At 67.4% G+C, this 55,658-nt stretch carries 59 protein-coding genes and 1 tRNA gene (2 of these 60 only partly in view); 28 read left to right on the top strand and 32 right to left on the bottom strand.

All coding sequences use genetic code 11. The features are described from left to right. The 3 genes in view from AB0M22_RS41570 to dmpG are tightly spaced (at most 11 nt apart) and all read left to right on the top strand, a layout consistent with a single transcriptional unit that may run on beyond the window. On the top strand, positions 1–328 hold the end of the coding sequence (locus AB0M22_RS41570; protein WP_364738666.1) for a 2-keto-4-pentenoate hydratase. The gene continues 458 nt to the left of window position 1, outside the view; 328 of the gene's 786 nt are visible here — the last part of the coding sequence; its start codon lies off the left edge, out of view; it ends in the stop codon at positions 326–328. A 10-nt stretch (positions 329–338) separates the two neighbouring features. Further along, on the top strand, positions 339–1,250 hold the full coding sequence (locus AB0M22_RS41575) for an acetaldehyde dehydrogenase (acetylating) (RefSeq protein ID WP_364738668.1): 912 nt from the start codon (positions 339–341) through the stop codon (positions 1,248–1,250). An 11-nt stretch (positions 1,251–1,261) separates the two neighbouring features. Next, positions 1,262–2,302 (top strand): 4-hydroxy-2-oxovalerate aldolase, encoded by a 1,041-nt coding sequence (dmpG, locus tag AB0M22_RS41580; RefSeq protein WP_364738670.1) that lies wholly within the window; start codon positions 1,262–1,264, stop codon positions 2,300–2,302. A gap of 106 nt (positions 2,303–2,408) precedes the next feature. Here the strand turns inward: dmpG and hsaB are convergent, their stop codons facing one another. From hsaB to hsaA, 4 genes are read right to left on the bottom strand one after another with little or no spacing between them, the layout of a single operon-like run. Continuing rightward, positions 2,409–2,975: a 3-hydroxy-9,10-secoandrosta-1,3,5(10)-triene-9,17-dione monooxygenase reductase subunit gene (gene hsaB / locus AB0M22_RS41585; protein ID WP_364738672.1), complete on the bottom strand. Its 567-nt coding sequence runs from the start codon at positions 2,973–2,975 to the stop codon at positions 2,409–2,411. Positions 2,976–2,995: 20 nt separating this feature from the next. After that, positions 2,996–3,901: an iron-dependent extradiol dioxygenase HsaC gene (hsaC, locus tag AB0M22_RS41590; protein WP_364738674.1), complete on the bottom strand. Its 906-nt coding sequence runs from the start codon at positions 3,899–3,901 to the stop codon at positions 2,996–2,998. Then, complete coding sequence (gene hsaD / locus AB0M22_RS41595) at positions 3,901–4,779, bottom strand: 4,5:9,10-diseco-3-hydroxy-5,9,17-trioxoandrosta-1(10),2-diene-4-oate hydrolase (RefSeq protein ID WP_364738676.1); 879 nt, start codon at positions 4,777–4,779, stop codon at positions 3,901–3,903. The genes hsaC and hsaD overlap by 1 nt, the downstream gene beginning before the upstream one ends. An 8-nt stretch (positions 4,780–4,787) precedes the next feature. Then, positions 4,788–5,951 (bottom strand): 3-hydroxy-9,10-secoandrosta-1,3,5(10)-triene-9,17-dione monooxygenase oxygenase subunit, encoded by a 1,164-nt coding sequence (hsaA, locus tag AB0M22_RS41600; RefSeq protein WP_364738678.1) that lies wholly within the window; start codon positions 5,949–5,951, stop codon positions 4,788–4,790. 198 nt (positions 5,952–6,149) lie between these two features. Between hsaA and AB0M22_RS41605 the strand changes: the two genes are divergently transcribed. From AB0M22_RS41605 to AB0M22_RS41615, 3 genes are read left to right on the top strand one after another with little or no spacing between them, the layout of a single operon-like run. Continuing rightward, complete coding sequence (locus tag AB0M22_RS41605; RefSeq protein ID WP_364738680.1) at positions 6,150–7,373, top strand: Rieske 2Fe-2S domain-containing protein; 1,224 nt, start codon at positions 6,150–6,152, stop codon at positions 7,371–7,373. Then, entirely contained in the window at positions 7,373–7,705 is a 333-nt protein-coding gene (locus AB0M22_RS41610) for a hypothetical protein (protein ID WP_364738682.1), read from the top strand. The genes AB0M22_RS41605 and AB0M22_RS41610 overlap by 1 nt, the downstream gene beginning before the upstream one ends. A gap of 25 nt (positions 7,706–7,730) precedes the next feature. Beyond that, positions 7,731–8,666, top strand: coding sequence for a nitronate monooxygenase (locus AB0M22_RS41615; protein WP_364738683.1), 936 nt, complete (start codon positions 7,731–7,733; stop codon positions 8,664–8,666). A 2-nt stretch (positions 8,667–8,668) separates the two neighbouring features. Here the strand turns inward: AB0M22_RS41615 and AB0M22_RS41620 are convergent, their stop codons facing one another. Then, positions 8,669–9,079 carry a cupin domain-containing protein gene (locus AB0M22_RS41620; RefSeq protein WP_364738685.1) on the bottom strand — a complete coding sequence of 137 codons (411 nt, stop codon included), beginning with the start codon at positions 9,077–9,079 and terminating at the stop codon, positions 8,669–8,671. 102 nt (positions 9,080–9,181) lie between these two features. On the opposite strand from AB0M22_RS41620, the gene AB0M22_RS41625 reads away from it, so the two are divergent. Beyond that, a tRNA-His gene (locus tag AB0M22_RS41625) sits at positions 9,182–9,258 on the top strand. A 22-nt stretch (positions 9,259–9,280) separates the two neighbouring features. On the opposite strand, the gene AB0M22_RS41630 is transcribed toward AB0M22_RS41625, so the two are convergent. Then, positions 9,281–10,339 (bottom strand): saccharopine dehydrogenase NADP-binding domain-containing protein, encoded by a 1,059-nt coding sequence (locus AB0M22_RS41630; protein ID WP_364738687.1) that lies wholly within the window; start codon positions 10,337–10,339, stop codon positions 9,281–9,283. Between the two features lie 94 nt (positions 10,340–10,433). Between AB0M22_RS41630 and AB0M22_RS41635 the strand changes: the two genes are divergently transcribed. From AB0M22_RS41635 to AB0M22_RS41645, 3 genes are all read left to right on the top strand, one after another. Continuing rightward, complete coding sequence (locus AB0M22_RS41635; protein WP_364738689.1) at positions 10,434–11,351, top strand: AraC family transcriptional regulator; 918 nt, start codon at positions 10,434–10,436, stop codon at positions 11,349–11,351. Positions 11,352–11,406: 55 nt separating this feature from the next. Beyond that, a complete protein-coding gene (locus AB0M22_RS41640; RefSeq protein ID WP_364738691.1) occupies positions 11,407–11,658 on the top strand; it encodes a type II toxin-antitoxin system prevent-host-death family antitoxin in 252 nt (83 codons plus the stop codon). A 68-nt stretch (positions 11,659–11,726) separates the two neighbouring features. After that, positions 11,727–12,587, top strand: coding sequence for an aminoglycoside phosphotransferase family protein (locus AB0M22_RS41645; RefSeq protein ID WP_364738693.1), 861 nt, complete (start codon positions 11,727–11,729; stop codon positions 12,585–12,587). 1 nt (position 12,588) lies between these two features. On the opposite strand, the gene AB0M22_RS41650 is transcribed toward AB0M22_RS41645, so the two are convergent. The 8 genes from AB0M22_RS41650 to AB0M22_RS41685 all read right to left on the bottom strand — a co-directional run bounded on the left by AB0M22_RS41650 (position 12,589) and on the right by AB0M22_RS41685 (position 20,908). Beyond that, positions 12,589–13,341: a DUF427 domain-containing protein gene (locus AB0M22_RS41650; protein WP_364738695.1), complete on the bottom strand. Its 753-nt coding sequence runs from the start codon at positions 13,339–13,341 to the stop codon at positions 12,589–12,591. A gap of 97 nt (positions 13,342–13,438) precedes the next feature. Continuing rightward, complete coding sequence (locus tag AB0M22_RS41655; protein ID WP_364738697.1) at positions 13,439–14,686, bottom strand: MFS transporter; 1,248 nt, start codon at positions 14,684–14,686, stop codon at positions 13,439–13,441. A gap of 11 nt (positions 14,687–14,697) precedes the next feature. Continuing rightward, positions 14,698–15,141 (bottom strand): MarR family transcriptional regulator, encoded by a 444-nt coding sequence (locus AB0M22_RS41660; RefSeq protein WP_364738699.1) that lies wholly within the window; start codon positions 15,139–15,141, stop codon positions 14,698–14,700. A 118-nt stretch (positions 15,142–15,259) separates the two neighbouring features. Continuing rightward, positions 15,260–16,315, bottom strand: coding sequence for an acyl-CoA dehydrogenase family protein (locus tag AB0M22_RS41665; RefSeq protein ID WP_364738701.1), 1,056 nt, complete (start codon positions 16,313–16,315; stop codon positions 15,260–15,262). After that, positions 16,312–17,325, bottom strand: a complete 1,014-nt coding sequence (locus tag AB0M22_RS41670) for an acyl-CoA dehydrogenase family protein (protein ID WP_364738703.1) — start codon at positions 17,323–17,325, stop codon at positions 16,312–16,314. Before AB0M22_RS41670 ends, AB0M22_RS41665 begins: the two co-directional genes overlap by 4 nt. After that, positions 17,322–18,464 carry an acyl-CoA dehydrogenase family protein gene (locus AB0M22_RS41675; protein WP_364738705.1) on the bottom strand — a complete coding sequence of 381 codons (1,143 nt, stop codon included), beginning with the start codon at positions 18,462–18,464 and terminating at the stop codon, positions 17,322–17,324. Before AB0M22_RS41675 ends, AB0M22_RS41670 begins: the two co-directional genes overlap by 4 nt. Continuing rightward, the gene (locus tag AB0M22_RS41680; RefSeq protein WP_364738706.1) at positions 18,465–19,355 is read right to left on the bottom strand and encodes an enoyl-CoA hydratase; all 891 of its coding nucleotides are present in this window, start codon (positions 19,353–19,355) and stop codon (positions 18,465–18,467) included. It abuts the gene before it with no gap. Continuing rightward, the gene (locus AB0M22_RS41685) at positions 19,355–20,908 is read right to left on the bottom strand and encodes a FadD3 family acyl-CoA ligase (RefSeq protein WP_364738707.1); all 1,554 of its coding nucleotides are present in this window, start codon (positions 20,906–20,908) and stop codon (positions 19,355–19,357) included. Before AB0M22_RS41685 ends, AB0M22_RS41680 begins: the two co-directional genes overlap by 1 nt. Positions 20,909–20,986: 78 nt before the next feature. On the opposite strand from AB0M22_RS41685, the gene AB0M22_RS41690 reads away from it, so the two are divergent. The 5 genes from AB0M22_RS41690 (at position 20,987) to AB0M22_RS41710 (ending at position 26,109) form a co-directional block, all read left to right on the top strand. Beyond that, a complete protein-coding gene (locus AB0M22_RS41690; RefSeq protein ID WP_364738708.1) occupies positions 20,987–22,201 on the top strand; it encodes an acyl-CoA dehydrogenase family protein in 1,215 nt (404 codons plus the stop codon). After that, a complete protein-coding gene (locus tag AB0M22_RS41695; protein WP_364738710.1) occupies positions 22,198–22,992 on the top strand; it encodes an SDR family oxidoreductase in 795 nt (264 codons plus the stop codon). The genes AB0M22_RS41690 and AB0M22_RS41695 overlap by 4 nt, the downstream gene beginning before the upstream one ends. Before the next feature lie 492 nt (positions 22,993–23,484). Continuing rightward, the gene (locus AB0M22_RS41700) at positions 23,485–24,213 is read left to right on the top strand and encodes a hypothetical protein (RefSeq protein ID WP_364738711.1); all 729 of its coding nucleotides are present in this window, start codon (positions 23,485–23,487) and stop codon (positions 24,211–24,213) included. 72 nt (positions 24,214–24,285) lie between these two features. After that, the gene (locus AB0M22_RS41705) at positions 24,286–24,906 is read left to right on the top strand and encodes a TetR/AcrR family transcriptional regulator (protein WP_364738713.1); all 621 of its coding nucleotides are present in this window, start codon (positions 24,286–24,288) and stop codon (positions 24,904–24,906) included. Between the two features lie 48 nt (positions 24,907–24,954). Further along, positions 24,955–26,109: an acetyl-CoA C-acetyltransferase gene (locus tag AB0M22_RS41710; RefSeq protein ID WP_364738848.1), complete on the top strand. Its 1,155-nt coding sequence runs from the start codon at positions 24,955–24,957 to the stop codon at positions 26,107–26,109. A 117-nt stretch (positions 26,110–26,226) separates the two neighbouring features. On the opposite strand, the gene AB0M22_RS41715 is transcribed toward AB0M22_RS41710, so the two are convergent. From AB0M22_RS41715 to AB0M22_RS41730, 4 genes are all read right to left on the bottom strand, one after another. Then, the gene (locus AB0M22_RS41715; RefSeq protein ID WP_364738714.1) at positions 26,227–27,204 is read right to left on the bottom strand and encodes a hypothetical protein; all 978 of its coding nucleotides are present in this window, start codon (positions 27,202–27,204) and stop codon (positions 26,227–26,229) included. Then, entirely contained in the window at positions 27,201–27,755 is a 555-nt protein-coding gene (locus tag AB0M22_RS41720; protein WP_364738716.1) for a sigma-70 family RNA polymerase sigma factor, read from the bottom strand. The genes AB0M22_RS41715 and AB0M22_RS41720 overlap by 4 nt, the downstream gene beginning before the upstream one ends. After that, entirely contained in the window at positions 27,748–27,981 is a 234-nt protein-coding gene (locus AB0M22_RS41725; protein ID WP_364738718.1) for a hypothetical protein, read from the bottom strand. The genes AB0M22_RS41720 and AB0M22_RS41725 overlap by 8 nt, the downstream gene beginning before the upstream one ends. 115 nt (positions 27,982–28,096) lie before the next feature. After that, positions 28,097–28,975 (bottom strand): LysR family transcriptional regulator, encoded by an 879-nt coding sequence (locus AB0M22_RS41730; RefSeq protein WP_364738720.1) that lies wholly within the window; start codon positions 28,973–28,975, stop codon positions 28,097–28,099. A 223-nt stretch (positions 28,976–29,198) separates the two neighbouring features. Here AB0M22_RS41730 and AB0M22_RS41735 point away from each other — a divergent pair, with 223 nt between their 5' ends. The 3 genes from AB0M22_RS41735 to AB0M22_RS41745 are packed head-to-tail and all read left to right on the top strand — an operon-like array spanning position 29,199 to position 32,516. Next, a complete protein-coding gene (locus tag AB0M22_RS41735) occupies positions 29,199–30,113 on the top strand; it encodes a hypothetical protein (RefSeq protein ID WP_364738721.1) in 915 nt (304 codons plus the stop codon). Beyond that, a complete protein-coding gene (locus AB0M22_RS41740; protein ID WP_364738722.1) occupies positions 30,110–31,027 on the top strand; it encodes a 3-hydroxyacyl-CoA dehydrogenase NAD-binding domain-containing protein in 918 nt (305 codons plus the stop codon). Before AB0M22_RS41735 ends, AB0M22_RS41740 begins: the two co-directional genes overlap by 4 nt. A 10-nt stretch (positions 31,028–31,037) precedes the next feature. Then, positions 31,038–32,516 (top strand): CoA transferase, encoded by a 1,479-nt coding sequence (locus tag AB0M22_RS41745; protein WP_364738724.1) that lies wholly within the window; start codon positions 31,038–31,040, stop codon positions 32,514–32,516. Here the strand turns inward: AB0M22_RS41745 and AB0M22_RS41750 are convergent, their stop codons facing one another. The 5 genes from AB0M22_RS41750 to AB0M22_RS41770 form a co-directional block, all read right to left on the bottom strand. Beyond that, the gene (locus tag AB0M22_RS41750; protein WP_364738850.1) at positions 32,517–32,846 is read right to left on the bottom strand and encodes a heavy metal-binding domain-containing protein; all 330 of its coding nucleotides are present in this window, start codon (positions 32,844–32,846) and stop codon (positions 32,517–32,519) included. A 223-nt stretch (positions 32,847–33,069) separates the two neighbouring features. Then, positions 33,070–34,131, bottom strand: a complete 1,062-nt coding sequence (locus AB0M22_RS41755) for a nitronate monooxygenase (protein WP_364738726.1) — start codon at positions 34,129–34,131, stop codon at positions 33,070–33,072. After that, entirely contained in the window at positions 34,128–34,886 is a 759-nt protein-coding gene (locus tag AB0M22_RS41760) for a CoA-transferase (RefSeq protein ID WP_364738728.1), read from the bottom strand. The genes AB0M22_RS41755 and AB0M22_RS41760 overlap by 4 nt, the downstream gene beginning before the upstream one ends. Then, positions 34,883–35,767 (bottom strand): cholesterol ring-cleaving hydrolase subunit IpdA, encoded by an 885-nt coding sequence (gene ipdA, locus AB0M22_RS41765; protein WP_364738730.1) that lies wholly within the window; start codon positions 35,765–35,767, stop codon positions 34,883–34,885. The genes AB0M22_RS41760 and ipdA overlap by 4 nt, the downstream gene beginning before the upstream one ends. Positions 35,768–35,781: 14 nt before the next feature. Continuing rightward, positions 35,782–36,546 carry an enoyl-CoA hydratase family protein gene (locus AB0M22_RS41770; protein ID WP_364738732.1) on the bottom strand — a complete coding sequence of 255 codons (765 nt, stop codon included), beginning with the start codon at positions 36,544–36,546 and terminating at the stop codon, positions 35,782–35,784. A 98-nt stretch (positions 36,547–36,644) separates the two neighbouring features. Between AB0M22_RS41770 and AB0M22_RS41775 the strand changes: the two genes are divergently transcribed. The 5 genes from AB0M22_RS41775 to AB0M22_RS41795 all read left to right on the top strand — a co-directional run bounded on the left by AB0M22_RS41775 (position 36,645) and on the right by AB0M22_RS41795 (position 41,207). After that, positions 36,645–37,436, top strand: coding sequence for an SDR family oxidoreductase (locus AB0M22_RS41775; RefSeq protein ID WP_364738734.1), 792 nt, complete (start codon positions 36,645–36,647; stop codon positions 37,434–37,436). A gap of 31 nt (positions 37,437–37,467) precedes the next feature. Next, on the top strand, positions 37,468–38,379 hold the full coding sequence (locus tag AB0M22_RS41780) for an SDR family oxidoreductase (protein ID WP_364738736.1): 912 nt from the start codon (positions 37,468–37,470) through the stop codon (positions 38,377–38,379). 332 nt (positions 38,380–38,711) lie between these two features. Beyond that, positions 38,712–39,596: a hypothetical protein gene (locus AB0M22_RS41785; RefSeq protein ID WP_364738737.1), complete on the top strand. Its 885-nt coding sequence runs from the start codon at positions 38,712–38,714 to the stop codon at positions 39,594–39,596. An 88-nt stretch (positions 39,597–39,684) separates the two neighbouring features. Beyond that, positions 39,685–40,200 carry an ImmA/IrrE family metallo-endopeptidase gene (locus tag AB0M22_RS41790; RefSeq protein WP_357379662.1) on the top strand — a complete coding sequence of 172 codons (516 nt, stop codon included), beginning with the start codon at positions 39,685–39,687 and terminating at the stop codon, positions 40,198–40,200. After that, positions 40,197–41,207: a hypothetical protein gene (locus AB0M22_RS41795; RefSeq protein WP_364738740.1), complete on the top strand. Its 1,011-nt coding sequence runs from the start codon at positions 40,197–40,199 to the stop codon at positions 41,205–41,207. Before AB0M22_RS41790 ends, AB0M22_RS41795 begins: the two co-directional genes overlap by 4 nt. A 313-nt stretch (positions 41,208–41,520) precedes the next feature. Here AB0M22_RS41795 and AB0M22_RS41800 read toward each other — a convergent pair whose 3' ends face one another. Together AB0M22_RS41800 and AB0M22_RS41805 are read right to left on the bottom strand one after the other, a co-directional pair. Further along, positions 41,521–41,937 carry a helix-turn-helix domain-containing protein gene (locus AB0M22_RS41800; RefSeq protein WP_011207048.1) on the bottom strand — a complete coding sequence of 139 codons (417 nt, stop codon included), beginning with the start codon at positions 41,935–41,937 and terminating at the stop codon, positions 41,521–41,523. Between the two features lie 362 nt (positions 41,938–42,299). Continuing rightward, the gene (locus AB0M22_RS41805; protein WP_364738741.1) at positions 42,300–43,463 is read right to left on the bottom strand and encodes a steroid 3-ketoacyl-CoA thiolase; all 1,164 of its coding nucleotides are present in this window, start codon (positions 43,461–43,463) and stop codon (positions 42,300–42,302) included. Between the two features lie 97 nt (positions 43,464–43,560). Here AB0M22_RS41805 and AB0M22_RS41810 point away from each other — a divergent pair, with 97 nt between their 5' ends. Then, complete coding sequence (locus AB0M22_RS41810; RefSeq protein ID WP_364738743.1) at positions 43,561–44,862, top strand: cytochrome P450; 1,302 nt, start codon at positions 43,561–43,563, stop codon at positions 44,860–44,862. Between the two features lie 71 nt (positions 44,863–44,933). On the opposite strand, the gene AB0M22_RS41815 is transcribed toward AB0M22_RS41810, so the two are convergent. The 5 genes from AB0M22_RS41815 to AB0M22_RS41835 form a co-directional block, all read right to left on the bottom strand. Further along, positions 44,934–45,353 (bottom strand): nuclear transport factor 2 family protein, encoded by a 420-nt coding sequence (locus AB0M22_RS41815; protein WP_364738745.1) that lies wholly within the window; start codon positions 45,351–45,353, stop codon positions 44,934–44,936. Then, complete coding sequence (locus AB0M22_RS41820; protein ID WP_364738852.1) at positions 45,350–46,240, bottom strand: TIGR03619 family F420-dependent LLM class oxidoreductase; 891 nt, start codon at positions 46,238–46,240, stop codon at positions 45,350–45,352. The genes AB0M22_RS41815 and AB0M22_RS41820 overlap by 4 nt, the downstream gene beginning before the upstream one ends. 5 nt (positions 46,241–46,245) lie before the next feature. Continuing rightward, entirely contained in the window at positions 46,246–47,412 is a 1,167-nt protein-coding gene (locus tag AB0M22_RS41825) for a thiolase domain-containing protein (protein WP_364738747.1), read from the bottom strand. Then, positions 47,409–48,425, bottom strand: coding sequence for a thiolase domain-containing protein (locus tag AB0M22_RS41830; protein WP_364738854.1), 1,017 nt, complete (start codon positions 48,423–48,425; stop codon positions 47,409–47,411). Before AB0M22_RS41830 ends, AB0M22_RS41825 begins: the two co-directional genes overlap by 4 nt. Before the next feature lie 82 nt (positions 48,426–48,507). After that, complete coding sequence (locus tag AB0M22_RS41835; RefSeq protein ID WP_364738749.1) at positions 48,508–49,467, bottom strand: OB-fold domain-containing protein; 960 nt, start codon at positions 49,465–49,467, stop codon at positions 48,508–48,510. Between the two features lie 115 nt (positions 49,468–49,582). On the opposite strand from AB0M22_RS41835, the gene AB0M22_RS41840 reads away from it, so the two are divergent. Together AB0M22_RS41840 and AB0M22_RS41845 are read left to right on the top strand one after the other, a co-directional pair. After that, on the top strand, positions 49,583–50,620 hold the full coding sequence (locus tag AB0M22_RS41840; protein ID WP_364738751.1) for an LLM class F420-dependent oxidoreductase: 1,038 nt from the start codon (positions 49,583–49,585) through the stop codon (positions 50,618–50,620). Between the two features lie 22 nt (positions 50,621–50,642). Then, on the top strand, positions 50,643–52,199 hold the full coding sequence (locus tag AB0M22_RS41845; protein ID WP_364738753.1) for an acyl-CoA synthetase: 1,557 nt from the start codon (positions 50,643–50,645) through the stop codon (positions 52,197–52,199). Between the two features lie 48 nt (positions 52,200–52,247). On the opposite strand, the gene AB0M22_RS41850 is transcribed toward AB0M22_RS41845, so the two are convergent. Beyond that, positions 52,248–53,246, bottom strand: a complete 999-nt coding sequence (locus tag AB0M22_RS41850; RefSeq protein ID WP_364738755.1) for a sigma-70 family RNA polymerase sigma factor — start codon at positions 53,244–53,246, stop codon at positions 52,248–52,250. 191 nt (positions 53,247–53,437) lie between these two features. On the opposite strand from AB0M22_RS41850, the gene AB0M22_RS41855 reads away from it, so the two are divergent. Beyond that, positions 53,438–53,854, top strand: a complete 417-nt coding sequence (locus tag AB0M22_RS41855; RefSeq protein WP_364738757.1) for a VOC family protein — start codon at positions 53,438–53,440, stop codon at positions 53,852–53,854. Between the two features lie 79 nt (positions 53,855–53,933). Here AB0M22_RS41855 and AB0M22_RS41860 read toward each other — a convergent pair whose 3' ends face one another. Beyond that, positions 53,934–54,716 carry a crotonase/enoyl-CoA hydratase family protein gene (locus AB0M22_RS41860; RefSeq protein WP_150403802.1) on the bottom strand — a complete coding sequence of 261 codons (783 nt, stop codon included), beginning with the start codon at positions 54,714–54,716 and terminating at the stop codon, positions 53,934–53,936. A 61-nt stretch (positions 54,717–54,777) separates the two neighbouring features. Between AB0M22_RS41860 and AB0M22_RS41865 the strand changes: the two genes are divergently transcribed. After that, positions 54,778–55,658, top strand: partial view of an acyl-CoA synthetase gene (locus tag AB0M22_RS41865; protein WP_364738759.1) — the 5' portion only. It continues 772 nt past the right edge of the window; only the first 881 of its 1,653 coding nucleotides appear in the window; its start codon is at positions 54,778–54,780; the stop codon falls past the right edge of the window.

Genomic DNA, 55,658 nt, shown 5'->3' on the forward strand with positions numbered 1-55,658 from the left:
CGACACCATCTCCGACAACGCGTCCTCGGCCGGTTACGTGCTCGGCCCGGAACGGGTGGCGCCCAAGGATATCGACATCAAGAAGATCGACGCGGTGCTCACCCGCAACGGCGAGGTGGTGGCCGAGGGGCGCAGCGACGCCGTGCTCGGCGACCCGGTGATCGCGGTGGCCTGGCTGGCGCGCAAGGTCGCGAGCTTCGGGGTGCGGTTGAAGGCGGGCGACATCGTGCTGCCCGGCTCGTGCACCCGCGCCATCGACGCTCGCCCGGGCGACGCATTCCATGCCGAGTTCGCTGGACTCGGTTCTGTCCGTTTGCAATTCATCTAGGAGGCTTGTGGTGTCCGACAACGGGACCGTCACCGCCGCGATCGTCGGGTCCGGCAATATCAGTACCGATCTGCTCTACAAACTGTTGCGCTCGGCGGCGATCGAGCCACGGTGGATGATCGGGATCGATCCCGACAGTGAGGGTTTGAAGCGGGCCCGCGGGTTGGGGTTGGAGACCTCCGCCGAGGGCGTGGACTGGCTGCTCGGCCGATCCGAGTTGCCTGACCTGATTTTCGAGGCGACGTCGGCGTATGTGCATCGCGCCGCCGCGCCGCGGTACGCCGAAGCCGGGATCCGGGCGGTGGACCTCACCCCGGCCGCCGTCGGGCCCGCCGTGGTGCCGCCGGTGAACCTCGGTGCGAACCTGGACGCGCCGAACGTCAACATGATCACCTGTGGCGGCCAGGCCACCATCCCGATCGTCGCCGCCGTATCCCGCGTCGTACCAGTGGTTTACGCGGAGATCGTCGCCTCGGTGTCCTCGGTCTCGGCCGGCCCGGGCACCCGCGCCAACATCGATGAGTTCACCAAGACCACCAGTCGCGGCGTCGAAACCATCGGCGGCGCACAGCGCGGTAAGGCGATCATCATCTTGAACCCGGCCGAGCCGCCGATGATCATGCGCGACACCATCTTCTGCGCCATCCCGGAGGATGCCGACACCGACGCGATCACCGATTCCATCCATCGGATGGTCGCCGACATCCAGCAGTACGTGCCCGGCTACCGGCTGCTCAACGACCCGCAGTACGACCCGCCGTCGGTGATCTCCGGTGGCCTGGCGAAGGTTTCGGTCTTCGTCGAGGTCGAGGGCGCGGGCGACTTCCTGCCGCCGTACGCGGGCAACCTCGACATCATGACCGCCGCCGCGACGCAGGTCGGCGAGGTCATCGCCGGTCAGATCGTCTCGGCTCGGGTGTAAGGAGCGAAAACATGGCTTACTCAGCAGAACTCGACATCCGCGTCACCGACACCTCGCTGCGCGACGGATCCCACCACAAGCGCCACCAGTTCACCGCCACCGAGGTCCGCGACATCGTCGCCGCCCTCGACGGTGCGCGGGTCCCGGTCATCGAGGTCACGCACGGCGACGGCCTCGGCGGTTCCTCGTTCAACTACGGGTTCTCCAAGACCCCGGAGCAGGAACTGATCAAGATCGCCGCGGAGACGGCGACCCAGGCCAAGATCGCGGTCCTGATGCTGCCCGGGGTCGGCGTCAAGGAGGACATCAAGATCTCCCAGGACAACGGCGCATCCATCTGCCGCATCGCCACCCACTGCACCGAGGCCGACGTCTCCATCCAGCACTTCGGCCTGGCCCGCGAACTCGGCCTGGAAACCGTCGGCTTCCTGATGATGTCGCACAGCCAGCCGCCCGAGGTGCTGGCCAAGCAGGCCCGCATCATGGCCGACGCCGGCTGCCAGTGCGTCTACGTCGTCGACTCCGCCGGCGCGCTGGTGCTCGACCAGGTCACCGACCGGGTCGCCGCCCTGGTCGCCGAGCTCGGCAGCGACGCCCAGGTCGGCTTCCACGGCCACGAGAACCTCGACCTCGCCGTCGCCAACTCCATCTACGCCATCCGGGCCGGCGCCACCCAGATCGACGGCAGCGCCCGCCGTTTCGGCGCGGGCGCGGGCAACACCCCGGTGGAGGCCCTGGTCGGCGTCTGCGACAAGCTCGACATCAAGACCGGCATCGACTTCTACGCCATCGCCGACGCCGCCGAAGACGTAGTCCGCCCCGCCATGCCCCAGGAATGCCTGCTCGACCGCTCCTCCCTGATGATGGGCTACGCGGGCGTCTACTCCAGCTTCCTCAAGCACGCCGAACGCCAAGCCGAGCGCTACGGCGTCTCCGCCGCCGAAATGCTCGTCCGCGCCGGCCGCCGCAAACTCGTCGGCGGCCAGGAAGACCAGCTCATCGACATCGCCCTGGAACTCCAACGCGAAAAAGAAACCGTCCCCACCGCCTGACCCCCGCTGATGCCGCGGTATCCCACCGCGACATCAGCCGCGCGGGTGACCGAACGCGAAATGGCCGAGAAACCAAGGTTTCTCGGCCATTTTCGATCGCTGTCGCCTACAACCAGGTGTCGAGGGTGGTTGTGGTGAGGAAGTGGTCGAGGTCGGCGCGCCAGGGGGCGGGGGTGGTCTTTTCCGGTTCTATGGCGGTGTATTGGCCGCGGTAGAAGAGGAGGGGGCGGCCGGAGGTGGTGGACTCGGTGAGGGCTTGGACTCGGCCGATGACTATGTGGTGGTCGCCGCCGGGGACGACGCTTTCCACCGTGCACTCGATGGTGGCCAAGGCGTCGTCGAGGACGGGGAGGGTGCGGGGGGAGGTGTGCCAGGGGGCGCCGGCGAACTTGTCGGGTTCGCGGGAACCGAAGCGGGCGCACAGTTCTCGCTGTTCCTCGGCCAGCACGTTGACGCAGAAGCGGCCGGCGGTCTCGATGGCCGCCCAGGAGCGCGACGTGGTGGTGGGGCAGAACAGGACCAGGGGCGGGTCCAGGGAGAGGGCGGCGAAGGATTGGCAGGCGAAACCGATCGGTGCGCCGGCCTCGTCGAAGGTGGTGATGACGGTGATGCCGGTGCAGAACTGGCCGAGCACATTGCGGAAGGCCCGTGCGTCGATTTCGGGATTGCTCATCGTCTCGCTCGCCCTCTCATTCACTGCTGGCGCTGCCCGACCGTGAAGTCGTGGCCCCACAGGCTCACCGCCGTGGATTCGCGGGCAATCCAATCATTGTCGTCGACTTCGAGTCCCTCGCAGCCGAATTCGACATCGAAACCGCCCGGCGTCTTCATGTAGAACGAGAGCATCTTGTCGTTGACGTGCCGGCCGAGGGTCGCCGACATGCGCACCTTCTTGCGCAGCGCGCGGTCCAGGCACAGCCCGACGTCGTCGGCGTCCTCCACCTCGAGCATCAGGTGCACGATGCCGCTGGACGTCGGCATGGGCAGGAACGCCAGCGAGTGGTGCCGCGGGTTGCAGCCGAAGAAGCGCAGCCAGGCGGGGTCGCCGTCGGCCGGTCGCCCGACCATCTGCGGCGGCAACCGCATCGAGTCGCGCAGCCGGAAGCCGAGCACGTCGCGGTAGAACTCCAGCGCGGCCTGATCGTCCTTGGTGCTGAGCACGACGTGCCCGAGCCCCTGCTCCTCGGTGACGAATCGGTGCCCGTACGGGCTCACCACCCGCCGATGTTCCAGCGCCGCACCGTGAAACGCCTCCAGCGTGTTGCCGGAGGGATCGTCGAAACGGATCAGCTCGTGCACCCGCCGATCGGCCAATTCCGCGGCGGTGCCTTCCTTGTAGGGCACGCCCGCGGCTTCGAGCCGGGTCCGGATGTCTTGCAGCTCAGCGGCATTGGCGGTCTCCCACCCCGAGATCTGCAGTTCGTCCTTCTCACCGGGCACAATCACCAGCCGAGCCGGAAATTCATCCATCCGCAGATACAGCGCGTCCGGATTCCCGCCCTTGCCTTCGATCATGCCGAGCACCTTGAGGCCGTACTCGCGCCAGGCGGCCATGTCGGTCGCCTCGATGCGCAGGTAAGCCAGTGATCGAATCCCCATCACTTCTCCTTGGAACCGGCGAGGAAGTCGATTGTCAGCCGGTTGAATTCGTGGAACTTCTCCAACTGTGCCCAATGCCCGCATCCGCCGAACACGTGCAGCTGAACGCGCGGAATCAGTTTGGTCGCGACCAGTGCGCCGTCGAGCGGATTGACCCGGTCTTCCCGTCCCCAGATCAACAACACCGGCTGACGCAGTTTATAGGCGTCGCGCCAGAGCATGCCCTGCTCGAAATCCGCACCGGCGAACGACTTTCCCATCGCCTTGGCCGCGGCCAGCGATTCCGGCGTGCTGGCCGCGGCGAACCGCTGGTCGATCAGCTCGTCGGTGATCAGCGACTGATCGAAGACCATGATGCGCAGGAACGCCTCCAGGTTTTCCCTGGTCGGCTGGTAGCTGAACTTGCCGAGCAGCTTGACGCCCTCGGTCGGGTCGGGCGCGAACAGGTTGGTGCTCAACCCGCCCGGCCCCATCAGCACCAGTTTCCCGGCCCGGTCCGGATAGTCCAGCGCGAACCGCACGGCCGTGCCGCCGCCGAGCGAATTGCCCAGCAGGTGCACCCGCGAGTTGATCTGCAGGTGATCGAGCAGGTCCTTCAGCGCCGAGGAGCTGTGCACGAAGTACTGCGGATGCTCGGTCGGCTTGTCCGACTGTCCGTATCCGGGCTGATCCACGGCGAGCACGTGGAAATTCTGCGCCAGCACCGAGATATTGCGGGCGAAGTTCGACCAGGAGGACGCGCCCGGCCCGCCGCCGTGCAGCAGCACGATCGTCGGCCCGTTGCCGACGCCGGCCTCGTGATAGTGCAGCCGCAGATCCGGGCGCACCTGCGCGAAGCGGGAGGTCGATTCCGCGGTGAGTTCCACGGTAGAGGTCACAGCAGCTCCTAGACCATCGCGTCGACGACGGGCAGCCCGAACTCGTGCTGGCCGTACATCTGGTAAGCCCGTTCCGGATCGTTCGCCGCGTGCACCCGGCCCGCGTGCGCGTCGCGCCAGAACCGTTGCAGCGGTGTGCCGTTCGCCAGCGCGGTGGCGCCCGAGCTCTCGAACAGCTTGTCGATGGCGGCGATCGAGCGTCCGGTCGCCCGCACCTGGTCGCGCCGCGCGCGCACCCGCAGGTCGAACGGAATCTCCTTGCCGGCCAACAGCAGCGCGTATTCGTCGGCGACATTGCCGGACAGCTGACGCCAGCCCGCGTCGATATCGCTGGAGGCCTCGGCGATGCGCACCTTGGCGAACGGATCGTCCTTCGCCTTCTCGCCCGCGTAGGCCGCGCGCACCCGCTTGCCCTGATGTTCGACGTGCGCGTCGTACGCGCCGTAGGCCATGCCGACGATCGGGGTCGCGATGGTGGTGGGATGGATTGTGCCCCAGGGCATCCGGTACACCGGATCGGTGTTCTGCGCGAGGCCCGGCGCGGTCAGCTCGCTCATCTTGCGGAAGCTGAGGAAGCGGTGCGTCGGGACGAAAACATCCTTCACCACAACAGTATTGGACCCGGTGCCACGCAATCCGACCACATTCCACACATCGTCGATGCGGTAGTCGTCGCGCGGGATGAGGAAGCTGCCGAAGTCGACCGGCTTGCCGTCCTTGATCACCGGACCGCCGAGCACCGCCCAGGTGGCGTGATCGCACCCCGAGGACCAGGCCCAGGAGCCGTTGACCAGGTAGCCGCCCTCGACCACCGTGCCCGCGCCCATCGGCGCGTACGACGAGGAGATCCGCACCTCGGTGTCCTCGCCCCAGACGTCTTCCTGCGCCCGCTGGTCGAACAACGCCAGATGCCAATTGTGTACGCCGACAATGCCTGCCACCCACCCGGTGGATCCGCACGCGCTGGCCAGCTTGCGCACGGTGTCGTAGAAGACCACCGGGTCGGCCGCATGACCGCCCCACTGCTTGGGCTGCAGCAGCCGGAAGAACCCGGTCTCCTGCAACGCCTTCATGGATTCGTCGGGGATGCGGCGTAGGTCCTCGGCCTCCTGCGCGCGCTCGCGCAGGGTCGGCAACAGCGCGTCGACCCGTTCGGTCACTTCTTGCGTCATCTCGGGACCTGCTCCTGCCTGGTCAATTGGATAACCGGTACTCATTTGCTTCTGAGACTAGAACAGGTTCTTATTTCTGTCGAGAACGGGTGTCGATCGCGTGTCCTAGATGGACATGTGCAGGAAGTGGCGTGAATCGCTGGCGTGGAACGCCACATTTTTGTAACGTGTTCTAGTACAGAAGGAGGAGGATTCGCGATGGCAGTTACCCCACAGGGGAGCGGTGCGAAGGTCCGGGAGCTAGACGTCGGCACCGTACCCACCCGCTATGCGAGGGGATGGCATTGCCTCGGTCTGGCCAAGTCGTTCCGCGACGGCAAGCCGCACGCGGTGAATGTGTTCGGCACCAAGCTCGTGATCTGGGCCGACAGCAACGACGAGCTGCGGGTGCTCGACGCCTACTGCCGGCACATGGGCGGCGATCTGAGCATGGGCGAGGTCAAGGGTGACGACATCGCCTGCCCGTTCCACGACTGGCGCTGGTCCGGCACCAACGGCAAATGCACCGCGATTCCGTACGGGAAGCGCGTGCCGCCACTGGCGCGTACCCGTAAATGGACCACGCTGGAGCGCAACGGTCAGTTGTTCGTCTGGCACGACGTCGAGGGCAGCCAGCCGCCGCCCGAGGTGACCATCCCGCATATCAAGGGCCCTTACACCGATGCGGACGGCAACCCGGTCGAGCAGCTCGACAGCGGCTGGACCGACTGGACCTGGAACTCCATGCTGATCGAGGGCGCGAACTGCCGCGAGATCATCGACAACGTGGTCGACATGGCGCACTTCTTCTACATCCACTTCGCCTTCCCGACCTTTTTCAAGAACATCTTCGAGGGGCACATCGCCACTCAGTACTTGAACACCAAGGGCAGGCCGGACATCGGGATGGCGTCCAAATACGGCGGCGACACCACGCTGACCTCGGAAGCCTCGTACTTCGGGCCGTCCTACATGATCAATCCGCTGGTCAACCTGTACACCGGCTACGAGGTCAAGAGCGTCCTGATCAACTGCCACTATCCGGTGACCCAGGACTCCTTCGTGCTGCAATGGGGCATCACGCTGGAGAAGCCGCAGGGCGTCGAGGGCGAGATGGCGGACAAGCTGGCCGCCAAGATGACCGAGGGCATCAGCGTCGGCTTCCTCCAGGACGTCGAGATCTGGAAGCACAAGTCCAAGGTCGAGAACCCGCTGCTGTGCGAGGAGGACGGCCCGGTCTACCAGCTGCGTCGCTGGTACGACCAGTTCTACGTCGACCTCGCCGACGTCACCGACAAGATGACCCAGCGCTTCGAGTTCGAGGTGGACACCACCAAGGCGAACGAGGTGTGGGAGGCCGAGGTCGCGGAGAACCTGCGTCGCAAGCGCGAGGCCGACGAGGCCGCGGCCGCCGCCACCGACCAGGCGGAGGCCGGGGTCTGATGGCGGCCACCTGGGCGAAAGCACCCGACTTCGCCGACCAACCGGCGCGGCAGGCCGAAGTGCGCGCCCAGACCGTGGTCGACAAGCAGCGCTATCTGGAACAGGGCCTGACACCGCTGGCGTGTCAGGCCTGCCAGAGCCGGGTGCTGGTGCGCAAGAGCAGTTCGCACCAGACCTCGGTGCAGTGGACCGAGCCGCCGCAGACGCACTGCCCGGTCTTCGCCGAACTCAGCCGGAACGGGGGCGGCCTCGGTCGCCCCGACTCCTGCCCGCAGTTGGAGAAGACAATTAAGTGGGCGGTCGACGAAGGCGTAGTCGAGGTTCCGGACTAGTCACCTGCTGCTCTATTGTCCGGGCATGACTCAGGCTGGATTCACCGAACTTGCGGCGCGGCTGACGATTCCGTTGATCGCGGCACCGATGTTCCAAGTCTCCGGGCCGGAGCTGGTCATCGCGGCTTGCCGGGCGGGCGTGATCGGCGCGTTCCCCACGGTGAATGCCCGTACGACGGAACAACTGTCGGAGTGGTTGTCGGCGATCGATGCCGCGTTGGCATCGGATAACGGGACCCGTCCGGCCCCGGTCGCGGCGAATCTGATCGTGCACCCGGGGAATGCGCGGCTGCTGCCGGATCTCCAGGTGTTGCGCGAGCAGCCGACGGAGATCGTGATCACCTCGGTCGGGACGCCGCGCGATGTGGTCGGCCCGCTGCACGAGGTGGGCTCGCTGGTCCTCGCGGACGTGGCCTCGGTGCATCACGCGTTGCGCGCGGTCGAGTGCGGCGTCGACGGGCTGATCCTGCTCACCGCCGGTGCGGGCGGGCAGACCGGCTGGGCGAATCCGTTCGCGTTCGTCCGCGCGGTGCGCGAATTCTTCGATGGGCCGGTCGTTTTGGCGGGTGGGATCGCCGACGGCGTCGCTTTGCGCGCGGCGATCACCCTGGGTGCGGATCTCGCGTACATGGGCACCAAGTTCCTCGCCACCGCCGAGAGCATGGCCGCGCCCGCGCACAAGGACCTGATCGCCGCGTCCAGCCTCGACGACGTGGTGCTGACCTCCGCTTTCACCGGCCTGCCGACCAACATGCTGGCCGGCTCGATGCAGTCGCTCGGCATCGATGTCGCCGCCTTGCGTGCCGGAACCTTCGACACCGCAGCGCATTTCGCCGATCCCGCCGCACCGAAGAAGTGGTCGGACATCTGGAGTGCCGGCCACGCCGCGTCCGGTGTCACCGAGGTGCTCGGCGTCGCCGAACTCGTCGAACGGACGCGGCGCGAGTACGCCGGGAAGTGAGTTCAGTCCATCTGGAAGTCGGCGAAGTCGAAACCGGGCGAGACGAAGCAGCTGACCAGCACGTATTCGTCGCCCGCGGGTCGCGCCGCCTGACTGACCCCACCCGGCACCACGGCCTGCAGCACCTGGCCGTGCTCGACATCCGGCCCGAGCACGATCTCCTCGCCGCCGATGTTCAGCACCAGCGGGCCGCCGCGATGCCAGAGCCACAGCTCGTCGGAGCGGACGGTGTGCGGCGCGGACTGCTCGCCGGGCAGTAGCAGGAAGTGGATCGCGGTCGCGCTGGACCGTGCGCCGTCATAGCCCTCCGGCTTGAATTCCACGGCACTGCGCCAGGTTTCGCGGAACCAGCCACCCTCCGGGTGCGGTGACAGGTCGAGGGCGGCGGCGAGTTCGGGTCGATTGTCGGTCATCCCATGACTATGCCTGATTCGTGCGCGGCGGTGCGGGGCGTCCCCGGTGAAAAATCAGGTGACCGGAGCTGAACTACCGCGTTACCGTGGCTGAACACCATGGTGGGTGTAGCTCAGTTGGTCAGAGCGCCTGGTTGTGATCCAGGAGGTCGCGGGTTCAAGTCCGGTCACTCACCCCAAAGACGCCGGTGCCTTTCCGGATCAGAGTTCTTCGATGCGCCAGGTGATGCCGAAAGGCGTCAGCGCATCGAGGAATTCGGTCGCGTCGAAGGCTTCGGCCGGGGCCAGCGCGCCCGGCTTGGTGGTGCCTTCCGCCAGCCGGGTGGCCACCTCCACTGCCATCAGCGCCGAATCGCGGTACGAGTGCACGCCGCTCACCACACCGCGGACCGTGCGACCGTCCACCCCGAACGCGTCGACGACCAGGTCGTAACGCAGATCCGCGCTCGGTGCGTCGGGCAGCGAATCGATGATCTCCGCGGTGAAGCCGCTCAGGGTGGCGAGGATCGAAGTGGCAAGCACGCCTTCGACATAGGAAAAGTCGGAGTGGCGCGGGATCGTGAGTACCGGCGGCTGCGGGAATTTCGCCACCGCGGTCGGCGTGGTGTCGCCGGGGAAGGTCATCGAGGAGTGCCGAGCCGTTGCGCCGGTGCGCAATTCGCCGTCCGCGTAGTTCCAGCCGCCGCTGCGGAACCAATCCAGGCTCGCCAGCACCGTCTTCGCGCTGCCCTTGGAGCCGTTGCCGCCGCTCTTGCTCAGATGGCTGACCACGACCTCGGCCGGGCCGTTCACCCGGCGGGTGGTCAGGTAACCGAGCAGGTCACCGGGCAGATTGCTGTCGGTGACGCCGGAGACCAGGCTCACCCCGGCCGCCTCGGCGCGCGGGCCGAATTCGTCGAACACCTGCTTCAGGAACAGTTGCTCGCCGGACATGTCGGTGTAGTGCGCGCCGGCGTCGATCGCCGCGGACAAGACCGCCGGACCGTGCTCCACATAGGCGGGCAGGCTGCTGATCACTACGTCCGCGCCGGTGAACGCGGCGACCAGGGCGTCGTGGTCGGTGAGGTCGGCGACCCGGATCTCGGCGTTCGGGAGGTCGGCGGAGACGGCGTCGGCGCGGATGCGGGATTCGTTGCGGCCCAACAGGATTGGAGTGAGTCCGCGACGATGCAGTTCGGTGAGGACGTAACCGCCTGTGATGCCGGTGGCGCCGTAGACGGCGATGTTCTTGCTGGGTCCGGTAGGGCTCGTTGATGTCATGTAATCAATCTATGAGCGCTGTATGAGTTAACCAATGGCTGTAATACTCGCTGCTATATCTCAAACACTCATTGTGGAGCGCTATGGTGAACGAGTGGACGTTCTCAGTGAAACCATCGCCGCCATCCGCACGGGCAGCCCGACCTCCGGAATGTTCATCCGGCACGCCCCGTGGGGTCGCGACTATCCGGTCGTGCCCGGCGCCGGTTTCCACGTCGTGTTGCAGGGCTCGTGCTGGCTGGTGCCGCCGGGTGGCACGCCGATGGCGCTCGGTGTCGGCGACGTCGTGTTCATGCCGCGCGGCGCGGACCATGTCCTGATCGACAGCCTCGACAGCCCGGTCACCGAGAAGGCGCAGCCAGGGGAGCCGCGAGAGGTCGTCGGAGCCGGGGTGCGCACCGCATTGCTTTGCGGCGCATATGAACTCGGTAGACAACGCACCCACCCGCTGCTCGACGAGCTACCGGAATTCATCCATCTGCCTGCCCGCCCCGGTCGTCATCCCGCGCTGCGCGGCGCGGTCGACCTGCTCGCCGCCGAAATCGCCGAACCACGCCCCGGCAGCGACGCCGCCGTTCCGGCCATCCTCGAAACCCTGCTGCTCTTCGTGCTGCGCGCATGGTTCGATGAGCAGTCCAACGCCCGATCCACCGGCTGGGCAGGCGCTTTCGCCGATCCCGCAGTCGCCGCGGCGCTACGGGCCGTGCACGAAGAACCGGCCCGCCCCTGGACCGTCCCGGACCTCAGCGACATCGCCGGCGTCTCCCGCGCCACCCTCGCCCGCCGCTTCACCGCCACCGTCGGCGAACCACCCCTCGCCTACGTCACCCGCTGGCGCATGCTCACCGCCGCCCGCCTACTCCGCGACACCGACGCCCCCCTCGGCACGGTAGCCCGCAAGGTCGGCTACACCTCCGAATTCGCCTTCGCCAAGGCCTTCAAGCGCGAATACGGCCGCGCCCCCGGCCAATACCGCCGACCCGAAAAACAGCCCCCACTAGTCTCCGTCTGACACTAGGAATGGCCATCTAGGCCGCCGTGCACATCGTGGTGCGTACGCTCCGGATGTGAGTGAGATCAGCAGCTGCGATCTAAGTGCCAACCTGGCGGAATGCATCGATGCCGCCGAGGCTGGTGAACCTGTGATCATTCTCCGCGATGGGATCCCTGCCGCCGCGTTGGTTCCCTTGTCCGTGGTGGAAGCGGTCGATGACGCCGAAGACGGAATGTTGGCGCGGGAAGCCGCTGCCCGACTCGCCGTCGGTGCGCAGACCTCTAGCATGGCCGACGTGCTCACCGACATTTTCGAGGCGAAATAAGCGAAGTGCACCTGTCAGTTCGTGTCTCGCGATCTTTGAGCGGTCTGGTGCGGCAGTAGGTTCGGGAGGTGAACGCGGCGCAGATGATCGATGCATTCGGGGAGGTGCTTGGCCGGTTGCTTCCGGGGGATCGGCTGTCCGAGGTGACGGTGCGTGAGGGGCAGTTTCATTACGTGGTCGTCGGGTCGGAGCGGGTGGTCAGTTTTGCGCGGACCGATGCTGCTGCGCGACGGTTGCCGGCGCGTGGGGCGGTGCTGCGGGCGCTGGCCGGTCTCGATCTCGGCGTGGCCGTGCCGGAGTGTCTGTCGATCGGGCCGTCGGATGGGGGCTACTTGGTCATGACCAAGGTCGCGGGTGCGCCATTGGATGAGGGGATGCTCGAGGATCCCGGTGTCGCGGAAACTGTTGCTCGGCAATGCCATAACCTGCTGCGCAAGCTGTCGATCGCCGGTGGTGACCAACGAGTCCGCGAGATGCTTTCGGCCATCCCTGCCGATCGATGGAGTCGCTTCGCCGAGGACGTCCGCAGCGAGCTGTATCCACTGATGAATATCGCCGGACGGGACCGGGCCGAGCGGGAACTCTCCGCGCTCGCCTCGCTGCCGCATCTGACCGACGGTTTGGTGCACGGTGACCTCGGCGGTGAAAACCTGTTGTGGGACAACGTAGGTGGACTGCCCGTACTGCGCGGCGTCGTCGACTGGGACGGGGTATGCCTCGGTGACCCGGCCGAGGATTTCGCCGCGCTCGGTGCGGGCTACGGCGCGGACATCCTGGATCGACTGCTGGTTCTCACCGACTCCACGAGCGGCGACCTCGCCGGCCGAATAGCCACCATTCAAGGAACTTTCGCCCTCCAGCAGGCCCTCGACGCCCACCGCGACGGCGACGCCGAGGAACTGGCCGACGGCTTGAGCGGCTACCGGTAACTCAGCTGAACGGCGTCTTCGGACGCTCCTGCAACTCTCCGTCGATGTAGGTGTCGACCTTCTCGTTGTAGAAGCAGACCAGTCCCGCGACCTTCTGGCTTTCCGGCAGCGGCGTGCGGTAGCCCCACACATAATCCTGGTACTCGTTGTCGCCGACGCGGACCGTCCAGTAATCGGCGGTGCCCTTGTACGGGCAGCTGGTGTGGGTGTCCGAGGGGTGCAGCAGGTCCATCCGGACGTCGGTCATCGGCAGGTAATACCTTGCGGGCAGGCCGGTTTCGAAGAGAATGCGTGGCGAGTGCGAGTCGGCGACGGTGACGCCGTCGATCTCCACCCGGATATGCCGGGAGCTGCCGAGGATGTCGACCCGGGAGTACGGATCGCGCGGGTGGACGTAGACCGGCTCGTCCTCCTCGAACCACTCGTCCATCTTGTTCCAGTCGAGCCGGACCAGATCGTTCAGCTCGGTCAGCGGGGATTCGTGATAGCGCAGCGCGGCAGCGGCCGCGGTGGTGCCATCCACGACTACGTCGTACTCGGTCGCGTCGCCGCGACTGGGGGAGTGGTGGGACTGGCCGGTCGGCTCGAGTTTCGCCTGGAGATCCGCGGCCCGGATGTAGTAGGTCGGGTAGTGCGGACCTTCCCACACCAGCACCGGCTGCGCCGTATCGGCCACCACCCGGCCGCCGAGGAATACCCGAACTCGCTTCTGGCTGGTTTCGATCTTTACCCGCCCGCGCTGCGCATCGCCCATGACATCCGACGGTACTCCCGGGCAGCTATCCGAGCAGTTATCGCAGACAGAACAGCTGCCTGAACCCTGTGCGGGTCCAGGCAGCTGTGGGTGCGGTTCAGTCGCCGACGGTGATCGCTTCGGCCTCGGCCACGCTGTGCGGCTCCGGGTCGTGGTCGTCGATGTGCGCGAGGGCCGCGCGCCCGGCCAGCAGGACCAGCACCGCGCCCGCGGTACACGCGGCGCCGACCCAGAACGGCAGCGCGACGCTGTGCTCACCGAGCTTGCCCGCCAGGTACGGCGCGGCCGCGCCGCCGGCGAAGCGGACGAAGCTGTAGGCCGCCGACGCGGTCGACCGCTCGACCGGCGCGGAGATCATCACGGCCTCGGTGATCAGCGTGTTGTTCACGCCGAGAAACAGCCCGGCCAGCACGGTGCCGATGATCAGCACCGGCTTGTGCTCGGCGAACGCCGCCATCACCGTGAGGTCCGCGGCGAACAGCGCGATGGACAGGCCCATCATCGGCAGCGAACCGAACCGCCGCTGCAACCGCGGCGCCAGGAACACCGAGGAGAGCGCGAGCAGGATGCCCCAGCCGCAGAAGATGAAGCCGATCGCGTAGGTGCCCATGTCCAGCGGGAACGGGGTGTAGGCGAGCAGCGTGAAGAAGCCGAAGTTGTAGAGCAGCGCGGTGAGGCTGACGGTCAGCAGGCCGCGGTGACGTAGCGCGCGGAACGGCGCGGCGATCGAGGTGTGGTGCGTCGGCTTCGGGCCTTCGGGCAGCAGCACGACGATGCTGACCAGGGCCACGGCCATCAGTACGGAGACGCCGAAAAACGGTCCACGCCAGCTGATTCCGCCGAGCACGCCGCCGAGCAGCGGGCCGGTCGCGATGCCGATGCCGAGCGCGGCCTCGTAGAGGATGATCGCCCGCGCGACGCCGCCGCTGGCCGCGCCGACGATGGTGGCGAGTGCGGTCGCGATGAACAAGGCGTTGCCCAGACCCCAGCCCGCGCGGAACCCGACGATCTGCGTGACGGTGTCGGACAACCCGGCCAGCGCCGCGAACACGATGATGATGGCCAGACCCGCGACCAGCGTCTTCTTCGCGCCGAACCGGCTGGACACCACGCCCGTGATCAGCATGGCCACGCCCGTCACGAGCATGTAGCTGGTGAACAATAGCGACACCTGCGACGGCGAGGCGTGCAGTTGTTCGCCGATCGGTTTCAGGATCGGGTCGACGAGCCCGATACCCATGAATGCGATCACGCTCGCAAACGCCACGGCCCAAACGGCTTTCGGTTGCCGGTTGCTCGTGCTGGGTTCCGCGCCGGCGGCGCGATCAGGAGCCAGTGTGCTCATTGATCTTCCCTCTATATCGGATGATGCTGTGGCGTAGCCGTTTTCAGGGCCTCCAGCAGTTCGTTCAAATCGGTGTCCATGCGGGCGAGGCGGGCGGTGTCGAACCCGTCGAGCCGCGTGGTGAGCGCGGCGGCGAAGGCCTGCCGCGCCTGGGTGAGCCGGTTGCGTCCGGCCGGGGTGAGTTCGACGACGACGGCCCGGGAATCGGCCGAGTCCTTGCGCCGGGTCGCGAAACCATCCGCGACCAGCCTGCCGATCAGCGTCGTTGCCGCCGGCTGCGAACATCGGTCGATCCTGGCGAACTCACTGACCCGCACGGCGCCGTGTTCGTCGAGCACCGCCAGCGCCCGCAACACCGCCCGCGGCAGGTCGTCGCCGCTGATCACCCCGGCCAGCCGAGTGAGCCTGCCCGCGGTTACGAGTAGATCGACGACAATGTCATCCGCTGTGTTCACCTGAGCCTGCTGCACCTAGATATTATTACATAAGCTAACTATATATGTCCCGTGAACTCGGTCACGAATACGGCAAAGCCCCGGTACGCAGCGCATACCGAGGCTTTGACCAGGAGATTCAGGAGCTGTGTGCGACCGGGCGAGCGGGTGTGCCGAAGAGGTGGGTGTTGGCGTGGGCGCGTTTGAAGAAGAGGTGGGCGTCGTGTTCCCAGGTGATGGCTATGCCGCCATGTAGTTGGACGGTTTCGGCGACGATGGTGGTGAGGGCGTCGGAGCAGTGCAGGCGGGCGACCCAGACGTCTTCGGCGGCGGTGGGGGTGCGCTCGGCTACCGCGAGGGTGGCGGCGGCGGAGGCGGACTTGGCCGATTCGAGCAGGACGTACATGTCGGCCATGCGGTGTTTGAGGGCCTGGAAGCTGCCGATGGGGCGGCCGAATTGGACTCGGGACTTGGTGTAGTCGACCGTCATGTTCAGGCAGTGTTCGGCGGCGCCCACCTGCTCGGCGGCGATTGCGGCCCAGGCGATTTCGCGCAGGCGGGCGCTGGCCGGTTGCAGGCCGGCGGTGCCGAGGCGGCGGGCTTCGGCCGTGGCGAAGGTGATTTCGGTCAGTTTGCGGGTGGGGTCCATGGTCGGCACCACGCGCCGGGTGACCCCGGTTGCGGCGGGGTCGACCTCGAAGAACCCGGTCGGCGTGATCACGATCAGTGTGTCGGCGATACTGCCGTCGAGCACGTATCGCGCTGTGCCGGTAAGGGTTCCGTCCGCTTCGTGGACTCCGGGCTCATCCCAGCCGTTTTCGCCGGCCCAGCACACCGCGAGCGTGCGCGAACCCTCCGCGACCTCGGGAAGCAGCCGCCCGCATGCCTCTTCGTCGGCAGACAGGAGCACGGCCTGCACGCCGAGGATCGCGGAGCCGAGCATCGGGACACCGGCCAGGGTGCGGCCGAGTTCGCCGACCACGAGCAGGGATTCGACCAGGCTCGCGCCGATGCCGCCGTATTCCTCGGGAATGGCCAGCGCCGCGACGCCGATCTGTTCGCACAGTCGCTGCCACAGGGCCGGGTCATAGCCGAGTTCGGTGTCCATCGCGGCGCGCACCGCGGCCGACCCGGCGTGCTTGGTGAGCAGAGCGCGCACCGAGGCGGTGAACTCCTGATGTTCGGTGCTGGTCATGCCGTCCCTCGAAGTTGCCGATCGGCGCGCAGCGCCTGCGCGATCCGCGCCCGGTGCAGATCCGGTGTGCCCCAGGCGGACCGGAGCGCGGTGACCTTGGTCAACCACAGCGACAGGTCGTATTCGGCGGTGTAACCGATCGCGCCGTGCACCTGTAGCGCCGCCCTGGCCGCCCGGTAAGCCGCGTCGCCGCAGGCGATCACGGCGGCCGAGACATCGCGGCCACGCGTCGGCTCGCCCATGGTGAGCGCGGCGCGGTAGAGCAGCGGCTCGGCCAGATCCAGGCCGATCAGCACATCGGCGAGTTTCTGCTTGACCGCCTGGAATTCGCCGATCGGCTTGCCGAACTGCTTGCGCTGCTTGGCATATCCAGTAGTGGAGTCGAGCAGCGCGCGGCCGGCCCCCAGCAGCTGTGCTGCGCAAGCCAGTGCGCCGGTATCGAACCCGGTGGCAATCGCGTCGGCAACGCCCTCGGCGACCGACTCATCAGGTGCCACGGCGAACAAACGGCGCGCCGGATCGATCGACCGCACCAGCCCGGTCCGATGCCCGGCGTGCAGCTGACCCCCGTCCGCGATCAACACCACCTCGGCGCTGTCGGCGTCCAGCGCCACCGCGCTGTGGTCGGGCGAAGCGAAAGCGATGGTGCCCAGCTCGGTGCCCTCGGCGAAACCGGGCAACCAGCGCGCGGCCAGCTCCGGGTCCGGAAGTGCTTGCAGCAGAGCGGGTATCGCTGCCGCGGTCTCCACAAGCGGACCCGGCGCGGCAGCGCGGCCGAGTTCGACGAATGCGACCACCAGATCGATCGGCTCCGCACCGACCCCACCGTGTTCGTCATCGATGGCCAGACCGAGGACCCCCGCCCCGGCGAGCTGACGGATCAGCCCGCGTCCGGGCCGCGGATCCCCGGTCGCCCAGGCGCGCACGGCGGCGGGTGTGCGCCCCGCGTCGAGCAGCTTGCGCACGCTGGTGCCGAAGTCGAGTTGTTCGGGACTGAGCGCGAATCTCATCGGCTGCTCCCTCTCGGTAGTCCGAGCAGCCGCTCGGCGATGATGTTGCGCTGAATCTCGTTGGTGCCCGCGTAGATCGGGCCGGACAGCGAGAACAGATAGCCGTCGGTCCACGATCCGGACCGTTCGGCGTGCGCGCCGAGCACCTCCAGCGCGGTCTCGTGCATGGCGATGTCGAGTTCGGACCAGAACACCTTGGTGATCGAGGATTCCGCGCCGAGCTTGCCGCCCTCGTTCAGCCGGGTCACCGTGCTGAACGTGTGCAGCCGGTAGGCCTCGCTGCCGATCCAGGCGTCCACCACGGCATCTCGCTGCCCGGTGTTCGCCTCGTCGCCGGTCTCGAGCCACAGCTCGATCAACCGCTGCGACGTCGCGCTGAACCGCCCCGGGCTGCGCAGCGACAGGCCGCGCTCATTGCTGGACGTGCTCATCGCCACCCGCCAGCCCTCGCCGGGCGCACCGATCACATCGCGATCCGGCACGAACACCTCGTCGAGGAAGATCTCCGCGAAGCCGGGCTCGCCGTCCAACTGCGGAATCGGCCGCACCGCAACCCCATCCGCGGACAGCGGGAACATCACATAGGTCAGCCCCTTGTGCCGCTCCGCCTCCGGATCGCTGCGGAACAGCCCGAAGGCCCAGTCCGCGTAGGCCGCTCGCGAACTCCACGTCTTCTGCCCGCTCAGCAGCCAGCCGCCGTTGGTCCGGCGCGCGGTCGAGCGGATGCCGGCCAGGTCGCTGCCCGCCTCCGGCTCCGACCAGGCCTGCGCCCAGATGTCCTCGCCGCGCGCCATCCGCGGCATGATCCGGTCGAGCTGCTCGGGCGTGCCGTGCTCGAAAAGCGTTGGCGCCAGCAGGAAGATGCCGTTCTGGCTCACCCGCCCCGGCGCGCCCGCGGCGTAGTACTCCTGCTCGAACAGCACCCACTCCAGCAGCGAGGCATCGCGGCCGCCGTACTCCTGCGGCCACGCGACGACGGAGAGCCGCGCATCGGCGAGGGTGCGCTCCCAGGCGCGGTGCGCCTCGAACCCGGTCTTGGTGTCCATCGAGGGCAGCGGCTGCGCGGGCTTGTTGGCCGCCAGGAACTCCCGGACCTCGGCCTGGAATTCCTGGGTCGCCTGGTCGATCTCGAGATCCACTTACTTCGCCCCGTTCTCACCGGTCGAAGCCGTCGAAGCCGCCTGCGCCTTCATCGACTTCGCGTTCATACCGCCTAGCGAATCGGCGCCGACCTCGGCATTGTGCGCGTGCGCGAAGTGGTGCAGCCCGAACACCGAGTCCATCCCGGTGCGCATGCCCATCTGATCCTCGGCCTGGTTGACCGCCTTCTTGGTCAGCGCGAGCCCGAATTGCGGCATGGCGCCGATCTTTTCGGCCAGCGCGAGCGTCTCGGCCTCGAGTTCGGCCCGCGGCACCACCCGGTTGACCATGCCCCATTCCTTGGCCTGCGCGGCGCCGAACCGGTCCCCGGTGAACAGGAACTCCTTGGCGGCCCGCGGCCCCATCACCCACGGGTGCGCGAAGTACTCGACCCCCGGAATGCCCATCCGCACCACCGGATCGGAGAAGAACGCGTCGTCCGAGGCGATGATCAGATCGCACACCCAGGCCAGCATGAGCCCGCCCGCGATGCACGCGCCCTGCACCATCGCGATGGTCGGCTTGGGGATCTCCCGCCAGCGCCGGCACATGCCGAGGTAGACCTCGAGCTCGCGGGCGAAGCGCTGATCGCCGCCGACCCGGTCGACGTGGTCCCACCACAGCGCGGCCTTGTTCGGGTAATGGATGTGGTGATCGCGTCCCGGGGTGCCGATGTCGTGCCCGGCGCTGAAGTGTTTCCCGTTGCCCGCCAACACGATCACGCCGACCTCGGGGTCCTCGACCGCCCGCTCGAAGGCGGCGTCGAGCGCGTAGGTCATCACCGAGTTCTGCGCGTTGCGGTAGTCCGGCCGGTTCAGCGTGACGATCGCCGTGCGGCCGCGCACCTCGTAGGTGACCACGTCACCCTCGTCCGGGATCGGTTCCGACATTACGAAATCTCCTCACGTAGTTGACGCTTGAGCACTTTCCCGGCGGCGCTGTAGGGCAGCTGGTCGCGGAATTCGATGAACCGCGGCACCTTGAAGTTGGCCAGCACGGTGGTGGCATGGGCGAGCACCTGGTCGGCGGTGAGCTGCGCGCCCGCCTTGCGGACCACGAAAGCCTTGCCCACCTCGCCCATTCGGGTGTCCGGCACGCCGATCACCGCGGATTCGGCGACGCCGTCGAGCCGCGCGAGGGCCTGCTCGATCTCGGCCGGATACACGTTGAACCCGCCGGAGATGTACATGTCCTTGAGCCGGTCGGTGATCTTCAGGTAGCCGCGCTCGTCCACCGTGCCGACGTCGCCGGTGTGCAACCAGCCGTCGGCATCGATGGTCGCCGCGGTGCTTTCGGAATCGTCGAGGTAGCCGAGCATCACGTTCGGCCCGCGCAGCAGCACCTCGCCGTTGGGCGCGAGTCGCAGTTCGAAGTCGGCGATCGGGCGCCCGCAAGTGCCGGAGATGGTCTCGGCGTCGTCGTCCGGGCGGCACATGGTGCCGAAGCCCGACGCCTCGGACAGGCCGTACGCGGTGATGACCACCTCGAAGTCGAGCTCGGCGCGCATCCGCTCGACCAGCACCACCGGCACGGTCGCCGCGCCGGTCACCGCGACCCGCAGGGTGCCGAGGTCGAACTCGGTGCGGTCCGGGTAGTCGAGCAGCGTCTGATAGATGGTCGGCGGCCCGGGCAGCACGGTGATCTTCTCCTCGCTCACCAGCCGCATGGTGGCGGGCACGTCGAACACCGCCTGCGGGATGATCGCGGCCCCGGTGACCAGGCAGGCGAGAATGCCCGCCTTGTAACCGAAGTTGTGGAAGAACGGGCTGACCACCAGATACCGGTCGTCGCGGGCGAGCGTCGCGCACTCGGCCCAGGCCCGCACCACCGACAGCGCCTGCCGGTGCGCGATCACGGTGCCCTTGCTGCGCCCGGTGGTGCCGGAGGTGAACAGGATGTCGGCGGTGTCCTCGGGACTCACCGCCGCGGCTCGCGCCTCGGCCTCCGCGAGCGTGGCCTTCTCGGCGACCCCGGCCAGCTCGGACCAGTCGAACGCGGTCTCGTCGCCGGTCGTCGTGCCCGGCTCGACCGGGATGACGACGACCGTCTCGATATCGAGTTCCGGTGCGGCCTTGCGCAATTCGGCGAGCCGATCGCGGCCGAGGAAGGTGCCTGCGATGAACAGCGCTCGCGCGTCCACCCGGGCCAGCACGTCGGCGGCCTCGTCGGCGACATAGCGGGTGTTCAACGGCACCAGTGACGCACCGACATAGTGCGCGGCCAGCGCCGCGACCACCCAGTGATGGGTGTTGGGCGCCCACATGGCGACCCGGTCGCCCGATTGCACGCCGCGCGCGATCAGCGCCCGCGCCACCTCCTGGACCGCCGCCAGCAGCTGGGTCCAGTCCAGTCGCACCGGGCCGTCGGCCAGGGCGGGCGCGGTGCCGAACGTGCGCGCGGCATGTTGCAGCGCCAGCGGTGTCGTCAGTGCAGGGGGTGTCACGGCTGTCCTTACCGTCCGGGTCAGGGCACTTATGCAAGCGCCCTACAAAGCAAGTGCTTGGTAGGTTATCCTACCGGCGTGGGTGCGATCCAGACCTCAGAATCCGACACCGCCGCGCAGGGCGGGCGGTTTTCCGCGACGCAAGACGCGCAATTCGCCGCCGACGTGCGCGAGTGGCTGGCGGAAAACCTGAACGGCGAATTCCGCGAACTGCGCGGGCTCGGCGGTCCAGGCCGCGAACACGAGGCGTTCGACGAGCGCCTGGCCTGGGACCGGCACCTGGCCGCCGCGGGCTGGACCTGCCTCGGCTGGCCGAAGGAGTACGGCGGCCGCGACGCGACCGTGCGCCAGCAGGTGATCTTCCACGAGGAATACGCGAAGGCGAATGCCCCCGCCCGGGTCTCGCATGTCGGCGAGGAACTGCTCGGCCCGACCGTGCTCGCCTTCGGCACCCAGGCGCAGAAGGACCGGTTCCTGCCGGGCATCCGCACGGTGAGCGAGCTGTGGTGCCAGGGCTATTCGGAGCCGGGCGCCGGTTCGGACCTGGCCGCGATCACCACCGCGGCGCAGCTCGACGGCGACGAGTGGTCGATCAACGGCCAGAAGATCTGGACCTCGCTGGCCCATGTGGCCGACTGGTGCTTCGTGATCGCCCGCACCGAGCGCGGCTCGGTCCGCCACAAGGGCCTGTCCTACCTGCTGGTTCCGATGAATCAGCCGGGCATCGACGTGCGCCCGATCATCCAGCTGACCGGCACCTCGGAGTTCAACGAGGTGTTCTTCGACAACGCGCGCACCGCCGCGGATCTGGTGATCGGCGCGCCGGGCGAGGGCTGGCGCATCGCCATGGGCACACTGACCTTCGAGCGCGGCATCTCCACGCTCGGCCAGCAGATCAGGTTCGCCCGCGAACTCGCCGACGTCGAGGCGCTGGCCCGCCGGACCGGCGCCGCCGACGACCCGCTCATCGCCGAGCGGATCGACCGGGCCTGGGTCGGGCTGCGGGTCTTGCGCGCGCACGCCATTCGCACCATGGAGGGCGCGGGCGTCGATGACGGGGGACAGGCCTCGGTGGCAAAGCTGTTGTGGGCCAACTGGCACCGCGGCCTCGGCGAACTCGCCATGGCGGTGCTCGGCCCGGCCGGCCTGGTGGCCGACGAGCACGACCTGAACGAATGGCAGCGGCTCTACCTGTTCACCCGCGCCGACACGATCTACGGAGGTTCGAACGAAGTGCAGCGCAACATCATCGCCGAGCGGGTGCTCGGCCTGCCGCGGGAGGCACGTCCGTGACTGATCTTTCTGTTGCGCCGCAGCCGGTTCCCGGCCACGGCCTGCTGACCGGGCGCACCGCCGTCATCACCGCCGCGGCGGGCACCGGCATCGGCTCGGCCACCGCGCGCAGGTTGCTCGCCGAGGGCGCCGACGTGGTCGTCTCCGATTGGCACGAGCGACGGCTGGCCGAGACCGCGACCGAGCTCGCGGCCGAGTTCCCGGACCGCAAGGTCGCCTCGATCGCCTGCGACGTGCAGAGCACCGAGCAGGTGAACGCGCTGGTGCGTGGCGCGGCCGAGGCGCTCGGCCGGATCGACATCATGGTCAACAACGCCGGACTCGGCGGCGAGACCCCGGTGGTCGACATGACCGACGAGCAGTGGGACCGCGTCCTCGACATCACCCTCAACGGCACCTTCCGCTGCACCCGCGCCGCGCTCGGCTACTTCCGCGACGCGGGCCACGGCGGCGTGATCGTCAACAACGCCAGCGTGCTCGGCTGGCGCGCGCAGCACGGCCAAGCCCATTACGCCGCAGCCAAAGCCGGCGTGATGGCGCTGACCCGATGCAGCGCGGTCGAGGCCGCCGAACTCGGCGTGCGGATCAACGCGGTCGCGCCGAGCATCGCCCGGCACGCGTTCCTGGACAAGGTCAGCTCGACCGAACTGCTCGACCGGCTCTCCGCGGGCGAAGCCTTCGGCCGGGCCGCCGAGCCGTGGGAGGTCGCGGCCACCGTCGCCATGCTGGCCAGCGACTACACCTCGTACCTGACCGGCGAGGTCGTCTCGGTCAGCAGCCAACGCGCCTGAGCCGGTTCGGTTTCCCCGACACCGCAATTGGGGAAACCGCGGTGGACGATGCCCGGGTACGAGTCGTACGGCGCGGAGTCCCGCGGTGGGGCACGAACGTAGATCGTGTCCCGGGATTCTCCGGGTGGTGCCGGCCGCGGCCGGAGGCACGGTGGCGGGCACCGCGAACGCTCGGGTGATTCTCCGCGATCTTCGCGCACGGCCGGTGCCGCCACACGCGAAATTCGGCGATCCGGCGTAGGCCGCAACATCTTTCGCTATCGGTTGCTCGAATCGCTTTCGCGTTGCCCGTGGTTGGCTACGCGCCACGTTTGCTCCGTCGCGACAGACTGGACGGACGGCAGACCGCGCCAGAGTGCGATCGCCTTCCAGCTTCCGGCGCACATCGAGCAAATGGGCGGCTGATCAGGTAGAAAAGGCAGCGCCAGATGCCCCCGGGGTGTGCGATGCTGGTTGAGATCGGATCCCGCACTCTCCAAAGGGGCGATGGCTATGGGCCTGGATAGCCCAGCTGCCCGCGAACAACTGGAACTCGAATTGGTGCGCGAAGTGGTGCTAGCCAGGCGCAGGCTGGACAGCATGGTGCTCGCCGCGCTAACCCTTGGCGCCGAACTGATGGAGCACACCTCCGAGTGTGCGACGGCGATGCGCGCGGCCCAGATTCTCGAGCAGTACGCCGTCGACGAGCGCGAGGTGGCGCGCGACCCGCGGGGCGCGCTACGCGCCGACATGGCGCGAGATCGGGAGCGGGCCAAGCAGATCGGGCTCGGCGCCGATCCGGCGGAGGACGAGCAGGACCGGCGCAGGCATCGGCAGTCCGCGCTGCTGTGCGAGGTGCGTGCGGACCTGCTCGACGTGGTGGCCAAATGCCGCAAGTTCCGCTTCGATCGAGTGGCCTTCGACGAGGAGATCGCGCAGGGCCTGTGCGCGGCCACCGACAAGCTGGTGGTCGGCGCGGACATGGACACCTATCAGGCGTGGCAGCGCGGCATGGTGCTCAAGCTGATCGAGGAGCCGATGGCCTACGGTCCGCCGCGAGTGATGGCGACCGTGGACGCCGGCCCGGGGCGGGGCCAGCTGACCGTCGAGTGGGACAGCTGCGAACGCCGGCTGGCGCTGGTGGCCCGAATGGCCAGAGCGGGCATCGCGCCGGTGGTGATCTGCGACCGGCTGCTAGCGGACCTATCGGTGTCGTCTCCGCTGCGTTATTCGGTCCGCTGAACAGACGTACCGCCGGCCTTCGGCAAGCACAATGGCGCGTCGCCCTGTACCAAGCAAATGCTTGGTTGTATTATGGCCGATGTGACCGCACCCGAGGCTTCGAAATCCGCACGGCGCAATGAACTGCTCACGCTGGCGGCCGAACTGTTCGCCGAGCGTGGCCTGCGCGCCACCACCGTGCGCGACATCGCCGACGCGGCCGGAATTCTATCCGGGAGCCTCTACCACCATTTCGATTCCAAGGAGTCGATGGTCGACGAGATCCTGCGCGGCTTCCTCGACGATCTGTTCGGGCACTACCGGGAGATCGTCGGCGCCGGGCTCAGCCCGCGAGACACCTTGGAAGCCTTGGTGATCGCGTCCTACCAGTCCTTCGACCGCCATCACGCCGCGGTGGCGATCTACCAGGCCGAGGCCAAGCGCCTGCGCACCGCCGAGCGGTTCACCTACATCGCCGACTACAACCGCGAATTCCGCGAGCTCTGGCATCGGGTGCTGACCAACGGCGTGACCGACGGCAGCTTCCGGCCCGAGATCGACGTCGAACTGGCCTACCGATTCCTGCGCGACACCGTGTGGGTCGCGGTGCGCTGGTACCAGCCGGGCGGCCCCATCACCGTGGACAACCTCGCCAAGCAATATCTGACCATCGTGCTCGACGGCCTCACGCTTTCCGCCGAGCACACCACGTAGGAGTTCTAGATGTCTGCACCTTCCGCACCCCGCCGCCCCTACACCCCGCTGCGGGACGCCTACGTGATCGACGCGGTGCGCACCCCGGTGGGCAAGCGCGGCGGCGCGCTGGCCGCCGTGCACCCCGCCGACCTCGGCGCGGCCGCGCTGCGCGGGCTGTTGGACCGCAACACCATCGACCCGGGCAGCGTCGACGACGTGATCGTCGGCTGCGTCGACAACATCGGCCCGCAGGCCGGAAACGTCGGGCGCACCGCATGGTTGGCGGCGGGCTATCCGGAAGAGGTGCCCGGCGTCACCGTCGACCGCCAGTGCGGATCCAGCCAGCAGGCCATCAACTTCGGCGCGCAGGCGATCATGAGCGGCACCGCCGAGGTGATCGTCGCGGGTGGATTGCAGAACATGAGCGCCATCCCGATCTCGTCCGCCATGCTGGCGGGCAAGGAGTACGGCTTCGACTCGCCGTTCGTCGGTTCCGAGGGCTGGGATCACCGTTACGGCACGGCCGAGGTCACTCAGTTCCGGGCCGCGCAGCTGATCGCGGAGAAGTGGAACATCAGCCGAGAAGACATGGAGCGCTGGGCCTTGCGCAGCCATGAGCGGGCGCGCGACGCGATCAAGAACGGCCGCTTCGACAAGGAGATCGTGCCGGTCGGCGACTTCTGGATCGATCAGGGACCGCGGGAGACCAGCCTGGAGAAGATGGCGACGCTGCCGCCGCTGGCCGAGGGCAGCCCGCTGACCGCGGCCGTCGCCAGCCAGATCTCCGACGGCGCGAGCGCCACCCTGCTCGCCTCCGAATGGGCCGTCGAGGCTTACGGTTTGACGCCGCGGGCGCGCATCCATCACGTCAGCGCGCGCGGCGCGGACCCGATCTTCATGCTCACCGCGCCGATCCCGGCGACCAAGTGGGCGCTGGAGAAGACCGGCCTGACCATCGACGACATCGACGTGGTGGAGATCAACGAGGCGTTCGCCCCGGTCGTGCTGGCCTGGCTGAAGGAGACCGGCGCGGACCCGGAGCGGGTCAACGTCAACGGCGGCGCGATCGCCCTCGGCCATCCGCTCGGCGCCACCGGCGCAAAGCTTTTCGCCTCGCTGCTCAACGAGCTGGAGCGGGTCAACGGCCGCTACGGCCTGCTCACCATCTGCGAGGGCGGCGGCACCGCCAACGCCACCATCATCGAGCGCCTCGGCAGCTGAGCTAGCAGCGGGAGAAGTGTTCGTGTCGTAGTTCTCCTCCTCGGGTCGGAGGTCACCGCTGCGGTGGCCTCCGAACTCATCTCGGGCTTCTCCTACAAGCATTGAGGCCGTTGGTAGTCACACCAGCGCATTCTGCTGGGTATCGGTACCGCCTCGGATCTCAAAGACCCCGTCTCCGATCGGAAACGAATCATGCTCGATCTGCTCACGCCAGGCCTCCGGCCACAGAGTTTCGGTCGACCAGCACACCCCGGCCAGTCGTACTCCGTCGAGATCGATCGCTCGTAAGTCTTCGCCGGTGAAGTTATTGAGTACCTGCTCGATATTGAGCAGTTCACGGGCAAAGTGGTCGATGATCTTATGGACCGTCCTGGCAGCTCCGCGCGCATCGTCGAGCCAAGTGGCGGTGGGCCGCCAGGCCCTGCGCTCCACAGCACACCGGAACATCTGGCTAGCACTTCCGAGACGACGAACAGATGCTCGGAGTACGAGTCGGGTTCGCTGGAGCCACTGCATGGCAGTGCTGTCGATGCCGTCGAGCAATTGGGAGGAGTTCTCCTCGACTAGCAAGGGCGAAAGCAGTTCGGCGATCCGGGAAGTTCCTTCTTCGAGGCGCTTGATGCCGCTATACATATCGATTTCGAACTCGCTGAGTCGCCAACCGTGACTGCCAACCCCTCCTTCCTGGAAGAGGGGGTGAGTCGAGGTCGAAACGAATGTGTCAGCCATCCGGCGGGCCTGCAGCATCGCGTCTTCCATGCCGGCCGCACAGACGTGACGTAATTCCAGCCGGACCATCAGTGGCATCGCCTGGAACGACGGCCCAAGTTCCAACACAGCGGCGTCATCGAGCAACGAGTTGTCAGGCAGCGGGGGCGGTGGTGCCAACCGCGCCGCGGGCATGATGGCCGCAAGGCCGGCTTCGAGATCGAGAACTCCGCGCAGGCTCGTGACCAGCTCAACATGCCGAACTTGAATCAACGTCTCCCGCAGTCCCGCTTCCAGGTCGAGGTGCGCAGCGATATTCGACAGGAGGGCCTGGCGCTGCCAACCCAGCCAGAAATCCAGGGCTTCACCGTCAAGGAAGTCGGTCATGATCCCTCATTCATGCTGCCCAAGTGGCGCGCGATGCTCCGGCGCGCCTTCTTCAGATTCGAGCGAACGGCGTCGGCAGAGAGCAGCAGTTCCGCGCTGATTTCACCGGGGGTGAATCCCTCCAACGTCCACGCCATGATTTGTCGTTGACGAGGGGGCAGCAGCGCCAGAACGCGCAGGAGGTCGTGTTTCTGTTCCCACGCATCCATTTCGGCGTGGGTGGCGAGCAGAGCGGACTGCTCGGGCACCGCCGCGACCGAGTCTTCTTCGAGACTGGCGATGCGACGTACCAGTGCTCGGCTGGCGACTCTGCGGGTCCAAGCTTCCACGTACCGGATGGTCGACCAGGACTGCCACGCCTTGGTCATCGTGTCCTGGACGATCTCCGCCGCGTCGGCGGACCGGGCGCCTTGATAGATCAGAAAGGCGAATAGCCGAGGTGAGAAGCTCCGGTAGAAGTCGCTGAACGCGGCCAAATCGACGCCGTCTATCAGTGACATCGGCGCCCTGAAAGGACGTAGTTCGGCTTCGGTGTTCTCAGGCTCAACCATGATCGCGCTCCGCCGCCGTCGATCCCACGCTCATTCTCGTTCGTTGGCCATCGGAATCTTGCTCATCGATCCGGCTGCCCTCGGGCAGGATGCTGGCGAGCTCGATCATGTAGCGATGTCGAACGTGGTGCTGGGCGACCCTCCAGCGTAGCCGTAGCCACAGCCCGAAGAAGGTCAAGATGTGGCCCACCAAAATGGCGGTCAGGCCGGCAACGATCGGACTCATCAGACGCCTTCTCTGCCTCAAAGTTGCAAGTATCAAGGTGTAGAGGCTGTTTTGGCACTTAGCGTGAACTTCTAGCGGAAAATAGACAAAGCGAATTCCGTCTGTTGAGGCTGAGCTAGCCGGGCAGGCGGGCGGCGAGTTCGGCGGCGAGCCGGGTGAACCGCTCGTCGCCGGTGCGCCAGAGCAGGGCGGTGCGCACGTCGAGGTTGAGGTCTTCGACCGGGAGGAAACGGAATTCGGCCCGGTCGACGGCGTGCAGCCCTTCGGAGTCGAAGGGTGCGACGATGAAGCCGCGGGTCTGGCGCAGCATCATGAGCATGCCGTCGAGGGTCTTGAACCGGCCGCGGCCCTCGCTGATGCCCGCGCCGGACAGCGCGGTCTTGGCCCGGTCGCCGAGGGTGAGTTCCCAGTGCTTGGGGCCCTGGATGTGGGTGAAGCCGCGTAAATCGGCCACCCGCACCGAGGTTCGGCCCTCGAACAAGGTGGATTCGACCAGGACGCCGACCGGCTCGGTGGCGATGACCACCGACTCGACGCCCGATCCGGAGGACGGGATGTGCGACAGGGCGAGGTCGATGTGGTGGCTGCGCAGGCTGGCCCCGATGTCGGCGGAGCGCATCTGCTCCAGCGCGAAGGTGTATTCGGGGGCGAGCTGGGTCATCGCGGTGGTCAGCCGGTGGCTGATCTCGGCGCCGAGCAGTTCGGGAATGGCGAGGCGTACCTCGACCGGCCGATCGTCCGGGGTGGATAGTCGCTCGCGTAGCGCGTCGAAGTCGGTGACGATCGAGGCGGCCAGCGGCACCAGCCGCACGCCGGTCGGGGTCAGCCGGACGTGCCGGGTGGAGCGTTCGAACAGGGCCGCGCCGAGTTCGGTTTCCAAGGCCTTGATGCGCTGACTCAACGGTGGAACGGACATCTGCAACGCCTGCGCCGCCTTGGTGAAATTGAGTTCTCGGGCGACCGTCAAGAAGTAGCGCAGGTGGTAGATCTCCATTTGCGTCATGGTAGCTATCTGACCTGGTGATGCTTCGGTTGACCGCCTCGGACATTCCTGGCATTTCGACCACTGCGATAAAGTCGCAGCTAGACGCCGTTTCGGATTGTTATCGGCGTGGACATAATGACACTGTGGAACATGGTAATTCCGTTAGCTGATCTATCGAATTAGCGTGGAAGCCGATCCGCCTGACACAGGCGGCACACCATGGAGGTGCATCGTGTTCCAGGCGCTATTGGTGCTCAATCCCGGAAATCGCTCCATCGCCCGAATCGATCTCGCCGACGGGTCGGTGACGACCGTCGTCGATGAGGCCGGCGCGGTCCCCGATGGCATCGCCTACGACGCGGCGGCCGGGCGAATCTACTGGACCACCATGGGTGCGCCCGATTTCGATCCCGCGCTGCCGCTCGACGACGACAACTTCGACTTCTCGCCGAAGAACGGTTCGCTCGAGTCCGTCGCGCTCGACGGCACCGATCGCTGGCCGGTCCTGCCGATCGGCGCGCTCACCACCGGCAAGCAACTCGACGCGGATTTCGCTGCGGGGCAACTGTATTGGAGCGATCGCGAAGGTCGCCGGGTGAGTCGCGCCGGTCTCGACGGAACTGGATTGACCGACCTGGTGGTCAACCCCGCGACCGGGGACAAGGCCGAGGAGTGCGTCGGCATCGCCGTCGACCCGGCCGGGAACGCGCTGTACTGGACTCAGAAAGGTCCCGCCAAAGGCGGTCGCGGTCGCATCTTCCGCGCGAATCTTGTTGTGCCGGAGGGAGAAACGGCGGCGACCCGCACCGATATCGAGGTGCTGTGGGACCACCTGCCCGAGCCGATCGATCTCTGGCTCGACACCACCAATCGCTACCTCTACTGGACCGACCGCGGCGCCGAGCCCGCGGGCAACACACTCAATCGCGCGCCGATTCCGGAGCCCGGCGAATCCGGCAGCGCCCCGGAAATCCTGGCCCGCGGTTTCGCCGAAGCCATCGGACTCGCCGTCGATCTGGAGGCCGGCTTCGCCTATGTCACCGATCTGAGCGGCAATGTCCGCGCGGTCGCGTTGGACGGCACATCTGACAGCGTCATCGCGAAATTCGAAGGTCAGTCACTGACCGGAATCGTAGGTCTCCCATGAACTCTCAGCACACCATGGCCGTGGTCGGCGCGGGCGTCATCGGTTTGTCCTGGGCCCGGCTGGCCCACCGGCACGGCTGGCGCGTGGTGATCACCGATCCGCGCCCCGACCTGCGCGAGCTGGTCGAGTCCGAGTTCGGCGACGACGACCGCGTGTCCTGGACCGCGGACCTGGCGGAGGCGGTCGAAGCGGCCGACCTGGTTCAGGAGAACGGCCCGGAGCGCCTCCCCGTCAAGCAGGAACTCTTCGCCGAGATCCTGCGCGCCGCACCCGCCGACGCCGTACTGGCCACCTCCAGTTCATCGATCACCGCATCGCTGATCGCGGCCGACCTGGACAACGCCGGCCGCATCCTGGTCGGGCACCCGTTCAACCCACCCGAGCTGATGCCGCTGGTGGAGGTGCTGCCCGGCGCGAAGACCGACGAATCGACCGTCACCCGCGCCGTCGCGCTCTACACCGAGCTGGACCGGGTGCCAGTCGTGATCCGCACGGAACTCCCCGGCTTCGTGGCCAACCGGTTGCAAAAGGTGCTGGCCACCGAGGCGACCTATCTGGTGCAGTCCGGCGTGGTCAGCGTCGAGGATCTCGACACCATCCTGCAGAACTCCCTCGGCCTGCGCTGGGCCACCATCGGCCTCTTCGAAGGCAATGTCCTCGGCGGCGGTCCCGGTGGGGCCAGGCACCTGTTCGAGGGAGTCGGCGCGGAAGTCGGCAAGATCGAGCCGGGCAAGCCGTCCACCGACCCCGTGCTGCGCGAGGAACTCATCGAGCACATCGAGGGCGCGTACGGCGCCGGCGAACAGAACTACGAGCGCCTCGTCGCCAAGCGCGATCGCCGCACGCACGCCGTGCTGGAAGCGCTGGCGAAGGTCGACGACCAGCCCGCGGTCTACACGAGCCCGAGCGTCTGAAAGGACAGCCATGCTCACCCAACGTCTGAAGAACGCGCTGCACAACAAGAATCAACCGGTCGACCCGTACGCCGAATTGCAGGAGGTGCTCGGCGGCGTCGGGCTGAACGCCGAGGATTCCGGTGGCGAGATCACCTTCGTCGGCGCCGATCCGATCGTGCCCAGCACGCTGAGCCTGGCCGCCGCGCCGGGCATCGCGCTGGTCGGTAAGTCGGTCGCGCTGGCCGACCTGTGGCAGCTGCGCGGCGGGCCCGGCCAGGACATCAGCATGGACCTGCGCAAAGCGCCGCACCGGCTGTGCCCGTTCTACGACCGCAAATGGGAAACGCTCAACGGGATGCTGCCGCCGATGATGGATCCGGCGGCGGAGGCGGTGGCCGCGCCGCGGTTCTATCGCACCGCCGACGACCGGCACGTGATGCCGGTGCCGGTTTACCCGAAGCTGAAGTCCGACCTGCTGGCCCTGCTCGGCGCCACCGACAGCGCGGAATCCGTTGCCCGCCAGGTCCGTACCTGGAACTCCACCGAACTGGAGGAGGCCGCCGCGGGGGCGGGCGTGGTGCTCACCAAGGCGCTCGGCCTGGAAGAGCTGATGGCGCAACGGCAGTTCACCGAGGTACTGGCCGATATGCCGCTGGTCGTCGTGGAAAAGATCGGCGACAGCGATCCCGAGCCGATGCCATCCGGCGGCACCGCGCCGCTGGACGGTCTCCGGGCGCTCGGCCACGCGCACATCATCGCCGGCGCCGGGATCGGCCGCACCCTCGCCCTGCACGGCGCCGACGTGCTCAATGTCTGGCGGGCGCGCGAGGTGGAACTCGATCTGCTCTATCAAACCGCCAATGTCGCCGTGCGTTCCGCGTTCCTGGATCTGGACACCGGCGACGGCGCGGGAAAGATGCGAGATCTGTTGCGCGGAGCCGATATCTTCTACGCCAACCGCCGGGTCGGGTATCTCGACCGGCACGGGCTCTCGCCGGCCGACGCCGCGGCGATCCGGCCCGGCATCATCCACGTCAGTAATTCCCTCTTCGGGCAGACCGGGCCGTGGGCCGATCGGGTCGGGTTCGATCAGAACGCCGGCGTCGCGACCGGGATGACCATCCTGGAGGGCACGCCCGACGCGCCCCAACTGCCGATCATCGGGGTGGTGAACGACTGGATCATGCCCTGGATGTCGACCATCGGCATCGCCGCCGCGCTGCGACGTCGCGCTACCGAAGGCGGCAGCTACCGGGTGCACGTCTGCCTGTCCCGGGTCGCGCTGTGGACCCTGAGCCTGGGCATCTTCGACAAGGACTACGTCGCGGCCACGCTCGACTCCGGCGACGAGCACCGCTACCTCGACCCGGACCTCTTCACCATGGACGGCCCCGCCGGGATCTACCAGGGCGTGACCGAGCAGGTCCAGATGTCGCAGACGCCCGGGCGGTACCGCTTCGGGCTGGAACCGCGTGGCTCCAGCCGTCCGGAATGGCTTCCCGCGTAACTACGCCTTGTCGGCGGGCTCGAGCAGCACCGCGGTCCCGTAGGCCGCGACCTCGCTCATGGTGTTGGCGATCTCGTTGCAGTCGAAGCGCATGGCCAGGATGCCGTTCGCGCCGAAGGACATGGCGTGCTGACACATTCGCATGATCGCCTCGTGGCGGGACTGGTACAGCAGCTGGGTGTACTCGGTGATCTCGCCGCCGCCGAGCGAACGGAACCCCGCCGCGAGATTGGAGCCGAGGCCGCGGCTGCGCACGGTCAGGCCCGCGACCTCGCCGAAGACCCGGACGACCCGATGCCCCGGCACGTCGTTCATGGTGGAGACGAGGATCGGGAACTGCGGCGCGGGCTGCGGTTGCGGTTGCTGCTGGTACCCCGGTGGTGGCTGCTGCGGGAATCCGGGCTGCTGCTGCGGATATTGGGGCTGTTGCGGGGGCATCGGCTGGTTCATGAGCGGGATGCTACGGGCACGGCGAGGTGTGCGGCGACCGCAGTTCGCTGAGCGAAAATGCCCCGCTTCCCTCGGTGGGTGCGGGGCATTTCGACAGACGGATTCAGAGGTTCTTCTGCAACGCTTCGATCCGGGTGATCGCGTCGGCGACGATGCGATCGATCAGCTCCTTGCACGTGGGCAGGTCCTCGATGATGCCGGTGACCTGTCCGGCGGCCAGCACACCCGCCTGGGTGTTGCCCTCGACCAGACCGGCGCGCAACAACATCGGGGTATTGGCGGCCATGACGACCTGAGACCAGGTGAGGTCCTTGGTCTTTCGCATGGTCAGTCCGTCGCGGACCAGGGTGGACCACTTCATGCCGGTCATGTTCTTGAACTTCGCGGCATTGGTCACCGCGGCGGCCAGACCCCGGGTGCGGCCCGAATGTTCCAGGCGCTGCACGAGTTCGGTATTCAGCACCCGGTGCGGCATGCCGTCGACCTTGGTGGAGACCACGGTGTCCTGCAACTGCCTGCGCAGGTACTCCTGCTTGACCGCCTCGGGCACGGTGCTCTCCTGGGTGAGCAGGAAGCGGGTGCCCATCGCGACGCCCGCCGCACCGTAGGCCAGCGCGGCGGCCAGGCCGCGCCCGTCGAAGAAGCCGCCCGCGGCGACCACCGGGATGTCCACCGCGTCCAGCACCGACGGCAGCAGCAGCGTGGTGGCCACCGGGCCGGTGTGCCCGCCGCCCTCGCCGCCCTGCACGATCACCGCGTCGGCGCCCCAGGACGCGACCTTCACCGCGTGCTTGGCCGCGCCGATCGACGGAATCACCACCACGCCCGCGTCTTTCAGCTTCGCGATGAGATCTTGCTTGGGGGCGAGCGCGAACGACGCGACCGCCACCTTCTCCCGGATCAGCAGATCGATGCGTTCGGGCGCGTCCGAGGCATCGGCGCGGATGTTCACGCCGAACGGTTTCCCGGTGTGCGCCTTGGTCTTCGCGATCGCCGCCTCGAGCTCCGGAAAGGTCATGGTGGCCGAGGCCAGGATGCCGAGCCCGCCCGCCTCGGCGGTCGCCGCGACCAGGCTCGGCCCGGCCACCCAGCCCATGCCGGTCTGCACGACCGGATGTTCGACGCCGACCAGATCGGTCAGTGTGGTCCGCAGCCTGCCGGTCACGACGGCACCTCGGTGTCGCGAATCTGCTTGGGATCCAGCACATCCCGGATCAGCCGCAGCTCCTCGGCGGACGGCAGCCTGCTCTCCGGTGCGTCGGCGAGGCCGTGGATCTCGAACGAGGTGTTCTCGGCGACCTCGGCGGCGGTGACGCCGGGATGCAGGCTGCGCGCCCGCATGGTGTGGTCGGGTCCCTCGAAGTCGAAGACGCCCAGGTTGGTCACCACCCGGTGCAGGTGATGGAACCGGAAGGCCGGGTTCGCCGGATCCACCTTGTCGTAGCCGACGCCAGAGACGATGTCGACCCGATCGGTGAACACCCGATTGGTGTGCCGCGAAACCCAGTAGCTGGTCGCGTGATTGATCGTGTTGCCCGGCGCGCCGCGGACGCCGAACATCTGCCGGGTCGGTTGCTGCAACGTTCCGAACGCGGACAGGTTCTGATTGCCGAAGCGGTCGATCTGGTTGGCGCCCATCACCACGTGCCGCCGGCCGGACGCCACCACGTCGAACACCCGGCGGAACGGAATCCAGCCCTCGATCGGCGCCTTGCCGCCCAGCGGGGGAGTGTCGGCGAAGAGCAGCGCCTCACCGTCGGAGAGCAGCAGGTCCGGTTCGGTGGTCAGCTTGGCCAGGCGCGCACCGATGATCGACATCGGCGACATCGGGCTGGCCATGATCTCGCCCGCGCCGCTGAAGATCTCCGCGCAGGCGACCGCGCAAACCTCAGCGCGAGTGATGGTTTCGGTGGTTGTCATCGCGCAGCCTCCTGGGCGAACTCGCGGACGGCGGCCTGGTACTCGTCCTCGGAGACGGCCAGATACTGGTCGACGAACTGCTGCCACGCCTCGGGCGTCTTCGCCGACTGGACGTAGTGCTTCTGGAACTTCTCGTCCCGGCCGTAACTGTCCCCGGCCAGGGTGAAGTGCGCGCCGTTGGGCGCCTCGACGACACCGTCGACCATCATGCGGTTGAGCAGCAGCGATTGCAGTGGAACGGTTTTCACCAGTTCGTCGGTCTCGACGATCCGTTCCACCGAGACGTAGCGGCGCTCGGCGGCCAGGCAGTACAGGTCGTCGAAGTACGGGTCGACGCCGGTGTAGGCGGCGTTGCCGTGCCGGTCGCCGAGGTTCAGATGCACCAGCGCCGCATCGAGATTCAGCGCGGGCATCGCGATCAGCGTCTCGGTCTGCCCGTCGGCGGCGGGATAAGGCGAAGCGACCGTGCGCAATTCGCCGTCCCAGAAGTTCGGCACGTCCGAGCCGAGACCGGCCCGGATCGGCAGGAACGGCAACCGCGCCGCGGCCGCCTCCAGCCCGCACTTGAGCATGCCCTCGTCCATCTCGCGCGCGACCAGCGCGCCCGAGGTCCTGGCCTTGGCGAACCACGGGTCGTAGAACGGCGCCGAATCCAGCGACACGAAGCCGTAGTACGCCTTACGCACCTTGCCCGCCGAACACAGCAGCCCCAGATCCGGTCCGCCGTAACTGACCACGGTCAGATCGGTGAGGTCCGAGCGCAGGATGGCCCGCACCAGCGCCATCGGCTTGCGCCGCGAACCCCAGCCGCCGATCCCGATGGTCATTCCGCTGCGCAACTCGCCGACGACCTCGTCGAGCGACATTCGCTTGTCTCGCATGACTTTCCGACCCCTTACTTCTCTGCCTTGCGCGCGGCCAGATCCTCGTCGAACCGGGCGCGGATCTCGTCGGCGACACCGGCGAGATTGAGTTCGAAGGTGAATCCCTGCTCGTAGCGGTAACTTCGGTGCACGTCCTGCGGATCGATGCCGTTCAGCGCCCGCTTCGCCGCGCGGATCACCCGGCCGTCCTTGGCCGCGATGTTCTTGGCGACTTCCATTGCCGCGGCGTCGAGTTCGGCCCGCGGCACCACCTGATACACCGAGCCGAAGTGCTGCAACTGCTGCGCGGTGATGGTGCTCGCGGTGTAGAACAGCGCCCGCATCAGATGCTGCGGCACCAGCCGGGACAGGTGGGTGGCCGCGCCGAGCGCGCCGCGATCGACCTCGGGCAGGCCGAAAGTGGCGTCGTCGGAGGCGATCACGACGTCCGCGTTGCCGACCAGGCCGATCCCGCCGCCGAGGCAGAAGCCCTGCACCACCGCGATCACCGGCACCGGGCAGTCGTACACCGCCGCGAACGCCTCGAAGCAGCCATGATTCGCGTCGATCAGCGCCTGATGACCCGGCTTGCTCTGGATCTCCTTGATGTCGACGCCGGCGTTGAAACCGCGATTCTCCGCGCGTAGCACCACGACTCGGGTTTCCTTGTCCCGCCCCGCCTCCCGGATCGCGTCGGCGATATCGAACCAGCCGTCCGTCGGTATCGCGTTGACCGGTGGGTAGTCGACCGTGACCACGGTGATGCCGGTTGATTCGGAGTGACGGTTGATCCCCATCGCCTATCCCTTCATGAAGGCCATGGCCCGTCGGATCGACCCGGCCCGGCCTGAGCTCAGCATTGGCAAAGCAAGCAGTTGCTTGGTAGGTTAGCACGGTGGCACTCGAAATCGATCTGGCCGACCGCGTCGTTCTGGTGACCGGCGGCGTCCGCGGCGTGGGTGCGGGTGTGAGCAGGGCCTTCCTCGCGGCCGGTGCGACCGTGATCGCCTGTGCTCGGCGGCCCGCCGAGGCATCGATCGAGGCCGACGGCCGGGCCATCGACTTCCTGCCCTGTGACATTCGCGACGCGGACGCGGTGCGCGAGCTGGTCGAGACCATCGTCGAGCGGCACGGCCGGCTCGACCACTTGGTCAACAACGCGGGCGGCGCCCCGTTCGCCCTCGCCGCCACCGCGAGCAAGAACTTTCACGCCAAGATCGTCGAGCTGAATCTGCTTGCCCCGCTGCTGGTTTCGCAGACGGCGAACGCGGTGATGCAGCAGCAGCCGGACGGCGGCTCGATCGTCAACATCTCCAGCGTCAGCAGCACCCGGCCCTCGCCGGGCACCGCCGCCTACGGCGCCGCCAAGGCCGGGATCGACAGCCTGACCGCATCGCTCGCCGTCGAATGGGCGCCGAAGGTGCGGGTCAACTCGCTGGTCGTCGGCCCGGTCGTCACCGAGCAGAGTCAGCTGCACTACGGCGACCAAGCCGGCATCGACGCGGTGGGGGAGACCATTCCGCTGGGCCGGATGGCCGAGCCGGACGACGTCGGCCGCTGCGCCGTCTTCCTCGCCTCCCCGCTGGCCTGCTACGTCAGCGGGGCCGCCCTTTTGGTGCACGGCGGCGGCGAGCGCCCGGCCTTCTTGGCCGCGTCCACCGCGGCCGCCGGTCAGCAGCAGTCCTGAATAACCGGACATCCAAGAAGAGGACATAGGTATGGACACCGAGCAGATCTGCGCAGGCCGCACCGTCATCGTCACCGGCGCGGGCCGCGGCATCGGCCGCGCGCACGCGCTCGCCTTCGCCGCGGCCGGGGCGAAGGTGGTGGTCAACGACCTCGGCTCGGCGCTCGACGGCGCCGCGACCGGCGAGACCCCCGCCGAACAGGTGGTCGCGGAGATCGAGGCGCTCGGCGGCAGCGCCGTGGCCAACGGCGACGATGTCGCGGATTGGCAAGGCGGGCAACGACTTGTCCAGCAGGCCGTGGATACCTTCGGCGGCCTGGACGTGCTGGTCAACAACGCCGGTTTCGTCCGCGACCGGATGCTGGTGAACCTCGGCGAGGACGAGTGGGACGCGGTGATCCGCGTGCACCTCAAGGGCCACTTCGTCACCATGCGGCACGCGATCGAATACTGGCGGGGCGAGTCCAAGGCCGGTCGCCCGGTCGACGCCCGGATCATCAACACCAGCTCCGGCGCGGGCTTGCAAGGCAGCGTCGGTCAGGGCAACTACGGCGCGGCCAAAGCCGGCATCGCCGGACTCACGCTGACCGCGTCCGCGGAGTTCGGCCGCTACGGCGTGACTGTGAATTCCATCGCACCTGCGGCCCGCACACGGATGACCGAGACCGTGTTTGCCGACACCATGGCCAGGCCGGAAGACGGCTTCGACGCGATGGCTCCGGAGAACATTTCGCCGCTGGTCGTCTGGCTCGGCAGCGTGCAATCCGCGGCGGTCACCGGACGCATGTTCGAGGTAGAGGGCGGGAAAGTGGCCCTCGCCGACGGTTGGCGGCACGGGGTCGCGGTCGACCGTGGGGCCCGGTGGTCACCGGCCGAACTAGGCCCGGTAGTAGCTGACCTGATTGCCAAGGGGATGCCGCCCGAACCGGTGTACGGGGCCTGACCAAGCTTCCGACCTTCTTCCTGCGCACCCAACGATAGGGGTTTACTATGGCCCCCATCCGTTAAAAGTCCCGTGTGAGAGTGTCGACCGGGTGAGATCTGCGCTTTACGAATGAGGGGAAGGCTCGGCGCATGGCCGTTGGTCGCACGTTCCGTGTGGTTGCAGTAGCTGGGACTGTGGCCGGCTTTGCGCTACTCGGTCCGGTAGCCGCGCAGGCGCAACCCTCAGAACGGTGCCCAGGGTGCGCTGTGGACCCCGCTCCGCCCCCGTATGACACCGGAGATCCCTGGTACCCACTGTCGGTGCCCGGGCAGCCGTCAGATGTCAGTGCGGTGCCTACCAATCCCGCGATCGGTACCGGTTCGGCCGCCGGGTCCGCCGCTGTCGGTTCTGCTGCCGCCGGTGGATCCGCCGCCGCTGGATCCGCGGCGGCCGGTGGTTCGGCCGCGGCCGGCGCCGCCGGTTCCGCCGGACTCGGCGCGGTCCTCGGTACCGGGTCCGCCGGACTCGGCTTGACGCTCGGATCCGGTTCGGCCGGACTCGGCCTCGTCCTTGGTTCCGGCTCGGCCGCGCTCGGCATCACCGGTTCCGCCGGCGTCGGCGCATTGGCCACCGGCTCCGCGGCGGTGGGTTCCGCCGGAATCGGTGTCGGCGCAACAGGTTCCGCCGCGGTCGGCTCCGCGGGCGTCGGTTCGGCGGCCGTGGGTTCGGCCGGTGTCGGTTCGGCGGGCGTCGGGTCCGCCGGTGTCGGTTCGGCCGGAACCGGTTCTGCCGCAGTCGGTTCCGCTGCGGTGGGCTCGGCGGCCGTAGGTTCGGCCGCCCCATTGCTGCTGCTGTTGATCCCGATCCCCGCGCCGCCCGTTCCCCCCGCGGCGCCGCCGATCGCGATCCCGCCGGTACCTTCCCCGGCGATCCCAGCCATTCCGGCCCTGCCGGTGCTCGTGCCCGCTCCGGCCGCGGCCCCGGCGGCCGTGCCCCCACCGCCGCCCCCGCCGCCGCCCGCCCCCGTGCAGGCGGCCCCGGCCAAGCCCAACCCCGACACGCGCCTGACCAGCGCGAACGACGGACTCCCCAAACCCAAACTGCTGTCGGTCATCGGCGGCCTGCTCGCCCTCGGGTTGGCCGGAGCCGGTTCCGGCGCAGTCAGTTTCCAGGGCGCCTCGGCCGCACAGGCCCGAGTCGACGCCGCCCGTGCCATGTTCTTCCCGAGGCCGTGAGGGGTGTGGGCATGAGTGAGCGAAGCGAACGAATCATGACGCAGCGTGCCTCGCGCATGCCGGAGCCGAGCGCCAGCGAGGTGCAGGCATGAGTGAAAGCAAGACGCAGAGCAGCTCGCGGTCGTACCGCAGGGTCGCGGCCGCGGTGGATGCGGTGTGCGCGGTGGCCGCGGACTCCGATGCCACCACGCTCGACGAGGTAGTGCTCGCCATCGCCAGCGAGCGGCATCGCGAAATCGAAATCGCCAGTGCGGAATTGGGGCCCGGCGTGTGCGGTCAGCGCAGGCTCTACCCGGATCGCGACGTGATCGTGCTCGCCCAGTCGCTGCCGAGCCGGGAGCACACCCTGGCACATGAGTTGGGGCACATCGTGTTCAACCACGAGGGCGCGCCCGCACCCGAGGTGACCCTCGAGGCCAGCGACGATCTGATCGCCTACATGCTGAGCCAGCGGGCGCACCAGCAGATCGTCGACGACGGCGCGGACGAGCTCGCCGAGTGGGAGGCCGAGACCTTCGCCGCCATGTTGATGACCCGGCTCCGCGTGTTCAACAGTCGAGGCGCAGGCGTCTCGGTCCTTCGATTCGATGAGGCTCTGGGATGACCCTCTGGTTGACGGCACTGCTGGTCTGGATGGCGGCAGGCGCCCGAGTCGGCCGCGTGCTGGTCAAGCCGGCCACGACGGCGCGGGTGGCCATCGTGGTCGCGGTCGCCGCCGTCGCGCTGGCCGCCACCGTCGCGGTCCCCGAGATCGCGGTGGCCATCGACAACCTGCGCCCGCAGGGCGTGCACGCGGGCTGGCTGTCCGACGGTGTCGTGGTGTCGGCCTGGATCGCCTTCGTGACGGCCACCTCGGTGGTCGCCTCGGCCGCCTGGCCGGTCGTCTCCCGGCAGAACCTGCGTCAGGTCGCCATGGTGATCTACAGCTTCGGTCTGATCGCCGTGGCAGCCGCCATCGCGTGGTCGTTCACCTTCGGCTGGGAGGTCGTCGCGTTCGGCGCGGTGTTCATCGTCATCACCGGCCTGCGCAACCTCGACTGGACCACCCTCGGTCGCGGAATCGCGATCTACACCACCGGTTCCGCGGTCGTCGCGGTGCTCGCCGTGCTGGAGGTCCGGCGCGCGTTCATCGACGCGCCGCCGGTGCCGCCGGGTCAGCCGAACTGGGCGTGGCAGGCGTGGGAGATCGCCGGCCTGCTCATCGCGTTCGGTGCGGTGTGGATCGTGGTGGAGCTGTGGGTGCGAGCGCGCCTGCTGCTGCGCCAGATTCGGATGCTGCACCGGATCCTGATCGGTCGCTTCCCCGAAGTGATCGCGCACGACCAGACCGGCACCTCGACCCAGTTGAAGGCGTCCGACCAAGTGGCGCAGATCATGGACGCGCTCTATCTGCAGTCCGGCGGCGGTGTGGTGCTCGCCGCAGTCGCGCCGCCACCGCGGTCGGTCGCCGAGCGCGCGGACACCGTCGCGCAGTGGGCGAGAAACCCGTTGGGCGATGTGGCGGTCGACGCACGATGGATTGCTCCGCCGGAGGGGATTAGTCCGCGCGGCTGGGTCCAGGCCATCGCGCGGGCGTATGACGCGACATCTCTGGAGCACGTCCGAAATTGAGCCGGCGGCGTTCCGCTCCGCCGAGTATTCGACGCACTAGTACGTACCACGAGATCTTGTGCTGCGGGGCTGCGGCGGCCGGGCCGACGGAGTTCTGCGCGCACGATGGTTTACCCATGGGCGCATGAAATCTGTTGTCCGAGAATTGTCGAATGTGTGTGCATCCCGCCGCGTTCGGGCAACGTCAGCGGACTCGGCCGGGCATGCCCCTATTTTTCCGGGCATGCCCTGTTCCACTCTTCACATTGACGCACACATAACACAGCACAGTGCGACCCGGAGGGGTCGCACTGTGCTTGACGTGCAAGCGAACCTATTCGGTGCCATCCGGAGGAATTTCGGGCAAGCCTTCACTTGCCCGCAACTTCTCCGCCATGGAGGTGAGTAGGTTCTGAGATTCTTCGGACAGGTCGAACGCTCTACTCGACAGCCGTCGCAGTCCGTAGCCCTGCAGCTGGGACAGCAACTCCAGATCATGATCGATCTTGGCGGCATAGATGTCGTTGAAGAAGTAGTCCGGCTTGACCTTGAAGAACTTCGCCAGGGCGGCCACCGTCTCATCGGACGGGTTCGTCCGTTGTCCCGACCGCAACTGCGACAGGTACGGTTTCGAGATCGGATGTCCGGAGGCCGTCAGCGCAGCCGCAACCTCCGCGTTGGTGTGCGGCTTACGCCCCGGGGGATGCACGGTTTCGAACAGCTTGTTCAGCCGCGCCGCGAAATCAGCCATTGTGAGCCGCCCAATTCCCTTCGCTGTACTAACAGTCGTTATCTCGGATACGTATCATTGATATTAGCGGCTCAGTAACTGAAAACCTACGCCTGATTCCGGATTTCCTTGAAGCTTCTAGGTGCCGCTCCGGCGAAGGTACTGGGACCGTCGCGTTTGCGGGTCACCCCAACGGCTCTCGAGAAGCCGAGGTACGGACCGGTTCTGGCCCGTCGCGGAGGTCTTCCCCGATACGGTCCTGATAGCGGAAAGATAGCTGACGTCTCATCTAGTTGCAAGTCGTAGCTTCCATGTGGCGTACGACACGTTTCCGGGCCTGGGGGATGAACGTTCAACAATCCGGTTTCCGGGGGTCGAAGGCCCTAAATCCGTTCGATGATGGTTCCTGTCGCCAATGCGCCACCGGCACACATCAGCACCATGGCGGTGCTGCGGCCGGTTCGCTCCAGCTCGTGCAAAGCCGTTGTGATGAGCCGGGATCCGGTCGAGCCCACCGGATGGCCGAGCGCGATCGCGCCGCCGTTGACGTTCACCCGGTCCATGTCCGGCTGATGCACCGAGGCCCAGGACAGCGCGACCGAGGCGAACGCCTCGTTGATTTCGAACAGATCGATGTCCGAAATGGTCATACCCGATCGCTCCAACAGGCGCGAGCACGCCTGAACCGGACCGTCCAGATGGAACTCCGGCTCCGAACCGACGAGCGCCTGGGTGATGATCCGCGCCCGCGGCCGCAATCCGGCTCGCTGCGCGGCCTTTTCGTCCATCAGCAGCACGGCGGCCGCGCCGTCGGAGATCTGCGACGAACTGCCCGCTGTGTGGATGCCGCCCTCCAGCACCGGCTTCAGCTTTGCCAGTCCCTCGGCGGTGGTTTCGCGCAGGCCTTGATCGCGGGACACGTCCAGCTTCTCGCCGGTCAGGTTTCCCTCCTTGTCGACGGCCGGCGCGGTCACGGTGAGCACCTCGCGATCGAAGCGGCCCTCGGCCCAGGCCTGTCCCGCCAGGCGCTGCGAGCGCGCGCCGAACGCGTCGACGTCGGCGCGAGTGATGCCGCGCCGCTTGGCAATCCGCTCGGCCGCCTCGAACTGATTGGGCAGGTCGATGTTCCAGGAGGCCGGCCTGCGCGGTCCGGCGTGCTCGCCGACGTTGGCGCCCAACGGAACTCGGCTCATCGCCTCGATGCCGCAGGCGACGCCGACGTCGATCGCGCCGGTCGCGATGAGTCCGGCGATCAGATGGTTGGCCTGCTGCGCCGAGCCGCACTGCGCGTCGATGGTGGTCGCGCCCACCTGCCAGGGCAGTCCGGCGTGCAGCCAGGCGACCCGGGTCACGTTGTTGGACTGCTCGCCCGCCTGGGTGACGCAGCCGCCGATGACCTGCTCGACCTGTGCCGGATCCAGGTGTGCGCGCTCGAGCAGGCCGCGCTGGGCCAGGCCGAGCAGCTCGGCCGCGTGCAGGCCGGACAGCCAGCCGCCGCGCTTGCCGATGGGGGTTCGAGCGGCCTCGACGATGACGGGTGTGCCCATGTCCAACCTTTCGTTTGATGCAGAAACTGAAACGAGTTCATGTAGCTGGTGAGCGGTTCTGTCCGGTTTCTTTCCTGATCCGGCCACCTATGCTTCAATGATTATAGAACGTGTTTCAGTTTGTCGAAGGAGACATCTGGTGGTAGACCCTCGGAATGCCCGGCCGAATCTGCCGGACGGATTCGACGTCACAGACCCCGACATTTACGCCGAACGGATTCCGGTCGAGGAGTTCGCCGAGCTGCGCCGGACCGCCCCGGTCTGGTGGAATCCACAGCCGGTCGAGGTCAGTGGCTTCCATGACGAGGGCTTCTGGGTGGTGAGCAAGCACGCCGACGTCAAAGAGGTATCGCGGCGCGGCGAGGTGTTCTCCACCTTCGAGAACACCGCCATTCCGCGGTTCAACGACGACATCACCCGCGAGCAGATCGAATTGCAGCGGTTCGTCCTGCTGAACAAGGACGCCCCGGAACACACGAAGCTGCGCAAGATTATCTCGCGCGGCTTCACTCCGCGGGCGATCAACGGTCTGCGCGCGGAACTTTCGGCGCGCGCCCACGAGATCGTCAAGGCCGCAGCCGAATCCGGGTCCGGTGACTTCGTCGCCAAGGTCGCGTGCGAGCTGCCGCTACAGGCGATCGCCGAGCTGATCGGCATCCCGCAGGAGGACCGGATGAAGGTCTTCACCTGGTCGAACGAGATGACCGGCTACGACGACCCGGATATCGACGTCGACCCGGTCGCCTCGTCGGCCGAAATCCTCGGCTACGCCTACCAAATGGCGGCCGATCGCAAGGCCTGTCCGGCCGACGACATCGTCACCAAGCTGGTCGAGGCCGACGTGGATGGCGATCAACTGACCCCGGAGGAGTTCGGCTTCTTCGTGATCCTGCTCGCGGTGGCAGGCAACGAGACCACGCGCAACGCGATCACCCACGGCATGATGGCCTTCCTGGACAACCCGGATCAGTGGGAGCTGTACAAGAAGGAGCGCCCGGCGACCGCCGTCGACGAGATCATCCGGTGGGCCTCGCCGATCATCTCGTTCCAGCGGACGGCGTTGGCGGACACCGAACTCGGTGGGGTAGAGATCAAGAAGGGCCAGCGGCTGGTGATGCTGTACCGGTCGGCCAACTTCGACGACGAGGTGTTCGAGAACCCGGAGCAGTTCGACATCCTGCGAAAGGACAACCAGCACGTGTCCTTCGGCGGCACCGGCGCGCACTTCTGTGTCGGCGCGAACCTGGCCCGGCTGGAGATCGACCTGATCTTCAACGCCATCGCCGATCACCTGCCCGACATCACCAAGCTCGGTGATCCCAAGCGGCTGCGCTCCGGCTGGCTCAACGGGATCAAGGAATTCCAGGTCGATTTCAAGACCTGTCCCGTCGCGCACTGAGCAAGAAAAAAGGCCCTCGTCCCGGCAGTCCCCACTTCCGGTACGAGGGCCTTTCGCCCGTTGGTCTGTGTTCAGCCGATCTTCCTTGCCGTGGCCATCGCGCGGTCGACCTCCCAAAAAGCCCGCAGCGCAGCGATTTTGCCTTGGTCATCGACGCGATAGGTGAACACACCGTCCGCGTCGATCTGATGGCCGCCGAGCGTGCTGCGGATGGTGCCGGTGAACGCGATCTCGTTGCCGCAGGCGAACGAGTCGCCGAACAGGAACTCGATCAGTTCGGTCTGCGCGATCGCCTTGTCCCAGAACGCCGCGATCGCCTCCTTACCGCGGTGTCCCTTGCCCTCGGGGTCGAAACCCGAAGGGCCGATGGGATCTTCGACGATGCCGTCCTCGGCGAACAGCGCGACCCACGCGTCCTTGTCCCTGGCCCGGACCGCGGCCTGCGAGGCGAGCCCGGCGGTCCGAGCCGGATGGTCGGTGGTGGTGGTCATGCAGAAACCTCCGCGACGATCGGATCTTCGATGTTCGCCGCGGCGAATCGGCGCAGCGAGTCCTGTTTGGCGGCGAGGTCGCCGTCGAAGCCGATGCCGTCGAAGAGCCAGGGGACCACGATCGCGTCGGTGACGCCGGCGTTGGCCAGATCCTGGTAGCCCGAGCGGCCGAACCGGTCGATGCACACCGCCTGGATCTCGAACGGCAGGTCGCTGCGGCCGAATTCGGCGCGCAGCGCGTCCAGCTTGCCGATGGTCCGGCACAGCTCGTCGTAGGTCATCATCGCCGAGGTCCAGCCGTCGCCCACCCGAGCGGCGCGGCGCAGCGCCGCCTCGGTGTGCCCGCCGATGTAGAACGGCACCGGCTCGGTCGGCGCGGGGCTGACCTGGAGTTCGTCGAAATCGAAGAACTCGCCGTGGAATTCGACCATGCCGCCGCCGAGGACCAGCTTGATCACTTCGATCATCTCGTCGACCCGGGCGCCGCGGCGCGCGTACGGCACCCCGCACCATTCGAATTCCTCCGGGGCCCAGCCGATCCCGACGCCGAAGCCGAAGCGGTTGCCGGAAAGATTGGCCACCGAGCCGACTTGGCGAGCCAGCAGCAGCGGATTGCGCGAACCGAGCTTGAGCACGTTGGTGTAGAACCGGATCCGGCTGGTCACCGCCGCCATGGCGGTCGCCCCGATGAGCGGATCGACCCAGGGGGTCTCCGGTCCCCAGAACCGGCTGCCGTCAGCGGTATATGGATACTTCGCCGCCGCCGACTTCATGTAGAACAGCGAGTCCGGCAGCGCGATCGACGAGAAGCCGCACTCCTCAGCGGTTTTCGCCAGCTCGGGCAGTTGCTCCAGCGGGCTCAGCGCGATACCGAGGGTGAACTGCAACGGGCTCATCGCTGCTCCGACCCGACTACCCACATCGAGAAGTACTGGGACCCACCGCCATAGGCGTGGCCGAACGCCTTGCGTGCGCCTTCCACCTGATAGGCCCCGGCCCGGCCCATGACCTGCTTGGCCGCCTCGGCGAAGCGGATGAGCCCGGAGGCGCCGATCGGATTGGAGGAGAGCACGCCGCCGGACGGGTTGACCGGCAGGATGCCGCCGATCTCGGTCTCGCCCTTGTCGGTGAGTTTCCAGCCGTCGCCCTGCGGCACGAAGCCGAGGTTCTCCAGCCACATCGGCTCGAACCAGGAGAACGGCACGTAGATCTCGGCCACGTCGATCTCGTTGAGCGGGTCGGTGATTCCGGCCGCCTTCCACAGCGCGGCGGCGGCGTCCTGGCCGGCCTGCGGGTTGACCTGGTCGCGGCCGGCGAAGGTGGTCGGCTCGGTGCGCATCGCGGTGCCGTGCACCCAGGCGACCTTCTTGCCGGTGGCCTCGACCGCGGTCGCCGCCTCTTCGTCGCCGATCACCAGGGCGCACGCGCCGTCGGAGGACGGGCAGGTCTCGTCGAAACGGATGGGGTCCCACAGCATTTGCGAGGCCAGCACCGATTCCAGCGTGATGTCAGGCTGTTTCAGGTGCGCCAGGGGGTTCTTCGCGCCGTTGCGGCGGTCCTTCACCGCGACCATCGCGCCGATATGGCTCGGCGCGTTGGAGCGGCGGATGTAGGAGCGCACGTGCGGGGCGAAGTAGCCGCCGGCGCCCGCGCCGACCGGCATGGTGAACGGCACCGGAATCGACAACGCCCACATGGCATTCGACTCCGACTGCTTCTCCCAGGCGATCGCGAGTACCCGCTTGTGCACCCCGGCCTGCACGAGATTGGCGGCGACCACACCGGTGGAGCCGCCGACCGAACCGGCGGTATGCACGCGCAACAGCGGTTTTCCGGTGGCGCCCAACGCATCCGCCAGATACAGCTCGGGCATCATGACGCCCTCGAACAGATCCGGCGCCTTACCGACCACCACCGCATCGATATCGGCGATGGTGAGACCGGCGTCGTCGAGCGCGCGATCGATGGCTTCGCGGCACATGCCCGCCATCGATACATCGGTTCTTTTCGTCACGTGATGGGTTTGTCCGGTGCCGAGCACCGCAGCCGGGAAGGTCATCGGCTCGCCTCCGAATCCAGAACTGTCACAAGGTTTTGCTGCAACGCGGGCCCGCTGGTCGCATGGGCGAGCGCGCGATTCGCGTCGCCCGCCATGATGGCCTTCGCGGCGAAACCGATGCGCTCCAGACCGGCGGCGAACATCGGATTCGCGGCGAGCGCGCCACCCGACGGGTTCACCTTGGTGCCGTTCTTCAGGCCGATCGCCTCGGCGAGGATCAACTGCTGATGGCTGAACGGCGCGTGCAGTTCGGCGATGTCGAAGGTGGTGTCGCCACCGGTAACCGCCTGGGCCGCAGCCGAAGTCGACGGCGAGACGGTGAGGTCACGCGCGCCGAGCATCGGGGTGTCCACCCGGTGCGCCATGCCGGTGATCCAGGCCGGGCGCTCGCAGAGTTCGCGGGCCCGGTCGCCGACGGCGAGCACGATCGCGGCCGCGCCATCGGTGATCGGCGCGACGTCGTGCGCGCGCAGCGGATCCGCGATATAGGGTGCGCTCAAAAGACTTTCGACGTCGCCGCCGTCACCCGCGGCCACCGCGGCCATATCGCGTTCGGTCCAGCGACCCGCGTCGAGCCCGGCCCTGGCCTGCAAGCCCGCGATGGACCACGCGTCCGGCCACAGCGGGGTCACCAGATAAGGATCGAGCTGCATGGTGAGCACCTGGCGCAGCGTGCCCGCGGAGGACTTGCCGAAGCCGTACACCAGCGCGGTCGTCGCCTGTCCCGAGCGCAGTTTCACCCACGCCTCGTACAGCGCCCAGGCGGCGTCCATCTCCACGTGTGACTCGTTGATCGGCGGCACCGCGCCGATCGCGTCGATCGCCGAGATGAACGAAAAGGCCCGGCCGGCCAGGTAATCCGAGGAGCCGGAGCACCAGAAGTCGATGTCGGACTTGGTGATGCCGAGCTGGCTGTAGATCTGCTGGAAGCAAGGCACCAGCATCTCCACACCATTGGTGGTGCCGAAGGTCTCCGGCACGTGCGGCGCGTGGGCGAAACCCACGACCGCGATGTCAACCGGGGGATGGTAGCCGTCGGAGCTTGCGGAGACGGCGGGGTGGGTCGACGGGTCGTTGTCAGTCAACGTGCGCCTCTCAGAGGTGATGCTTGTAGGTGTCGTACTCGGCGTCGGGCTCGCCGGAGGGGCGGAAGTGGTCCACGTTCTCCAGGCCGAAGCCCCACTCCTCGCGCGGCTTCCACACGGCTTCCACCCGCATGCCCATCCGCACTTCGCTTGCCTCGCAACCGAGTACGAGGTGCAGCACCGGGATGTCCGCACCGTCGAGCAGCACATAGGCGGCGACGTACGGCGGCTTGATCCGCTGACCGAGGAACGGCACGTTCACGATGCAGAACGTGGTGACCGTGCCGCGGTCGGGCAGCTCGACGACCTCGTCGGTAGGCCTGCCGTCGGTCGGATTGGCGCCGCGCGGCGGGAAGTACACCTTGCCCGCGGCGTCGGTGCGGCCGCCGAGCAGCTTGCCCTCGGCCAGTCCGCGCAGGTAGACGGTTTCCTGCGGCGAGGCGGTGTGCTTGTAGTTCAAGTCGACCGGCGTGGTGATCACCGTGATCGGGTCACCGTCGGTGGCCGCCACCGGCGCTTCGGACGCTTCGCCCGGCACGAACGAGGCGATGTCATGGATGCTGCCGGTGGTCTCCGCGGCCCAGTGGACCCGCACGCGCAGGCCGGTGTGGATGTCCTCGGGCGCGGCGACGTCGACCGCGTGCAGCAGCGTGGTGTCCGCGCCGTCCAGCCGGATCAACGCCCAGGCGAACGGCCGGTCGAACGGCTGGCCGGGCAGCGGCTCACGCACCCAGGTCCAGGTCTCGACGGTGCCGGTGTCGGCGACCTCGACGAACTCGGTCAGCGGTTGGGCGGTCACCGGATCGTATTCCGGCGGCGGCACCAGCACGCGTCCGTCCGGGCCGCGCACGCCGACGATCTTGCGGGCGCGCAGATTGGTCAGAAAGTTGCCGATCGTCGGTCCGACGGACCGGGTGTAGTCGAATCGCACCCGGAGGGGCGCGCTGAGTACATCGGGCACGGTGTTCAATTCCGACCCTCTCTCATCCGCGATTACGCCGGATGCAGTATTCCCCTGAGTCACAATGTCGAGTAGAACAGGTTCTTATTCTGCTGGCAAGCAGTTGGCTCGGAAAGGGTGTTCCATGAAGTTCGGACTGCAACTCGGGTACTGGATGGCGCAGCCGCCGCAGCATGCGGGGGAGTTGGTGGTCGCGGCCGAGGATGCCGGGTTCGACGCGGTATTCGCCGCGGAGTCGTGGGGATCGGACGCGTTCGGCCCGCTGACCTGGTGGGGATCGTCGACCGAGCGGGTGCGCCTCGGCACCTCGGTGGTGCAGATGTCGGCCCGCACGCCGGCCGCGACCGCGATGCACGCGCTCACGCTGGACCATCTCAGCGGCGGCCGGGCGATCCTCGGGCTCGGGGTGTCCGGGCCGCAGGTGGTGGAGGGATGGTACGGGCAGCCGTTCGCCAAGCCGCTGCAACGCACCCGCGAATACGTCGGGATCATCCGGCGCATCCTCGAGCGCGCGGCGCCGGTCACCAACGACGGGCCGAATTACCCGCTGCCCTACACCGGGCCGGGGTCGACCGGACTCGGTAAGCCGCTCAAGCCGATCGTGCACCCGCTACGTGCGGATTTGCCGATCTGGCTCGGCGCCGAAGGCCCGAAGAATGTGGCGCTGACCGCGGAGATCGCCGACGGCTGGCTGGCCATCTACTACGCGCCGCGGCTGGCGAACATGTACAACGACTGGCTGGACGAGGGCTTCGCCCGGGCGGGCGCGCGCCGCTCGCGCGCGGACTTCGAGATCGCCGCGAGCTGCCAGGTGGTGATCACCGACGACGCGGCGAGCGAGCTGGAGAAGATGCGCTGGATCATGTCGCTCTACATCGGCGGCATGGGTGCGCCGGAGCAGAATTTCCACGCGCAGGTCTATCGGCGGATGGGCTATGAACGCGAGGTCGACGAGATCGGCAGGCTGTTCATGGCGGGCAAGAAGGCCGAGGCGGCGGCCGTGGTGCCGGACGAGATGATTCTGGATACCGCGATCATCGGCGATGAAGAGCATGTGCGGAAGCAACTGGGGGTCTGGTCGGCGGCCGGGGTCACCATGATGTTGGTGTCGGCGCCCGATGTCGAACAATTACGTCGGCTCGCACCCCTTGTCGATATGTAGAACACGTTCTAGATTCAATACTGTGACGACGCAGGAGTCAGTAAAAATTCTCGGTCTCTGGAACATCGCCGAAGCCGAACCCGATCGGATCGCCATGGTCGATCCGGCGGGCCGGGAGGTGACGTATCGCGAATTGGCCACGCTCGCCGATCGATACGCCACCGGCCTGCGCGGGCTCGGCCTGGAAACCGGCGACGTGCTGGTGAGCATGGTGCACAACTGCGTCGAGGCGATCGCCGCCTACTTCGCGGCGTACCAGGCCGGGCTGTACATCGTCGCGGTGAATTGGCATCTCACCGGCCCGGAGGTCGCCTACATCCTGCAGGACAGCGAGGCGAAGGCGTTCCTGGTCAGCGATCGTTTCGCCGCCACCGGGAAGGCCGCCGCCGACGAGGCGAAATTGCCTGCGTCGGCGCGCTTTTCGGTCGGCGAGATCGAGGGCTTCAAGTCGGTGGCCTGGCTCGGCGCCGCGGACACCGGGCGCCCGTCCGACCGCAGCACCGGCGCGCCGATGCTCTACACCTCCGGAACCACGGGGCGGCCCAAGGGCGTTCGCCGCCCGCTGACCGGCGCCGACCCGGATGTGGTGCCGCCGCATACCGGCGCGTTCTTCGGGCTGTTCGAGCTGGCGCCCTACGACGATCACGTGCACATCTGCGGGTCGCCGCTCTATCACACCGCGGTGCTGAACTTCGCGACCATCTCGATTCAGTTGGGGCACAAGCTCGTTCTGATGGATCGGTGGGAAGCCGAGGAGATGCTGCGGCTGATCGACAAGTACCGGGTGACGCACAGTCACATGGTGCCGACCCAGTTCCACCGGCTGCTCGCGCTGCCCGCGGAGGTGCGCGCCAAGTACGACGTGTCCTCGCTGCGCAGCATGGTGCACGGCGCCGCGCCGTGCCCGCAGGAGACCAAGCGGAAGATGCTGGAGTGGTGGGGGCCGACGGTCACCGAGTACTACGCGGCCACCGAGGGCGGCGGCACGGTGATCAACGGAACCGAGTGGCTGCGCAAGCCCGGCTCGGTCGGCAAGGCGTGGCCGTGGTCGGTGATCAAGGTGCTCAGCGAGGAAGACGGCACCGAGGTTCCCGCCGGCGAGCCCGGCCTGGTCTACATGCGCATGGGCGCTTCGAGTTTCGAGTACCACCACGACAAGGCCAAGACCGAGGATTCGCGGGTCGGTGACCTGTTCACCGTCGGCGACATCGGCCACCTGGACGAGGACGGTTACCTCTACCTGCACGATCGCCGCTCCGACCTGATCCTGTCCGGCGGCGTGAACATCTACCCGGCCGAGATCGAGAACGTGCTGATCACCCATCCGAAGGTCGGCGATGTCGCGGTCTTCGGTATCCCGCACCCGGATTGGGGCGCCGAGGTCAAGGCCGTGGTGCAGCCCGCGGAGGGCATCGAGGGCAGCGACGAACTCACCGCCGAGCTGCTGGCCTTCGCCGCAACACAATTGGCGAAGTACAAGATGCCGAAGTCGGTGGACTATCTGGCCGAGCTGCCGCGCGACCCGAACGGGAAGCTGTACAAGCGCAAGCTGCGCGAGCGGTACGTCCCCGCATCGTGAGACCAGCGAAGGCGACCTCCGGACCGTGGAGGTCGCCTTCGCTGTGTGTCAGACCGGTTCGCGCAGCTCCGGGGGCAGGCCGAAGAGCGGGAACAGCTTCGCGGTGTCGAGGAAGAAGCACATGTTCGACACGGCGTTGCCGTCCAGCTCGAGCACGATGACCGACCACGGGATCCAGACGCCGGGCTCGTCGCCGGGCTTGTACTGGCCGAAGGCCGGTTCGCCGTTGGCGCCTTCGAGCCGGATCATCTTGGAGTCGCGGCAGGCGCTGCCGTGGCCGAGCATGAACGCGGTGACGTCGGCCGGGCCGGAGACCCAGAACTCGAGCGGCGGCATGGACAGCGACACGTCGGTCTTCAGCAGCGTGGTGAGGGCGTCCATGTCGTAGGCCTCGAACGCCTTGACGAAGTTGTCGACCAGCTTGCGCTGGTCCTCGTTCGACTCGTCGTAGGTGTCGGTGGCGGCCGGCTGCACCTTCGACATGGTGGCCCTGGCCCGTTGCAACGCGCTGTTGACCGACGCGGGGGACATGGTGAGCGCATCGGCGGTCTCGTTGGCGGAGAACCGCAGCACCTCGCGCATGATCAGGATCGCGCGCTGGGTGGCGGGCAGGTGCTGGCAGGCGGCGACGAAGGCCAGGCGCAGCGTGTCCTTGGCCGAGGCGTGGTCGGCCGGGTCGGCGCCGAACGCCAGCGCGTTCGGGATCGGCTCGATCCAGACGTAGTCCGGCTGCGGCGCGGGTAGTGGCGAATCCGGGCGCGACGGGCCGGACAGATCCATCGGCCTGGCGCGGCGCTGCGGCCCGTCGAGCATGTCGAGGCAGACGTTGGTGGTGATTCGATACAGCCAGGAGCGCAGGCTCGCGCGGCCCTCGAACGAGTCGTAGGACTTCCACGCGCGGGTGAAGGTCTCCTGGACGGCATCCTCGGCCTCGAAGGAGGAGCCGAGCATGCGGTAAGCGTAAGCGCACAATTCCCGGCGGTGCTTCTCGAAGGATTCGAGCACGTCGGGAGCGAGGCCGGCGGTCTGGCCGGACAAGTCGTTCATGGGTGTCACCCTGCCACAGCCCACCGACACATCCCAGACCCAAAAGTCCGCTACCAGCGCCATCAAGATCATCGAACGGCCGCCGGGGTGGGTGCGGTCACATCGTGGGGGCGAGCGATGAGTTCGGCCGCCGGGCTTCGTCTCTATTGGTGCGCAACTAAACAGGCGGACTACGAAAAGGTGCCCGAGACATGACCAGCCGGATGATTTTTCTCAACCTACCCGTCGCCGAGCTGAATCGGTCGAAAGATTTCTACGAGGCGCTCGGCTGGAAGGTCAACCAGGAGTTCACCGACGACAACGCGGCCTGCATCGTCATCGACGACAACATCTGCGTCATGCTTTTGACCACGCAGTTCTTCACCACGTTCTGCCGGCGCAAGGTCGCCGATACCGGCGAGAAAGTCGGCGCCACTTACGGATTGGCGCTGACCAGCGCCGCGGAGGTGGACGCGCTGGCGACCGCCGCGCTCGCCGCGGGCGGCACCGAGGAGATCAACGCGGACAAGCGGGCGCAGGAGGAGCAGGTCGGCATGTACAGCCGCAGCTTCCTCGATCCGGACGGCCATCAGTGGGAGCCGTTCTGGATGGATTACACGAGTTGTTGAGCCTCGACGAGGGTCGCCCCCGGTACCGAAAGGTGCCGGGGGCGGACTCGTGCTCGTATGCGCTCTGAGCGTCGTTTTCTCAGCTGCCGGTGAAGGTCGGCTTCCGCTTCTCCGCGAAGGCCTTCGGGCCCTCCTTGGCATCCGTCGAGCGGAACACGGCGGTGCCGAGCTTCGCGTCGATCTGGAACGCCTCTTCCTCGTGCATGCCCTCGGTGTCGCGGATGGTGCGCAGGATGGCCTGCACCGCCAGCGGGCCGTTCGCGGCGATCAGTGCGGCCAGTTCGAGCGCCTTGTCCAGCGCGCCGCCGTCCGGCACCACGTGCCCGATCAGCCCGATCTCCTTGGCCTCGGCGGCGGTGACGTGCCTGCCGGTCAGCAGGATGTCGGCGGCAACGGTGTACGGAATCTGCCGGACCAGGCGCACCGCGGAGCCGCCGAGCGGGAACAGGCCCCAGCGCGCCTCGGACACACCGAATTTCGCGCTTTCGCCGGCCACTCGGATGTCGGTGCCCTGGAGGATCTCGGTGCCGCCCGCGATGGCCGCGCCCTCGACCGCCGCGATCAGCGGCTTGGTCAGGCGGCGGCCCTTGAGCAGCGCCTCGATCTTGGACAGATCCCAGCCGCCGCCGGCGAACGAATCGCCGGGGTGCTGGGTGGTCATCGCCTTGAGGTCCGCGCCCGCGCAGAACGCGCCGCCTGCGCCGGTCAGGATCGCCACCCGGATGTCCGGATCGCTGTCCACCTGGTCCCAGGCGTCGCGCATGATCGCCATCATCTCCGCCGACAGCGCGTTGCGCGCCTCGGGGCGATTCATCGTCACGATGAGGACATGGTCGCGTTTCTCGACGAGGCAATGTGGCATTAGCGAATCTCCTGACCTTCGAGCCTTGCCAGGAACAGTAACACGTTCTATTTTTAGCCTTGTGAGCTACAACATAGCGGACCTTGTCGAACATTCCATCGACCTGATGCCCGACCGCGTCGCGCTCGCTGACGACGGCCGCGAGGTGACCTACGCACAGCTGGAGGAGCGCGCCAACAAGTTGGCTCACTACCTGCTCGAACACGGTGTCAAGCCGGGCGACAAGGTAGGCATCTACTCGCGCAACACGATCGAGGCCGTCGAGGCGATGGTCGCGGTGTTCAAGGCGCGCGCGGTGATGATCAACGTGAACTTCCGTTACGTCGAGAACGAGTTGCAATACATCTTCGACAATTCGGACATGGTCGCGTTGATCCACGAGCGCCGCTACAGCGACCGGGTCGCCGGCGTACGGGCGAAGACCCCGTTGCTGAAGACCGTTCTCGTCGTGGACGACGATACGACCGGGACGATCGCGACCGCAGCGGATTCGGTCGAATACGAGGCGGCCCTGGCGCAGTCATCGGGCGAGCGGGACTTCGGTGAGCGTTCCCCCGACGACATCTTCATGCTCTACACCGGCGGCACCACCGGCCTGCCGAAGGGCGTCATGTGGCGGCACGAGGACTGGTGGCGGGTGCTCGGCGGCGGCATCAACTTCATCACCGGCGAGCCGATCGAGGACGAGTGGCAGCAGTCCAAGGTGGGGGCGGCCAACAACCCGAGCATGGTCCGGTTCCCGATTCCGCCGATGATCCACGGTGGTTCGCAGACGGCGACCTTCCACAGCCTGTTCGACGGCGGCAAGGCCGTGATGCTGCCCGAGTTCAGCGGGCACGGCGTGTGGCAGGCGATCGACCGGCACAAGATCAACCTGATCTTCATCACCGGCGACGCGATGGCCCGGCCGATGCTGGACGCGTTGATCGAGGGCAACCCGGA

It is taken from the genome of Nocardia sp. NPDC051756, from assembly GCF_040681495.1.
GTDB lineage: Bacteria > Actinomycetota > Actinomycetes > Mycobacteriales > Mycobacteriaceae > Nocardia.

Coding starts and splice junctions, on each gene's coding strand:
- AB0M22_RS41650 (WP_364738695.1), bottom strand. CDS start 13,341: ATGGGCGATGCGCAGCGCGGGCGGGTAAAGATCGAAACCAGCCAGAAG.
- dmpG (WP_364738670.1), top strand. CDS start 1,262: ATGGCTTACTCAGCAGAACTCGACATCCGCGTCACCGACACCTCGCTG.
- AB0M22_RS41810 (WP_364738743.1), top strand. CDS start 43,561: ATGATTATAGAACGTGTTTCAGTTTGTCGAAGGAGACATCTGGTGGTA.
- AB0M22_RS41795 (WP_364738740.1), top strand. CDS start 40,197: ATGACCCTCTGGTTGACGGCACTGCTGGTCTGGATGGCGGCAGGCGCC.
- AB0M22_RS41825 (WP_364738747.1), bottom strand. CDS start 47,412: ATGACCTTCCCGGCTGCGGTGCTCGGCACCGGACAAACCCATCACGTG.
- AB0M22_RS41615 (WP_364738683.1), top strand. CDS start 7,731: ATGACTCAGGCTGGATTCACCGAACTTGCGGCGCGGCTGACGATTCCG.
- AB0M22_RS41850 (WP_364738755.1), bottom strand. CDS start 53,246: ATGAACGACTTGTCCGGCCAGACCGCCGGCCTCGCTCCCGACGTGCTC.
- AB0M22_RS41730 (WP_364738720.1), bottom strand. CDS start 28,975: ATGGAGATCTACCACCTGCGCTACTTCTTGACGGTCGCCCGAGAACTC.
- AB0M22_RS41715 (WP_364738714.1), bottom strand. CDS start 27,204: ATGACCGACTTCCTTGACGGTGAAGCCCTGGATTTCTGGCTGGGTTGG.
- AB0M22_RS41840 (WP_364738751.1), top strand. CDS start 49,583: ATGAAGTTCGGACTGCAACTCGGGTACTGGATGGCGCAGCCGCCGCAG.
- AB0M22_RS41665 (WP_364738701.1), bottom strand. CDS start 16,315: ATGACCAGCACCGAACATCAGGAGTTCACCGCCTCGGTGCGCGCTCTG.
- AB0M22_RS41610 (WP_364738682.1), top strand. CDS start 7,373: ATGGCGGCCACCTGGGCGAAAGCACCCGACTTCGCCGACCAACCGGCG.
- AB0M22_RS41700 (WP_364738711.1), top strand. CDS start 23,485: ATGGGCCTGGATAGCCCAGCTGCCCGCGAACAACTGGAACTCGAATTG.
- AB0M22_RS41790 (WP_357379662.1), top strand. CDS start 39,685: ATGAGTGAAAGCAAGACGCAGAGCAGCTCGCGGTCGTACCGCAGGGTC.
- AB0M22_RS41655 (WP_364738697.1), bottom strand. CDS start 14,686: ATGAGCACACTGGCTCCTGATCGCGCCGCCGGCGCGGAACCCAGCACG.
- AB0M22_RS41705 (WP_364738713.1), top strand. CDS start 24,286: ATGGCCGATGTGACCGCACCCGAGGCTTCGAAATCCGCACGGCGCAAT.
- AB0M22_RS41620 (WP_364738685.1), bottom strand. CDS start 9,079: ATGACCGACAATCGACCCGAACTCGCCGCCGCCCTCGACCTGTCACCG.
- AB0M22_RS41805 (WP_364738741.1), bottom strand. CDS start 43,463: ATGGGCACACCCGTCATCGTCGAGGCCGCTCGAACCCCCATCGGCAAG.
- AB0M22_RS41605 (WP_364738680.1), top strand. CDS start 6,150: ATGGCAGTTACCCCACAGGGGAGCGGTGCGAAGGTCCGGGAGCTAGAC.
- hsaB (WP_364738672.1), bottom strand. CDS start 2,975: ATGAGCAATCCCGAAATCGACGCACGGGCCTTCCGCAATGTGCTCGGC.
- ipdA (WP_364738730.1), bottom strand. CDS start 35,767: ATGCGAGACAAGCGAATGTCGCTCGACGAGGTCGTCGGCGAGTTGCGC.
- AB0M22_RS41760 (WP_364738728.1), bottom strand. CDS start 34,886: ATGACAACCACCGAAACCATCACTCGCGCTGAGGTTTGCGCGGTCGCC.
- AB0M22_RS41860 (WP_150403802.1), bottom strand. CDS start 54,716: ATGCCACATTGCCTCGTCGAGAAACGCGACCATGTCCTCATCGTGACG.
- AB0M22_RS41680 (WP_364738706.1), bottom strand. CDS start 19,355: ATGTCGGAACCGATCCCGGACGAGGGTGACGTGGTCACCTACGAGGTG.
- AB0M22_RS41745 (WP_364738724.1), top strand. CDS start 31,038: ATGCTCACCCAACGTCTGAAGAACGCGCTGCACAACAAGAATCAACCG.
- AB0M22_RS41670 (WP_364738703.1), bottom strand. CDS start 17,325: ATGAGATTCGCGCTCAGTCCCGAACAACTCGACTTCGGCACCAGCGTG.
- AB0M22_RS41800 (WP_011207048.1), bottom strand. CDS start 41,937: ATGGCTGATTTCGCGGCGCGGCTGAACAAGCTGTTCGAAACCGTGCAT.
- AB0M22_RS41780 (WP_364738736.1), top strand. CDS start 37,468: ATGGACACCGAGCAGATCTGCGCAGGCCGCACCGTCATCGTCACCGGC.
- hsaA (WP_364738678.1), bottom strand. CDS start 5,951: ATGACGCAAGAAGTGACCGAACGGGTCGACGCGCTGTTGCCGACCCTG.
- hsaC (WP_364738674.1), bottom strand. CDS start 3,901: ATGGGGATTCGATCACTGGCTTACCTGCGCATCGAGGCGACCGACATG.
- AB0M22_RS41770 (WP_364738732.1), bottom strand. CDS start 36,546: ATGGGGATCAACCGTCACTCCGAATCAACCGGCATCACCGTGGTCACG.
- AB0M22_RS41815 (WP_364738745.1), bottom strand. CDS start 45,353: ATGACCACCACCACCGACCATCCGGCTCGGACCGCCGGGCTCGCCTCG.
- AB0M22_RS41740 (WP_364738722.1), top strand. CDS start 30,110: ATGAACTCTCAGCACACCATGGCCGTGGTCGGCGCGGGCGTCATCGGT.
- AB0M22_RS41855 (WP_364738757.1), top strand. CDS start 53,438: ATGACCAGCCGGATGATTTTTCTCAACCTACCCGTCGCCGAGCTGAAT.
- AB0M22_RS41720 (WP_364738716.1), bottom strand. CDS start 27,755: ATGGTTGAGCCTGAGAACACCGAAGCCGAACTACGTCCTTTCAGGGCG.
- AB0M22_RS41630 (WP_364738687.1), bottom strand. CDS start 10,339: ATGACATCAACGAGCCCTACCGGACCCAGCAAGAACATCGCCGTCTAC.
- AB0M22_RS41725 (WP_364738718.1), bottom strand. CDS start 27,981: ATGAGTCCGATCGTTGCCGGCCTGACCGCCATTTTGGTGGGCCACATC.